This window comes from Vibrio penaeicida (assembly GCF_019977755.1).
In the GTDB taxonomy this organism is placed as follows: domain Bacteria; phylum Pseudomonadota; class Gammaproteobacteria; order Enterobacterales; family Vibrionaceae; genus Vibrio; species Vibrio penaeicida.
Genome location: NZ_AP025144.1, coordinates 3,224,237 through 3,281,907, shown reverse-complemented (window position 1 = coordinate 3,281,907; position 57,671 = coordinate 3,224,237). Strand labels below are relative to the sequence as shown.

Sequence of the window (57,671 nt, the reverse complement as noted above, 5' to 3'; positions counted from 1 at the left end):
TGGGTGGAGGAACGTTTGATATTTCCATTCTTCGCTTATCCAAAGGTGTTTTTGAAGTCCTAGCCACTGGTGGCGATTCTGCCCTAGGTGGTGATGATTTTGACCACATAGTGGCAGACTACATTAAAGAGCAGTCAAATACTCAAGGTACGCTTTCCAATGAACAGCAACGTGTATTACTGGACGTTGCGACTCAAGCGAAAATCGAGCTATCAAACTCTGAATCTACAGACTTAGCATTTGGGGCTTGGTCTGGTTCGTTGTCTCGTGAAACGTTCAATGAACTCATTCAACCACTTGTTAAGAAAACACTGCTTTCTTGCCGCCGTGCGCTAAAAGATGCAGGGGTTTCAACAGATGAAATACAAGAAGTTGTGATGGTTGGTGGTTCAACGCGCACGCTCCATGTTCGTGACATGGTTGGTGAATTCTTTGGACAAACGCCGCTCACGAGCATCAATCCGGATGAGGTTGTTGCTATTGGGGCTGCCATTCAAGCGGATATATTAGCGGGCAATAAGCCTGATTCTGAGATGCTACTGCTTGACGTGATCCCTTTGTCATTGGGGATTGAAACCATGGGTGGCTTGGTTGAAAAAATCATCCCAAGAAACACCACAATTCCAGTCGCTAAAGCTCAAGAATTTACTACGTTTAAAGACGGGCAAACGGGTATGCTCGTTCATGTTGCACAAGGTGAGCGTGAAATGATTGGCGATTGTCGCTCATTAGCCAAATTCTCACTAAAAGGTATACCACCAATGGCGGCTGGTGCGGCGCACATACGTGTGACTTATCAGGTTGATGCAGATGGTTTGCTGTCAGTAACAGCCATGGAAAAGAGCACTGGCGTACAGGCTGAAATCCAAGTGAAGCCATCGTATGGTTTGAGTGATGATGAAGTCGCCAACATGCTGAAAGACTCCATGACCTACGCAAAAGTAGACATGCACGCTAGAGCACTTGCTGAGCAAAGGGTTGAAGCAGATCGTGTTATCGAAGGTCTGGTTTCAGCGTTGCAAATTGATGGTGATGAGTTGCTTTCTGAGGAAGAAAGGCAGGTGTTGCTGAAATCGATAGAAGCTCTGATTGCGTTACGTAACCAAGACAATGCCGATGCGATTGAGCAAGGCATCAAAGAGACGGACAAAGCCAGTCAAGATTTTGCGTCTCGTCGCATGGACAAATCGATTCGATCAGCGTTATCTGGTCAATCAGTTGATGACATATAACAGTTATAAGTTTGAGAATTTAAAATGCCAAAGATTATTGTTTTACCCCATGAAGACCTTTGCCCAGAAGGCGCGGTATTAGAAGGACAAACTGGTCAGACTGTTCTTGATGTTGCGTTGAAAAATGGCATCGGAATTGAGCATGCTTGTGAGAAATCCTGTGCCTGTACTACTTGTCATATCGTTGTACGCGAAGGGTTCGATTCATTAGATGAGAGCGAAGAGCTTGAAGATGACATGCTGGATAAAGCATGGGGTTTAGAGCCTGAGTCTCGTTTAGGTTGCCAAGCGGTGATCACCGACGAAGACTTGGTCGTTGAAATTCCGAAGTACACGCTGAATCACGCAGCTGAAGATCATTAATAAGGAAGTGAAATGAGCTTAAAATGGACAGACTCGAGAGATATCGCAATTGAGTTATGCGATCTATTTCCTGACACCGATCCTAAAACTGTACGTTTTACGGATTTGCATCGCTGGATTTGTGAGTTAGAAGAGTTTGAAGATGATCCAAGCCGATCTAATGAAAAAATTCTAGAGGCGATTATCCTCTGCTGGATGGATGAAGCAGATTAACACAAGATGTAATTAGTTAGGTCTACATAGATCTCTATGTCATCTAAGAACTTGTGTTATATGTTGAGTTGTTTACTTGACTTGACATTATTTACTAAAAAAAGCGGGCTATCTAGCCCGTTTTTTTTATGCAAATGACATTTTCTACGAACATAATGCTAACATTCCTCAACTCGTAAAAAGAAACAAAGTCATAATAGAAATCAGCGAAGATTACGATGACAAGACAAGGAGAAATCATGTCTACACAAATGCCGGTATTCATTTCCTCACAAGCGGCACTCCCTCAATGGGGCGAAAACGCAATTTTATCTTTTACAGAACAAGGTACAACCATTCACCACACCGATGGTGAGTTAGTCGATGTGATTCAGCGCGCAGGGCGCAAGCTGGATGGTCAAGGAATCAAATCCGTATTTTTGCAGGGTGAAGGTTGGGATATAGAGAGCATTTGGGCGTTCTACCAAGGCTACCGTGGACCTAAAAATACCAATTCCGTTGAGTGGGTTGATCTTGAAGAGAGTGCTCAACACGAATTAGATTCTCGTATCAAGGCAGGAAATTGGGTTCGAGATATCATCAACAAAAGTGCTGAAGAAGTTGCCCCTCGTCAACTTGCGACTATGGCTGGGGAGTTTATTAAATCTCTAGCGCCAGAGCACGTTACTTACCGAATCGTCAAAGATAAAGACTTGCTAACAGAAGGTTGGGAAGGTATTTACGCGGTTGGTCGTGGCTCCGAGCGTACATCTGCAATGCTTCAATTGGACTTCAACCCAACGGGTGATGAAAATGCGCCTGTTTTTGCTTGTCTAGTCGGTAAGGGTATTACCTTTGATTCGGGCGGTTACAGCATTAAGCCTTCTGGATTCATGGATGCCATGAAAGCTGACATGGGCGGTTCGGGTACGATTACTGGTGGTCTTGGTTTGGCTATCCTTCGCGGTCTTAACAAGCGTGTGAAATTAATTCTTTGTTGTGCTGAGAACATGATTTCAGGTCGAGCTTTCAAGCTGGGTGACATCATCACCTACAAAAACGGCAAAACTGTCGAAATCATGAATACTGATGCGGAAGGGCGTTTGGTTCTTGCGGACGGTCTTTTGTACGCGAGTGAGCAAAACCCAGAACTGATAATCGACTGCGCTACTCTAACTGGCGCAGCAAAGAATGCTCTGGGTAACGATTACCATGCACTGCTGTCATTTGACCAGCAACTGTCATCCAAGGCTGTAGGCTATGCGGCTGAAGAGCGTGAGGGGTTATGGCCTCTGCCGCTGGCGGATTTCCACCGTTCAATGTTGCCTTCAAACTTTGCTGATTTATCAAACATCAGTAGTGGTCATTACTCTCCAGGCGCGAGCACTGCAGCAGCCTTTTTGTCGTATTTTGTGAATGACTACAAGAAAGGTTGGTTGCATTTCGACTGTGCTGGCACGTATCGTAAGAGTGCGAGCGACAAATGGTCGGCTGGCGCAACGGGTATGGGTGTACGTACACTCGCTCGAATTTTGACAGAACAAGCGAAATAAACTGAATTCAACTTAAAAAATTCGAGGGAAGCAAATCAATTGTAACCCTCGGATACTATAACGAAAGAACGAAGGACATCTTATGGCTCTAGAAAGAACGTTTTCCATCATTAAGCCCGATGCTGTAAAAAGAAATCTTGTAGGTGAAATCTACCATCGATTTGAAAAAGCAGGTTTAAGAATTATCGCTGCTAAAATGGTTCATCTATCGGATGACCAAGCGAGTGGATTTTATGCAGAGCATGAAGGCAAGCCTTTCTTTGAAGGTTTGAAAGAGTTCATGACATCTGGACCGATTATGGTTCAAGTGCTTGAAGGTGAAAATGCAATTGCTCGATACCGTGAGCTAATGGGTAAAACGAACCCTGAGGAAGCAGCATGTGGCACTATTCGTGCTGATTATGCGGTAAGCATGCGTTACAACTCCGTTCACGGAAGTGATAGCCCTGAATCTGCAGCGCGAGAAATTGAGTTTTTCTTCCCAGCGTCTGAAATTTGCCCTCGAGAAGATTAATCTTTTCTAGAGTGTGAATTCATCATTGCACTTATGCCTATTCATAGGTGCAATGTTTCTAAAATCCTTTCCCGTTCCCTCGCAATATAACACCTCATACTCGTTATTTTTCTTCTGTTTAAAAATTAATCAATTTGAAATTAATCCTTTATAAATAACCTTACTTTCGACCCCTTGTTGTCATTGGGTAAAGGCTGTACAATTCGCGCCCTTAAATACAGTTACACCTGCGAGAGACAACATGAGCACCGAAAAAGTAAATCTACTGGATTTTGACCGTAAAGGGCTACGAAAATACTTCGCCGATGAATTAGGCGAGAAAGCATTTCGTGCTGATCAGGTCATGAAGTGGATCTACCATTTTGGTGTCGACGATTTTGAGAACATGACCAATCTCAATAAGAAGCTTCGAGAGAAGCTTATGCGTGTTTCAGAAATTCGTGCTCCTTATGTTTCTGAGGCTCAGCACTCTTCTGATGGAACCATCAAATGGGCAATGCGTGTTGGTGATCAAGATGTCGAAACGGTATACATCCCTGATGCAGATAGAGCGACACTTTGCGTGTCCTCCCAAGTAGGTTGTGCACTTGAGTGCAAATTTTGCTCTACCGCTCAGCAAGGATTCAACCGAAACTTAAAAGTGTCGGAAATCATTGGCCAAGTTTGGCGTGCAGCACGAGAGATTGGCTTGCAGAAAGAAACCGGTCGTCGTCCGATTACCAATGTCGTGATGATGGGAATGGGCGAACCGCTACTGAACATGAAAAACTTGATCCCGTCTTTGGAGATCATGCTTGATGACTTAGGTTTTGGTTTATCAAAGCGACGCGTGACGGTTTCAACGTCAGGAGTGGTTTCTGGTCTTGATCAAATGACAGGGAACATCGATGTTGCACTGGCCATTTCTTTACACGCACCAAATGATGAACTTCGAAGTGAGATCATGCCTATTAATGATCGCTGGGACATTGAAGATTTCCTCAATTCCGTTAGGCGCTATATTGCCTCCTCTAATGCCAACCGTGGCAAAGTTACGATTGAGTATGTTCTGCTTGATCATGTGAATGATGATATGGAACATGCAAGACAACTCGCAGAATTGTTAAAAGATACTCCGTCTAAGATAAATTTGATTCCTTTTAACCCTTATCCTGGTTCACCATACCGCAAGCCGAGTAACTCACGCATTGACCGCTTTATGAAAACGTTGATGAAATATGATTACACGGTAACTGTGCGTAAAACTCGTGGTGATGACATTGATGCAGCTTGTGGTCAGCTAGTTGGAGATGTGATCGATCGAACAAAACGGACAAAACTTAAACAGCACGGGGAACCAATCGAGGTGAAGTCAATCTGAGTTGATAATTGACCAGAAAGACTCCCCAGATAGTAAGGGAGTGTGATGTTAGTGAGAATTGCGAACATATTTCTGGTTAGTTTGTTAGTAGGTTGTGTTACAGTTACTGAACAATCCGCTAATAATCAGTTTGATAAGATAAAGGCGGCAGAAGCGCGTATAAGCTTAGGTTTAAGTTATCTTGAGTCCAAAGATATGATTCGGGCAAGAGAAAATCTTGAAACCGCAGTAAGCTACGCACCAGATTATTATCGTTCACTGATCGCAATGGCTCACTTTTATCAAGAAGTTGGCGAGACCGATCAGGCAGAGCAAGCCTATAAAAAGGCACTTAGGGAGTCGCCTAAGAACGGTGATGTACTCAATAACTACGGTACGTTTCTTTGTAAAATCGGTCGATACGATGAAGCCGATGCATTCTTTAACCGTGCTATTGAACAGCCATATTACTACCTGATTGCAGCCAGCTATCAAAATGCGGCAATGTGTGCGCTGAAAAGCGGCGATCAGGATAAAGCTGAGTATTATTTTGCCCGTTCTTTGGATCATGACCCAAACCGTGTTGTTTCTATACTTCAGCTAACACAAATAGAAATTCAAAAAGCAAAGTATCGGGAAGCTAGGGTTAGACTTTTAAAATTTCATAATAGATATGGGTATAAAGCTTCGAGTTTGGGCTTGCTAATTGAATTAGAAAAACAAGCAGGCAATAACACTCTTGCAAATAAGTACGCGAGCGTATTAAAAGACAAATACCCAGACTCGATTCAATATCAGAAGTACGTAGCGAATGAGTATTGAACAAACTGCAGAAAATATGACTATTTCTACATTGCCACTTCCAGGTGATGTACTGCGCCAACAGCGAGAGAAGCTGGGGTTAACGCAAAAAGACATTGCTGACCGTCTTCGTCTCCGCTTGGCGGTGATACAAAACATTGAAGATAACAACTTCAAGTCAGATCAAGTAGCCACTTTTACCCGTGGCTATTTGCGATCTTACGCCAAGGCCGTTGGACTAAGTGATGACGATGTTTTGCCTCTTTTGGAAGAAGAGGTGAACCATAAAGAACAGTCCATGCAGAGCTTTTCTAGAAAAACCAATCGTGAAAAACACGACAGTCGCATCATGCTAATTACATGGGGTGTACTGGCGGTATTGGTTGGTATTTCTTCTGTGTGGTGGTGGCAAAATCAGAGCCTAGACACACTATCAGTTTCAGAGCTGACTTCTTCATCAGATTCCCTTTCTCAAGAGTCAGAAGCTGATTTGGCGGTACTTGAAGCCCAAAGAGAGCTCAATGTCGCTTCAGCTCAACCCGTTCAACAGAATGAAGAGGTTGAGCCAACTGCCAATGCAGCTGTTTCAACAGAAGACACGACATCTGCCAACGAAGAAGTTAACAACTCTTCAAATACCGAATCTTCAGACACTGATAGCTCAGTTACTGACACAGCAACTAGTGACGTTTCGTCTTCTTTATCAAACGAGTCATCTGATGCTGAATCGCCTGAGAGTACTAACATCGCTCTTTCAGATTCTCCGGCATCTGCTAACCCAGTTTCAATGTCGTTTTCGGCTGATTGCTGGATTCAGGTAAAAGACGCAGAAGGCAAAGTGCTTGCTACGGGTGTAAAAAAAGCGGGTCACCAACTTTCTTTAAGTGGCAAGGCTCCATACAGCGTAATATTAGGTGCACCTGAAGGTGTTTCAATGACATTTGCTGGTGAAGCTGTAGACCTTTCTGGGTATACTGCAGGCAAAGTAGCAAGATTCAAATTACCCTAGAAGCTGAGTAAGTCTAAAAGCCATTATGCAACACGAATCCCCTATTAAACGTCGTGCATCGACCCGCATATATGTGGGTGATGTGCCGATCGGTGACGGTGCCCCTATCGCGGTGCAGTCCATGACCAACACCAGAACAACGGATGTTGAAGCAACAGTGGCTCAAATTAAGTCACTGGAAACCGTTGGCGCTGATATTGTTCGCGTTTCTGTTCCTACTATGGAAGCAGCAGAAGCCTTTAAACTGATAAAGCAGCAAGTCAATGTTCCTTTGGTTGCCGATATTCATTTCGACTATCGAATCGCTTTGAAAGTAGCGGAGTACGGTGTTGACTGTTTAAGAATAAACCCCGGGAATATTGGTAATGAAGCACGAGTGAAATCGGTAGTCGATTGTGCTCGTGATAAAAATATCCCAATTCGAATCGGTGTTAATGGCGGTTCTTTAGAAAAAGATCTGCAAGTGAAGTACGGTGAACCTACACCTGAGGCGCTGGTAGAATCAGCAATGCGCCATGTTGATTACCTCGATCGTTTGAATTTTGATCAATTTAAGGTCAGTGTAAAAGCATCTGATGTCTTTTTAGCTGTGGACTCTTATCGTCTTCTGGCGAAAGAGATTGATCAACCTCTTCACCTCGGCATCACCGAAGCAGGTGGCGCGCGTGCTGGATCGGTTAAATCCGCAGTGGGCCTTGGCATGCTGCTGAATGAAGGCATTGGAGATACACTTCGAATCTCTTTGGCAGCTGACCCTGTAGAAGAAATTAAAGTTGGTTTCGATATTCTAAAGTCCCTTCGAATTCGTTCCCGCGGTATTAATTTTATCGCTTGTCCAAGCTGCTCTCGTCAAGAATTTGATGTGATCAATACTGTTAATGCTTTGGAAGAACGTTTAGAAGACATTATTACGCCGATGGATGTCTCTATCATTGGCTGCGTGGTAAATGGCCCAGGTGAAGCAGAAGTTTCTCATTTAGGGTTAGCTGGAAGTCACAAGAAAAGCGCTTTTTATGAAGACGGTAAACGTCAAAAAGAGCGCTTTGATAATGAAGATTTGGTTAGCAAGCTCGAAGCCAAAATTCGTGCAAAAGCGTCGGTGCTTGATGAAAGCAATCGCATCGACATCAATTTAATCGATAAACAATAATCTCGACGGTAATAACTGTGGCAAAAACGATACAAGCAATCAGAGGCATGAATGACTGCCTCCCTACACAATCTCCTCTTTGGCAAAAAGTGGAGAGCGCGGTTAAACATGTAATCAGTGCGTACGGATACAGTGAAGTTCGCATGCCTATCGTTGAGATGACTCATCTATTTAGCCGCGCCATCGGTGAAGTGACCGACGTTGTTGAAAAAGAGATGTACACCTTTGAAGATCGCAATGGCGATAGCCTGACTTTGCGCCCTGAAGGGACAGCTGGTTGTGTTCGATCCGGTATTGAAAATGGTTTGCTGTATAACCAAGAGCAACGCCTGTGGTACATGGGACCGATGTTCCGTCACGAACGTCCTCAAAAAGGTCGTTATCGTCAATTCCACCAGTGTGGTGTGGAAGTATTCGGTCTGAATGGTCCCGATGTCGATGCTGAACTGATCATGCTGACAGCTCGTCTATGGCGAGAACTCGGTATCGAAAAACATGTGCGTCTAGAGTTAAACTCAATTGGTTCATTAGAAGCTCGTGCTAACTATCGCACGGCGTTGATTGAATTCCTTGAACAGCACATCGATATTCTCGATGAAGACTGTAAACGTCGTATGCATACGAACCCGCTACGTGTTCTGGATACCAAAAATGCAGATATTCAAGCGATTCTAGTTGATGCTCCTCAGCTGTCCGATTACCTTGACGAAGAATCTAAAGCACATTTTGCTGGATTGTGTGAACTTCTTGACGCTGCTGGTATCGAATACCAAGTTAACCAGCGTCTTGTACGTGGTCTGGATTATTACAACCGTACCGTTTTTGAATGGATTACTGAAAGCTTAGGTGCTCAAGGCACAGTGTGTGGCGGCGGTCGTTATGATGGGCTTGTCGAGCAGCTGGGTGGTAAGTCTACCCCAGCAGTGGGTTTTGCTATGGGGCTAGAGCGCTTAGTTCTTATGTTAGAAGAACTGGACCTAGCTGACACGCGTCGCGCAGTCGATGTGTACATGGTAAGCGCAGGTGAAGGCACATTAATGGCAAACATGAAGCTGGCAGAGCAAATTCGAGAGTCATTGCCAGGCATACGTGTGATGACGCACTTCGGTGGCGGTAACTTCAAGAAACAATTTAAGCGTGCTGACAAAGTTGGCGCGGTCGTAGCCTTAGTGCTTGGTGAAAACGAAGTAGCGGAAGGCACTGTAGTCGTCAAAGACTTAACAGGTGGCGAACAAACAACAGTTGCACAGGCAGACGTTGCCGCGCAACTTAAGCATTTGATCTAAAGAGGACAGGACGTGGAACTCTACGATACTGAAGAACAACAGGTAGAAGCCATTAAAGAATGGTGGAAAGAGAATGGTAAAGCGGTCATCGTAGGTGCGGTGGTTGGCTTAGGCGGTATCTTTGGCTGGCGTTTTTATCAGGACTCGCAAGCAGAAGCGCAAGGTGCAGCTTCTCAAGCGTACGATAAAGTACTGACTCAAATACAGAACTCTGGTGCAGAGTCATCATCTGATGCACTGGCGTTTATCGAAGCGAATAAAGAATCTCAATATTCAGTATTAGCTGCGCTACAACTAGCAAAAGCATTTGTTGAAGCGGGAGAGCTGGATAAGGCTCTAGAGCAGTTAAACTGGGCTAAAGCAAACACAAAAGATACGGCTATCGTTTCTTTGTTAACAGTACGTACTTCTCGCGTGCTTGCAGAACAAGAAAAGTACGATGAAGCGCTTACTCAGCTCGATTCGATTAAAGAAGCGGGTTGGGCTGGTCGTGTTGCTGAGCTTAAAGGCGACATCTTGCTTCGTCAGGGTAACTCTGAAGGTGCGTATGCTGCCTACTCAGAAGCACAACAGCAGTCAGATGCGAGCCAAGCTCTGCAAATGAAGCTGGACGATCTGGCGAAGTAAGGGTTGTATCGAATGAAGAAAATGCTCAACCGAGCTGTGATGTGCGCCTTGGCTGTAGCCGGCTTAGCTGGATGCGCGGGCGAAGAAGACACCATCGTAATGGCACCTTTGCCTATTGTTGAAAGCCAATTTACACCAGCAAGTAACTGGTCTACTTCGGTTGGTGATGGTGTTGGGCATTATTTTTCCAAACTGAAACCTGTCTATGCGTACGACAATGTATTTGTTGCCAGTCGAGATGGACAAGTAAAAGCGCTGGATCCTAATACAGGGAAAGCAAACTGGTCTACCACTGTTGAGTCAGAAAACACGGCTCGCCTGTCCGGTGGAATTGCTGCGGCGTTTGGTAAGTTGTTTATCGGTAGCGAAAATGGCGAATTGATAGCGCTTTCTGCAGAAAATGGTGAGCTTCTTTGGCGTTCTTCAGTAGAGGGTGAGGTACTTGCAGCACCTGCTACCGACGCTAACCTTGTTATGGTCCATACTTCTCGCGGAATATTGGTCGCCTTAAACCAAGAAGACGGCTCTCAAGAGTGGACAGTGAGTTCAGAAGTTCCCAGCTTAACGCTTCGTGGAGACAGTTCTCCTGTCACCATTTCTGGTGGTGTGTTCTGGGGAACTGCTAATGGCCGAATTGCAGCCGCGATTGTGGCTCGTGGGCAACTAATTTGGCAACAGCCAGTGGGGACGCCTAAAGGTTCCACTGAAATTGATCGTCTAGTCGATGCCGATGCATCGCCCATCATTATTGGTAGCACGTTATACATTGTCGGTGTAAACGGTCAGCTTGTGGCGATTGACTTACGTTCTGGTTCGCCATCTTGGAAGCGTACTTACTCATCTGCAACCGATATGGTGACGGATGGCAGTAATCTTTACTTAGTTACCGATAAAGATCATCTCGTCGCGGTTGATGCGCGTAGTGGTACAGAAATCTGGAGCAACAAACAGTTAGAGCACCGTTTATTAACGGCTCCTTCAATTATCGACGGCAAGTTAGTCGTTGGCGATACTGAAGGTTATCTACATTGGCTGGAGAAGGACTCTGGCAAGTTTGTGGCTCAGCAACTTATAGACGACAGTGGCTTTGCTGTAGGACCTATTGTTGTTGACGAAGGTTACGTTGTAGTGACGCGTTCTGGTGCTGTAAAGAAACTGCAGATCCAGTAAATAACGTGATATAATTCACAATCGGCTCTTGGCTGTTCTCAGTCAAGAGCCGTTTTATTGATAATTAAACAAGTGTGGTTATAGGTAAGTTCTAAGCTTTAGTGCTAATGATTTACCTATAGCTACATTAAGAAATAAGATTGTAGAGGTACATATGATTCCTGTAGTTGCTCTTGTAGGGCGTCCTAATGTTGGTAAGTCGACGCTTTTTAACCGTCTGACTAGAACGCGTGACGCGTTAGTGGCCGACTTCCCTGGATTAACTCGGGATCGTAAATACGGTCAGGCAAAACTGGGTGAACATGATTTCATCGTTATCGATACTGGTGGTATTGATGGAACGGAAGAGGGCGTAGAAACAAAGATGGCACAGCAGTCGCTGGCAGCGATTGATGAAGCTGATGTGGTTCTCTTTATGGTTGATGGTCGTGCTGGTTTAACACCAGCGGATGAAGCCATTGCGATGCACCTTCGAAAAATAGAGAAACCAGCTATGCTGGTGGTGAACAAAGTAGACGGTATTGATGCCGATGCAGCGTGCGCCGATTTCTGGAAGCTTGGCGTCGAAAACATGTATCAAATTGCGGCATCTCATGGTCGCGGTGTAGCAGCGTTGATTGATCGTGCACTTAATCCATTTGCAGAAGAACTCATTGCAAATGCTGAAGGTGAGCTGGAAGACCTCACGGACTTTGAAGACCCGGAAGAAAAACTGGATTACACCGAAGAAGAAGCGGAAGCTGAATTCAAACGCTTACAAGATCAACCTATAAAGCTGGCTATCATTGGTCGTCCTAATGTAGGGAAATCGACGCTTACAAACCGTATTCTTGGTGAAGAGCGAGTCGTAGTATTTGATGCCCCAGGCACTACTCGTGACTCTATTTACATTCCAATGCAGCGTGATGAACGTGAATATGTCCTGATTGATACAGCAGGTGTACGTCGCCGTACGCGTATCAATGAGACGGTAGAAAAGTTTTCAGTTGTTAAGACTTTGAAAGCTGTCGAAGACGCTAACGTAGTGCTGCTGGTTATTGATGCTCGAGAAAACATATCTGATCAAGATTTAAGTCTATTAGGTTTTGCGCTGAATTCTGGTCGCTCCATTGTGATTGCGGTGAATAAGTGGGATGGTCTAGATACTGATGTAAAAGAGCATGTGAAGAAAGAGCTTGATCGCCGCCTAGGTTTTGTCGATTTTGCACGAATTCACTTTATCTCAGCGTTGCACGGTACTGGTGTAGGGCACTTGTTTGAATCGGTTCAAGAAGCGTATAAATCGGCAACGACTCGTGTTGGTACATCTGTTCTAACTCGAATCATGAAAATGGCGCAAGATGATCACCAACCACCAATGGTGCGTGGTCGCCGAGTGAAATTGAAATACGCGCACGCTGGTGGCTATAACCCTCCAATCATTGTTGTTCACGGTAACCAAGTACATGAATTGCCAGACTCCTATAAGCGTTACTTAATGAACTACTACCGTCGTTCTTTGGAAATTATGGGTACTCCTATCCGAATTCAATTCCAGAGTAGTGACAACCCATTTGAAGGTAAGTCCAATAAACTTACGTTGTCGCAAGAGCGAAAACGCAAACGACTTATGTCGATGATGAAAAATCGAAATAAATAACTAAAAAGCGCCGAAAGGCGCTTTTTTGTATTCGAAGACAATTAACGTATTTTTGTTTGTCGGATCTGCCAATAAACAGATGCCCATTAAAATATATTTATTTAAAAACAATGTGTTATCTGTAATTCCAAACGTTGTAATGTTCACTTACATTCGAATGGCAATTGAATTTTGATCGAATATTAAATTCTGTTAAGTATTATTTTTGGTTTTGTTTTTGGTGTTTATATCTGCTTGAAATTCAAATACAGCATATGTAACTTATGCTTTCGGGGTGTGGTTATATAAATGTTCTTTTTGATGCTGATCGCTGATCAGATGTCCTAGTGCGGAAGATCGGAAAAGATCTGTATTCGTAACTTGACGTCACATATTACGGTTTGATTGTTGAAAAGTAACATGAATACGTACCTTACAATGTGATTAGAACGTATATATCTCAAATAAAATTTAATCGTGAAAGATCAAATGTTCCCAAAGCCCTTGTTCGGATTAACATCTGATACAGATCAAAGCACGTATTAAGTTATGACTTCATTATCAGGATGTACTTCGTGGTAAAGAGGGTAAAGATATGAATGATAATGTATGCAAACACTGTGACAGCGAGTTGAGATGGAATGGTGGGTTATATCACTGCGATTTCTGCTCCGAAGATTATCAGAAGCTTGCGTTCTGCCCAGACTGCGAACAATCTCTAGAAAAGCTTCAAGCATGCGGATCCGCGAGTTATTTCTGCCCAAGCTGTAATGAACTGAAATCCAAGTCTCGAGTTACTTTTATCTATAAAAAACAATCGAATGTGGCTTAAAAGCTTCTTTGTTTAAGAAAACTAAGCTGTATGTAAACGAAAACTGAAGGTCTAACCTTGTTAGTGATCAGAAATTACGCGTAGTTAGAAGTGCACTAGCACTAGTCAGAAACGGTTGAGCGAATATTCCCATCAGCAAGGCGGGTGATAAGTACGTCACCCGTTTTAATTTTGTTAGCATCAGTGACCACATCGCCATTTTCTAGCTGTGTAATACTATAACCACGTTTTAATGTAGCTAGTGGGCTTACGGTGTCCAGTTTCTCGGCTGCTAGAGCCAATTGATGTCGAGACAGTAACAACTGCCTATCCATTGCATCGAAAAGTTTCGCTTTACTGCTAGAGAGCTCGCTCTGAAGCTGATTGAGTTTTCGCTGAGGATTGTGCAATGCGAGCCGGTGATCCAAATTCACCATTGTTCGGCTATTACCTGATAACCTTTGGTTCATTGCAACGCGCAGCCGCTGTTCTAAATCATCCAATCTCTGGCTTTGCTGTTGAAGTTGGTAGCTTGGGTGCTTTCTTTCCAACTTTCTTTCCAGCATATTGAGCGAAGATTGGTGGTCTGTAAGATACTGCAACATTGCCTGACGTAAGTGTTGGCGCTTTTGTTTCAGTGACAATACTTTGTGATTATTGTCTCGACTGACTAACTCTGCGGCTGCTGAAGGTGTTGGTGCTCTCATGTCTGCCACAAAATCAGCAATGGTGACATCTACCTCATGCCCTACAGCAGAAACAATAGGGATCTGGCTTGCGGCAATTGTACGTGCCAAGATTTCATTGTTAAAACACCATAAATCTTCCAACGAACCTCCACCCCGTCCAACAATAAGCACGTCGCACTCTTTGCGTTCGTTCGCTCTACCAATCGCTTGAGCAATTGAGATAGCGGCAGTATCTCCTTGAACGATAGAAGGGTAGATAACGATAGGCAGTGTAGGATCTCGGCGTTTTAATACATCTAGAATATCGTGCAGAGCTGCACCCGTCTTGGATGTGATAACACCAATACGAGTTGGGTTTTCAGGTAAAGGTTGCTTTGAACTTTGAGCAAACAGACCTTCAGCGGCAAGTTTCATCTTCAGCTCATCAAACTCTTGCTGAAGCCGTCCGTCGCCTTCGGGCTGCATATTTTCAATGATAAGTTGGTAGTCACCCCTTGGTTCATAGAGAGACAAGCGGGCTTTAACTAAAACTTGATTTCCATTTTGTGGCTTGAATGTTACTCGACGGTTGTTGCCTCGAAACATCGCACATTTCACTTGGGCACGGGAGTCTTTTAATGTGAAGTACCAGTGACCAGAAACGGGGGCAGAGAAATTAGAAATTTCACCAACGAGCCATACAACGCCCATTTCATTTTCGAGCAGTAGACGGACTTCCGAGTTTAAACGAGATACAGTGAAAATATTATTATTGGTCAGAGAAGACACAACTAATCTCTAAGGCGTGAATATGGAAATTAGCGGCAATATAATACATATCAAGGGGGTGATTGCAAATAAAAAATAAAAAAATGTGTGGTCAAGCGATTGCCCTGTGCGTATAATCCGTCTGCAATATCAAATCCAAATCACTTTATTATGCGAAACGATAAAGCTTGGGTTTATTCCTATTAACACCTTGTTGTGAGATATTGCAAATGCTACGAATCGCAAAAGAAGCTTTAACTTTTGACGACGTTTTACTCGTCCCGGCACACTCCACTGTTCTTCCGAACACTGCTGATCTTCGCACTCAGCTGACTAAAAACATCACTTTGAATATTCCAATGATCTCTGCATCTATGGATACCGTAACGGAAGCTCGCCTAGCCATTGCGCTGGCGCAAGAAGGTGGTATTGGCTTTATCCACAAAAATATGTCGATTGAGCAACAAGCTCATCAAGTGCATCTTGTTAAGATTTTCGAAGCAGGTGTGGTTACTGCTCCTGTGACTGTTGAGCCAACAGCAACGATTGAAGATGTAAAAGCGTTAACTGAAGAAAACGGTTTTGCTGGTTACCCTGTTGTTGCAGATAACAATGAATTAGTGGGCATCATCACTGGTCGCGATGTACGTTTTGTTACTGACCTGACCAAGAAAGTTGAAGATGTCATGACACCAAAAGCACGTCTAGCAACAGTAAAAGAAGGTGCTTCTCGTGAAGAAGTACAAAAGCTGATGCAAGAGCACCGTGTAGAGAAAGTCTTAGTAGTGAACGAAGAGTTCCAACTAAAAGGCATGATCACCGCAAAAGATTTCCACAAAGCAGAACGTAAGCCTAACGCATGTAAAGATGCACAAGGTCGATTACGTGTTGGTGCCGCAGTAGGCGCTGGTGCTGGTAATGAAGAGCGTGTGAAAGCACTTGTTGATGCAGGTGTAGACATTTTACTTATCGACTCGTCTCACGGCCACTCTGAAGGGGTATTGAAGCGTATCCGCGAAACTCGCGCTGCGTTCCCTGACCTCGATATCATTGGCGGTAACGTTGCAACGGCAACGGGTGCGAAAGCCCTAATTGAAGCGGGTGTGAGTGCAGTTAAAGTGGGTATCGGTCCTGGTTCAATCTGTACAACTCGTATTGTTACAGGTGTTGGTGTACCGCAAATCACTGCTATTTCGGACGCAGCAGATGCAGCCGCTGAATACGGTATTCCTGTAATCGCAGACGGTGGTATCCGTTACTCTGGTGACATCTGTAAAGCGATTGCTGCTGGCGCATCTTGTGTGATGGTTGGTTCTATGTTTGCAGGTACTGAAGAAGCACCGGGTGAAGTTGAGCTTTACCAAGGTCGTGCATACAAGTCATACCGCGGTATGGGTTCTCTTGGTGCTATGTCTAAAGGTTCTTCAGACCGTTATTTCCAATCTGATAACGCTGCGGATAAACTTGTTCCTGAAGGCATCGAAGGTCGAATCGCTTATAAAGGTCGCTTGAAAGAAATTGTGCATCAGCAAATGGGTGGTTTGCGTTCAAGCATGGGCCTAACTGGCAGCGCAACAATCAACGACATGCGTACTAAAGCTGAATTCGTGCGTATTTCTGGTGCTGGCATGAAAGAATCTCACGTCCACGATGTGCAGATGACGAAAGAAGCACCAAACTACCGTACTGGTCAGTAACAACCCCTAAAGAATTAACCTTGAAGATGCGTGTCAATACGCATCTTCATCGCTTAACCTATTTGATCTTAAGAGACGAAAATGACTAAGAACATTCATGACCAACGTATTTTGATCCTTGATTTTGGTTCTCAATACACTCAGCTTGTTGCTCGACGCATCCGTGAAATTGGTGTTTATTGTGAGCTGTGGAGCTGGGATGTTGAAGAAGCGGACATTCGTGAATTCAACCCAGACGGCATTATTCTTTCTGGTGGCCCTGAAAGCGTAACAGAAGATAACTCTCCTCGAGCTCCGCAATACGTATTCGATTCTGGCGTACCTGTATTGGGTGTTTGCTATGGCATGCAGACCATGGCGGAACAGCTTGGTGGTAAAGTATCAACTTCTGACGAGCGCGAGTTTGGTTACGCTGCAGTTGAAGTTTCTGGTGAATCCTCAATCTTTAAAGATCTTGAAGCTACTCAAGACGTTTGGATGAGTCATGGCGATAAAGTTGTAGAAATCCCACAAGGCTTCGTAAAGGCGGGTGAGACAGAGACTTGCCCCTATGCTGCTATGGCAAACGAAGAGAAGAAGTACTACGGCGTTCAGTTCCACCCAGAAGTAACACATACGAAAAACGGACTGCAGATGCTAGAGAATTTCGTTCTTGGCGTGTGCGGCTGTGAGCGTTTATGGACTTCCGAATCCATCATTGAAGATGCTGTTGCTCGAATTAAAGAGCAAGTAGGCGACGATGAAGTTATCCTAGGTCTGTCGGGGGGGGTTGACTCTTCGGTTGTGGCAATGCTTGCTCACCGCGCAATTGGCGACAAGCTGACTTGTGTATTCGTTGATAACGGTTTACTACGTTTGAACGAAGCTGAGCAAGTTATGGATATGTTCGGCAACAAGTTTGGTCTTAATATCATCCATGTGAATGCTGAAGACCGTTTCCTAAAAGCGCTGGAAGGCGAAGCTGACCCAGAAGCGAAGCGTAAGATCATCGGTCACGTGTTTGTAGATATCTTCGATGAAGAATCTAAGAAACTGAAAAATGCGAAATGGCTTGCTCAGGGGACTATCTACCCAGATGTTATCGAGTCTGCTGCATCTAAAACGGGTAAAGCACACGTTATCAAATCTCACCACAATGTTGGCGGATTACCGGATGACATGGAGATGGGCTTAGTTGAGCCATTGCGTGAACTATTTAAAGATGAAGTTCGCAAGATTGGTCTTGAACTGGGTCTTCCATACAACATGCTTTATCGTCACCCATTCCCAGGTCCGGGTTTAGGTGTTCGCGTTCTTGGTGAAATCAAGAAAGAATACTGTGACTTGCTGCGCCGCGCTGACGCTATCTTTATTGAAGAGCTGCATGCTGCGGATTTGTACCACAAAGTTTCTCAGGCGTTTACGGTATTCTTACCAGTACGTTCTGTTGGTGTAATGGGCGATGGTCGTAAGTACGATTGGGTTGTTTCATTGCGTGCAGTAGAAACCATCGACTTCATGACCGCTCACTGGGCGCACCTTCCATACGATTTCCTTGGTAAGGTTTCTAACCGTATCATCAACGAAGTCGATGGTATCTCTCGTGTGGTTTACGATATTTCTGGTAAGCCACCAGCGACAATTGAGTGGGAATAATTTCCTCTCACTAGATACCAATGCCAGCCTTCGCGCTGGCATTTTTTTAGCTTTTTTTATTCAAATCTCTGTTCACCCAAACCTGTGTTAACTCAAACCCCTGCTCACCAAGCTTCCGACTCTCCAAGTTTTTATCTGATCATTGCCACAAACTTAGTTTGCACAAGCTATTGTCACAATAAGCCTCAAAACCTTATAAAATTTTCCTGTATTTTTTATTAATAAATTTGAAGGTTATGAGATATGTCGACTAAGCTAGCCAACCCCGCCCCTTTGGGGTTAATGGGATTTGGAATGACCACAATTTTGCTGAATATCCACAATGCAGGTTTTTTCCCAATTGATTCTATGATTCTTGCAATGGGGGTTTTCTATGGTGGGTTAAGCCAAGTGATTGTTGGCATGATGTGCTTTAAACGTGGGGATACATTTGGTACCACTGCGTTTACATCTTATGGCTTGTTTTGGTTAACGCTAGTTGGTTGTATCGTTCTACCTTATCTAGGGCTACCAAAAAGCCCTGATTATTTTATGGGGTGGTACCTCACTTTATGGGGAATCTTTACGGCGTTCATGTTTATCGGTTCACTGTGTTACCCAATCGCAAAGCAAGTAGTGTTTGGATCGCTGACCATTCTTTTTGCGTTACTGGCAATTCGAGATTTCACTGGAAGTGAGCTTATCGGCACAATTGCTGGTTTTGAGGGGATATTCTGCGGAGCGAGTGCCATCTATTTTGCGATGGCTCAAGTACTCAACAACGAATATGGCAGAACCATTTTGCCAATTGGTGAGAAAAAGCCTTCACCAAGAATCAATACCGAACAAATTGCTGCTTAAAAATGGTTGCAAAGTTACGGAAATCGGATTGGTAATAAAAAGGGATAGCAAGCACTATCCCTTATATTATGTACCTATTGGGTATTGTAAGAGTAAAGCGAACGCTTATACCGAAGGTTGCTCTACGCCATCTGCCGACTCTTCGGTTGACGGTGATTTACCAGTTTTACGTTTGTATTTTTCTTCCCAGTAAGTTGCTCCTTTAATACCAAGCTTTATTGGGTTAAACGTATATTCGGTGACGCCTTCTTTCTGCTGCTGCTCATAATCTTTCAGGGCTTTAAGTGCAGGTTTTGCCATAAAGAAGATGATTAGAATACCCACAATATTGAGCCAAGCCATTAAGCCTACGCCCACGTCACCCATTGCCCAAGCCAGATTTGCCGTTTTTACTGTTCCGTAGAATACCGCAGACAGGATGACCAATTTTAGCGCAAACATCATTCCGCTCAATTTGAACGTACGTCGAATGTAAGCGATGTTGGTTTCAGCAATGTAGTAGTAAGCCAAAATAGTGGTGAATGAGAAGAAGAACAAAGCAAATGCAATGAACAGTTTCCCAACACCCGGCAACGTACTTTCTATCGCCATTTGGGTGAAGACTGGACCATTAGCGCCGATTGTTGCAGGTAGATTTTGAATGAGGAATTGTCCTTCAGCACCACCATGTACGTTATAAGCACCAGTGATAAGAATCATAAATGCCGTAGCGGAACAAACGAGTAGCGTATCAATGTAGATTGAGAAAGATTGAACTAACCCTTGTTGCGCAGGGTGGTCGACGCTTGCAGCAGCAGCAGCGTGAGGACCAGTACCTTGACCCGCTTCGTTGGAGTAAACACCACGTTTAACGCCCCAACCGATGGCTGCACCAAAGCCTGCCATTGGAGTGAAGGCATCACCAACAATCATTGAGAAGATACGTGGAACTTCACCAATATTAAGAAGGATAATGACAAACGCAATGACGATGTAGGCTAAAGCCATGAAAGGAACAACGAATTGCGTGAAGTTAGCAATACGCTTAACGCCACCAAAAATGATGAACGCTAAAATGATGGAAATAAAGGTGCCAGTAAAGATTTTAGCGAAACTGTAAGTACCTAGACCTGTATCTATCATCATGCCCGTGCCAAATGCGGCTTCAACGGCATTACCGATACTGTTTGATTGAACGCCCGGAAGAAGAACACCACACGCGAAGATAGTGGCTATAGCAAAAATCCATGCATACCATTTTTGACCCATCGCTTTTTCAATGTAATAAGCAGGACCACCACGGAACTGACCTTCATCTTCTTCTTTGTAAATTTGCGCTAATGTGGATTCTGCGTAGGCTGTTGCGGCACCTAAGAAAGCTACTACCCACATCCAGAATACTGCACCAGGACCACCGAATCCGATTGCCGCAGCGACACCAGCAATGTTACCCGTACCTACGCGTCCTGAAAGCGAAACCGCGAGAGCCTGAAATGAAGATATGCCTTTAGAGGAGCTTTTGCCTGATAAAAGCAAACGCCACATTTCTGAAAAATGACGAACCTGAACAAAGCGAGTAGTAATGGAATAGAACAAGCCAGCGCCCAGACATAAGTAAATAAGTACTGGGCTCCATATTATTCCATTAAGAAAGTCGACGAGTGACTGCATGACTCTTTCCCTATATTGATGTTGTGTTTGTGTGAAAATCGAACGATATATTAATCTTGAATGTGACTAAGTTGTTAATATTTTTATCTAACTGTTGCTGCTATCGTGAGTTAGAGCACGTATCGCTAATATTTTGCAATATAGTGGCTATAAATTGTGCGAAATGATGGTTTGTATAATTATTATTTTTCAAAAAGAATAAAGATATCGACTATGATTCTGTATATTTTTTCATTAAGTTGTACTTTTCATTCTGTAAAAAAACACTTATTTGGAATTAAATTTCATTACCCCTGTTGTTGAGGTCGTCTAATGCCTTGAATAGCGAAATCAGCCAAGCGCTATATTTTAGGGTGTCGTTACGTATTTTTTTTTACGTGCATAGCGAGAGTAGGATAGATCCTCGTGCTCAATATCCGGTGTTTGATTGGCAACAATATCGGCCAACAACCGCCCGGACCCGCAAGCGAGTGTCCACCCCAGTGTGCCGTGACCAGTATTGGTGTACATATTCGATAACGGCGTTTGCCCGATGATCGGTGTTCCGTCTGGGGTCATAGGGCGTAGCCCAGTCCAGTATTCGGCATCCGATAATCTGCTTGCCTTGGGGAAAAGGTCTGTCAGCACCTTATTGATTGTTTGAGTGCGCTTGCCCGGAAGGGTTTGGTTGAATCCAGCCAGTTCTGCGGTGCCTGCCACTCGAATTCGGTTCTTAAATCGAGTAATGGCAACTTTATAGGTTTCATCCATGATGGTTGAATTTGGTGCGTACTCTATGTTTTCTACTGGAACGGTTAAGGAATACCCCTTAACTGGGTAAACCGGTAAATTTACCCCTAAAGGTTTGAGCCATTGCGCTGAGTGACTGCCCATCGCTACGATATACTTATCGGCTTGAAATTCTTGTTGAGTGGTTGTGATTCCGGTGATCACTTTTTGGTTATGCTGAATCGATTTCACTTCTTGATTGTAGTGAAATTGAATGCCTGCATTTTTACAATGCTGTTCCAACTGCTGACAAAATAAAAAGCAGTCGCCAGTTTCATCATTGGGCAGATACAGCCCACCTGTGAGCTTATGCTTTACTGCTGCTAACCCCGGCTCTTTTTCAATACATTGTTCGACATTGAGCAGATGATGTTGAATACCGCTTTTTTCTAATAGATACATGTCTTTTCCGACAGCGTCTATTTGTGCTGCACTGCGAAATACCTGCAATGTACCGAGCTCTTTTCCTTCAAATTCTAGTTTGAGAGATCGCCGTAATTCAGCCATGCTCAATTTGCTGTAATTCGCCAATCGAAGCATTCTCGATTTGTTTTGTTGGTATTTTTCCTCAGTGCAATTTGCCAGCATTTTTAGGCTCCACCCCATCATGTTTGAATCTAACGGTGGAGATATTTTAAGTGGCGCATGTGTTTGAGATAGCCATTTCATGGCTTTGAATGGAATTCCAGGCGCAGCCCATGGAGCAGAGTAGCCATAAGAAAGTTGCCCGGCATTGGCAAAGCTGGTCTCCAATGCACTGCATTCTTGCCTATCGATAACATCGACATCAAATCCTGCTTGTCTTAAATACCACGCGCTGGTTAAACCAATAACACCACTTCCAATCACTAAGGCTTTCATTTTTTACTTGTCCGTTTTAATTCGTCTATTTCGATAGCGCTAATCTGTTTGTAGTGTCTGGTGTTTACAAATGTTTAACAATCGATAAAAATTGCATCTAGCTTTTAGAAAAATTAAACACAAAGATTGGGTGAGAGAATGGAAATTGTGAAAAGCAGTATTGTTAGCCACCTATCGACATTCGAAGTCGCTGCGCGGGTAGGCAGTTTTACTGGCGCCTCTCGTATTCTTCACAAAACAACGGGGGCAATCAGTCAGCAAATATCACTGCTTGAAAAACAACTTGGCTTCCCTGTATTTGAAAGACATTCTCGTGGTGTTCAGCTTAATGAAAACGGTCGGATTCTGTTTGAATCGACACAACAAGGGCTAACGGTTATACATAATGCCATCGAGGGTATTCGCAGCACTGCGAACACAGACCAAGAAATTCGCCTTAAGCTCACCCCATCGTTTGCCTATAAATGGTTAATTCCTAAGTTGCAGAATTTCTATAGTCTTTATCCTGATATTCAAATCCAGAGCTACGCTGAAGCCGCAATAGTAGATGCGTACAGTGGCGATTTTGATTTGGCGATTGATTACGGTGTGGTTCCATACCGAGATTCTCGCGCCAGTTTGCTTTTTAAAGAATCTCTTCTTCCTGTTATGTCGCCTTCCGTGATGGCGCAGCACGATTGGAAAAACGATCCCAACGTATGGGAGAAAGTCTTACTGCTGCACGATGGAATGGCTTGGCGGCACGCCTCAAAGGATGTGGAATGGCAGATGTGGATGAAGCTCAATAATATTTTTCCCAGTGAGTTAAAAGGGCATTTCTTTAACCGAGCGGATATGGCCATGGCGGCGGCAGAAGCGGGCGTTGGTGTTGCGATGGGAAGATTGTCCTTACTTGAAGAGGACATAAAAACACAAAGGCTATGTAGCCCATTTTCGGCAACACCTGTTGAAGCCGGGTATTTTTTTATTCAGCATCAAAAGAGTGAGAATATCGATAAATTTGTTCACTGGTTAAGACAAGAAGTAGGAAACGAATAAATATCAACGTCTCCTTTTGTGACTGCTTTAATCCCAACCTACACTTAAAAAGTATTTTGCATCTTGCGCCATTGGCTTGATGCGTTTTTTGAGCTTTTTAGGGCGAGTGTTTATGACAGCAAACAAAACATGTAAATATTGCAATCCCGATGGTTGGCAGTGTAACGAACCAGCTGGCGAATCGGGATTGTGCTATTGGCATGATCCTAAAGTGGATAAGAGTAACGACGATGTAAAAGCCAAAGTAGAACAGTGGGCAAAAGATGGGAAGCCATTGGACGGATTCCAGCTTTCTAGAGCCAAACTTGAAGACATTAACCTCGTGAATAGAGGAAGCAGAGAAGGGTACAAGTGCCGTGATGCGGATTTCTATCGAGCGGATTTGCGAAACGCGCATTTCTTTGGTCTCGATCTAAGAGGCTCGTCTTTAATGAAAAGTACATTGGCTGGGTCAAACCTGCATTGTGCCCATCTTGAAAATTGCAACCTGCTTGGCGCTGACTTGAGTAGAGCTCGTCTTGAAAACGTTGAATGGGGGGAAGAGCTCCAACAAGAAAGAAAGGCAATGGACGCCATTCGACAAGGAGAAATAAAGAAATCCGTTGAACTATGCCAAGAGGCTGAAGAAGTCGCCCGGTGCATTCGAAAGCAGTGTGAAAAAGAAGGGCTATTTGAAATTGCGGGGCACTTTTTCAAGAAAGAGATGGTGTTTAGGCGTTATCAAATGCCTCGTTTTAGTTCCAAACGCATCATCTCAAAAGGTGTTGATTTGTTCTGTGGCTACGGAGAATCTCCAATCCGAGTGGTGATGTTCTCAGTATGTTTGATCATGATGTGTGCACTTGCCTACTTTTTTCTTGGAACAACTGCATCCAATCCTATTTACCCCGATATGCATGGTTCCATGGCGATCTTTTTAGAGTTCCTGAATGCACTTTATTTTAGCGTTGTTACCTTCACGACACTTGGGTATGGAGATATATCGCCTATTGGGTTAGCGCGGTTTATTGCCGCTTTTGAAGCCTTCTTGGGGAGTTTTACTATGGCTTTGTTTGTTGTTGTTTTCGTTAAAAAAATGACACGTTAGCAATGCCAGCATGTGATTGTTATCTCTAGGGTCTGTTGATCTTTCGCGGTTAAATTTTGTTCGAATTCTATGCCTTTTAATCGCGGCGCAAGGTATGTAGCCTAGTCATTCTAAGCAAATACCTTGCAACAATGAGTAAAAGGCATGGGAACGGGGACGCCTAGTCGAACCCTTTGGGCAGCATTTGTGGCTTATTTCTACTGCGTTATCGCTCATTGATGTAGAGCGACTACACCGAATAAGCTCTGCCTTGTATAAATCCCCCACAAATTGCTGCAAAAATCATCTCGAAAGATCAACAGACCCTAGTTAACCTTTGTTAACGCTCCACAGCGTAGTAGCACTTATATTTCTTCTGTTTTTAATGGAGGATCTATGCGCTGGAAAATTTGCACATTCGAACAATTAACACCAATTGAACTTTATCAATTACTTAAGTTAAGAGTGGACATTTTTGTTGTTGAACAAAATGCGCCTTATTCTGATTTGGATGGGAAAGATTGTGCAGAAGGTGTTATGCATGTTCTTGGGTTCGATGGTGATGAGGTTGTAGCGTATTCCCGTTTGTTACCACAAGGAATGGGGTATCCAGAAGAAGTTAAGCCATATTTAGGTGAGAATAAAAGCGATACCGCGATAGGGCGTGTTGTTGTGCATTCAGCATATCGAGGGAGAGGCCTTGGTGACGAATTGCTGAGAGTTTCCATAGCGGCGATGCAGCGTCATGAATTTTCGACCCCAGTGTTTATCTCAGCTCAGTCGTATCTTGTTCCCTATTATCAAAAGCAAGGTTTTGAGGTGTTTACACCTGCCTATATGGAGGATGGGTGTGACATGAGGGGAATGCGCGCTAACGCATTTCACACTCTCTAGATACTGTTTTTTAAGATAATTTGTTAACACCGTTAATTTGGGGCTTTTGTCCAACTATGGTACCAGCGCAATAAATTATCTATGGGCCTTGGAGTACAAATTAAAAAGCCTTGAATGTGCATTTTTTTGTAATTACTTTCGAGGTAGCTTAAGTCCTCAATTGTCTCCATGCCTTCAGCAATCAGCGTGACATCCAATCTTGAAGATATGTCGGCGAGAGAATTCACGACAACTTGGTTAAATTGATCGCAGTGAATGTCTGTGATTAAGCTACGATCAATTTTTACTTCGGTAAACGGCAGGCTCCGAAGCTGCTGTAGGTTGGTAAAACCAGTCCCAAAGTCATCTAATGACAATCCAAAGCCACGGATACGGAATCTGTTTAAAGACTCCAATTGCTCGGTGCTTTTTAAGGCGAACTCTTCGGTAATTTCTAAGATAACTTGTGATTTATTGACTCCCTTAGATGTGACAATTTCATTCAAGACATCAGGATATGTCGGGTCGACCAATTGGCTGGGAGAAAGGTTGACACTGACCTTTAGTTCTTGACCAAACTCTTTGCACAGCGTCGGTAAATCATCGAGAGATTTTTCTAAAACCTGCAGAGTAATGTCATTAAGCAATTCATAACGCATTGCGGTAGGAATAAACTGGCCAGGAAGAATCGCTTCAGGTATCCCGGGTTTACAAATCCTAGCAAGTACTTCGACACCGTTAACCTTATGAGATTGCGCACCAACTTTGGGTTGGTAATAGGGGGTAATGTAGCGGTTTTCGATACACTCAATGAGCTCTTCCTTTGACATTTTCTCGTAATGTACAAAGTTACGCTCTTCCATTTGTTTTAGTTTATCGAGTGCTCTTTTCAGGCTGTTTAGGTCGATTGGCTTAGAAATATTTCCCAGTAAGCAAACTTGGTGTTGTTTAGAGATATCTGCGGCTAGTTCTATTATTCGCCTTTCCATATCGGAGATAATACAGATACCGCCTTCAAACTGCATTGCACCTAACTGCTTGATGACTTCCATACCATCAATTTCAGGCATATTGAGATCGGTAAAAACCGCACTGTATTTATGAGGCTGGTTACGAATGGATTCCAGCGCCTTTTTAGGGTTAGAAGAGGTCACTACGTTGGTATATCCGAGCTCGAGCAGCATGGTTTTCATGACCATTAGAATAGCTTGCGAGTCGTCAATGACGACAATTTGTTTATGTTTCATGCCTTGTTACACCTATAGCCAACGTATTTTTCTCATCACTGACTTATCTGTATTTTTGTATGTGCCAATGAATAATTTGAAGCTTTTATGCCCCATATATTAAAAAACTAGTAGAAGGAGCTAAGATATCAAGCTAATTGACTATTCTCTTAGGCTGGGTATTAGGTTTAACACAAACCTGTAGATGGTAAGAAATGGCGTTGAAGTAAGACTGTGAATTGTCCAATATAAATAAAGGCTAAAAGGGACGCGAGGTGAACATGCTGAGTTATCAGGTATGCCGAGACATTGAAATTGAAAAGACACCAGAATTTATAACTGAATTTATTAGCAATTTCAAAAACTGGCCAGATTGGTCTCCGTGGTTAATTATGGAAAGAAATTGCACTTTGACCTACAACGGTGATCTAGGAAATATTCAGTCAGGATATGAGTGGAGCGGAAATTTGGTCGGAGCGGGAAGTATGGTGCTAACGAGTAAATCGGATACTCAGTTGGAAATGTCGCTTACATTTTTACGCCCGTTTAAGTCCTCCGCTATCATTAAATTCAAGGCGGAGCCTACCGCTTCGGGAACTCGGCTAAGTTGGGTAATGGAAAGCCGCGTCCCTTGGTTTTTGTTTTTTCTTAAAGGCATGTTCAAGTCGATGATCGGGATGGATTATGACCGCGGGTTACTCATGCTCAAAAGCTTGGTTGAAACAGGAGAAGTGCATTCGGAGTTAACACTGGTTGGAAATAGCATGTTGCCAGCAACCCATTACATTGCACTAGAGAATGGTGCAGGCATTCAAGACATGGGACCGACCATGCAAGGGGATATTGTTAAACTGGATGAATTTTTAGCGGAACAAAATATTGAGTCATCGGGGGAAATGTTTGCCTTATATGACAGGATGGATATGGCAACTATGCACTTTGATTTTCACACATGTTATCCGATATCCGAGCCTGTGAATGTCCCTGAACCCTTTATTTGTGGTTACCTAAAAGCAAGTGAAACGTATGTAGTGGAACACACTGGTGCATACCAATTTCTTGGCAACGCATGGTCCATGGCCATGATGGCAGCCAGACACAACAAAGTAAAAGTGACCCGAAAGCCAATGGGAATCGAACGCTATGTCGATAACCCAAATAATGTGGAAATTACGAAGCTCAGAACCGAAATTGTGTTGTTCAAAAAGTGACAGTATGACTATTACTGAGTAGCAAGCATGTAACCTTTGCCGCGAATCGTCACCAGCAACTCTGCATGTGAGCTGTTTGCTTCGAGTTTCTTTCGTAAACGGCTGATTAGCATGTCAATGGAGCGGTCGGTTGGCGACCAATTTTGGCTTTTTGTTATCTTCACTAATTGAGGGCGGGTGCATACCTTTCCGGCGTTGCCAATAAGGAAAAGCAGCGCTTCATTTTCCGCATCCGTTAAACGAAACTCGGTTCCGTCTTTATGAAGCAATAACTTATTTTCTTTATGCAGGCGAATACCTGGGTAAACATGAATGTAGATAGATTCTTGATCGTGCTCGTGTGAGGGCACGTCATTGCGGCGCAATACGGCTTGGACTCTAAGTAGCACTTCCACCATATTCAGTGGCTTCACAACATAGTCATCAGCCCCTCGAGCCAGCCCCTTGATACGATCTTCATCCGATTTTCGGCTGGATACCAATATGACTTTGCATAATTTTTCCTTAGAAAGGCAATGTGCAATCTCGGTGCCATCAGCATTAGGCAGCACGACATCACAAAGCACTAAGTCTATGGGGGGGTGGCTGTTAGCAACCTGCTGAAAGACACCTTCACCAGTAATGTTGATGAGGACATCATAGCCTTGAGACTGTAATGCTTTTACGAGTGATTCACGTGTAGGTGCGTGATCTTCAACTACTAAAATACGACGATGAGGCATGAGAGCTAATCTGACCCTAGATTGGTATGCAGTTTTGGAAATTGTTTGTTAATTATTTACAACGAGTATCAGCTAAAAAAATGAAACAACCCATCAATTATTGAAATAGTTTATAATATTTCGCTCAATTTAAAAACTATCAATTGTAATGTTCCATGTCGCACTTTAATGTCTCATTTATGAAATATAGCTTTGTTGCCATTCTATTCATTCTCAGCTCAATGTTGAGTTTTGAAAGCTCAGCTCATGTAAAGAAAACATCTATTCCAATTGCCAGCATGAGCAAATTTGAAGATGAAAGTGCGAACATGAGAATTAGTGATGTTTTGGCGTTAGATCAATCTGATTGGGAAGCTATCTCTACAAATGAAGTGAATAACTTTGGCTACAGCAAATCGGCTTTTTGGCTAAAAGTGACCTTCATGAAACCTCAAGAAGATTGTTGTATCTTGACGGTTTCTTACACGCCGTTGGACTACCTCGATTTTTACCAAGTGATAGACGGTACGCGCCTTGTGCACCAACAGTCTGGGGATCGTTATGCGTTTGATGTTCGCCCCTTCCACGACAGGCATAATACGTTTCGCGTTACCTTTTCCTCTAATGAACCAACGGTTTTTTATCTAAGAGTACAGAGTGAAAGTATTCTTCAGCTCCCATTGGAGTACTATACCGATATTGAGTTTGCTCAGACACTGGGGCAGGAAAACTTCTTTCTAGGGCTCTTTTACGGCGGGTTACTTTTAATCGCAGTATACAACGCCTTTGTCTTTTTTCGTCTACGAGACAAGGTATACGCGTATTACTTATTCTTTGTTATAAGTGCTGCATTGAGCGCGGCATGTTGGGATGGTTTGGCTTTTCACTATTTGTGGCCAAATGCGCCAGATTGGGCAAGTCGTTCGATTCCCATCACGACAGGGATGCTCACGTTTTGTACGTTGCTATTTAGCCAAGAGTTGTTGCAAATTCGTAAAAATATGCCCTGGGTGAACATCATTGTTGAGATCACTAAGGCGGTCTCAGTACTCTTGATCGTGATGACCTATATTGTTTCTTACTCTACAGTGGGTCAACTAAGCTTTGCAGTTGCCATTGGTTCTGGCGTTATCGGCATGCTGGTAGGGGTTGCAGCGCTCTACAAAAGAATTGAAGGTTCTGGATTATATTTGGTGGCGTGGTCCCTTTTGTTTGCTGGTGTTAGCATGAATTCTATGGCGAACATCGGGTTAATACACGACAGTGTTGTCACCAATTACCTGATGCATTTAGGGGGCGTCGTTGAGGTTTGTTTATTCTCCGTGGCTTTGGCAAATCGCATTAAACTGCTGAAACAAGATAAGCAGGATGCGGAAACTCGAATGTCCATTGAGAGGCAAATTGCTCAAGACAAAGCCAATACGTTAGCGATCATTAGTCATGAGCTCCGGACGCCGATGAATGCGGTTCTGGGGTTTGTGTATTTGGCCAAGCAGGGAAAAGGGCAGCTGAGTACGCAAGACTACTTAGAGAAAATTGAGCAAGCGTCATCAAATTTAGTGAAAATCATAAATGACAGCCTTGATTTTTCTAAGCTCGAACAGAAAAAACTGAGCTTGAAATGTGAGCCTTTCAGTTTGGTCGATGTGGTTGATCACGTCACTTCTGTATCTACCCCCGCTCTGGCAGGAAAACCAGTTCAAATGCACATTCAAGTTGCGCCTGATGTTCCAGCTCATTTAATGGGTGACAGTGTTCGGTTAGAACAAGTCATTATCAATCTGACCAACAACGCGATTAAACACACGGATCATGGTTATGTGGGAGTGGGAATATCGGTTGTACGCAAAGCCGGTCATGAAGTGGTGCTAGCCTTTAATATCTCGGATTCTGGGCAAGGAATATCTCGGCAATCTCGCGATCGCCTTTTCAAACCATACTCACAGTTGGACGAACACCATAAAGGCACGGGGCTTGGTTTATCGATTAGCCAAAAAATTGTCCATCTGATGGGCGGGAAAATTGAATGCTTTAGTCAAGTGGGGCGAGGCTCTCTCTTTTCTTTTGAATTGTCTTTCCCATTAATTAACGCACCCGAACGACCATCCGAATCTGCGCATGTTTTGTTGGTCTGTGAAAATACCTTGTTCGGAGAAAACACTGAGCTTACGTTAAAGTGGCTAGGCATGGAGTGCGATCTTGTGTCGGCTTCACAAGCGTTAGAGATGACGTGTAATTACGACCTCATTCTTGTGGACCAAGCATTGGAAGGCATATCGGGAGAAACCTTCATCGATATTCTTCAAACCACTGACCTTTCGGAAATTCCTGTTGCGATGCTTTGTAACATCGACGAAGTGGATGAGGTAGAGGGCAACGTCTGCCGGTTGAGCAAACCTATTCGCGTGTCGGATGTTCTTCAACTTGTGGGGAAAATGAATGGGAAAGAGGTGGATGAGCAAAGCCTTCTCTCCGACACAGACTACGCACTCAGTGGGCTAAAAGTGCTGGTGGCCGACGATAACAAATTAAATCAGGAGTTCATCAGCGACATGCTGGCCATGTTTGGCGCGGATGTTGATGTGGTTGAAAATGGTCAGCAAGCGCTGGATGCGTTGTCGAAGTTTGATTATCACGTGTTGTTGCTAGACCTGCACATGCCAGAAGTGGACGGAATTGAATGCGCAATGGAAATTCGAAAGAACCCAAAGTTATCGGATTTAACCATCATTTGCACCAGCGCCAGTCCTGGAGCAGCGTCTTATCGTGTTGATGTGTTCGATGACTGCATTGCAAAACCGATTCTGGCAGACCAGTTATTGGAGTTACTCTCTCCCTATTGTCTTGATATTTCTCACGACAATAAACGTAACACCAAGGGCGAGATACGTTGGCCATCTGAGGAACCAACACTGTTGATTGAAGGCATTGATATGTCGTTTTTATTGAATCAATGTGCTCATTGCGATCTAAAAGTGAAAAACAGGCTGACGATTTTCTCCGATATGGCCACGTCATTTTTGCACGATGTATCAGAAGTTTCGCCGGACAATACACGCGACCTTCAACGTATTTATCACGATTTTGCGGGAACGGCAGGGGTGATAGGGGCGACAGAATTACAGGACATGGCGCTATCGTTGGACTTGTCATTGCAAGAAGGAAAGTTTGATGAAGGCATATCCGAAAAGCTGTCTAAACAAACAGCTGAAATGATTTCTCGAATTCAAGCGTCTTCCATTTCTTCAACAGTTGTTTGATGTACGCTGGTGAGGTGATTGAGCATGGCTTGCTCAGCGGCATCTGCGTCGTGTTGGCTCAACGCTTCGTAAATAGCCATGTGCTCTATATAGCTTTGTTCTATGGAACCTTTTTTACTCATGACTTGGCGTCGAAATTTCAAACCAAAGGAATAGAGTTCGTCAGAATAATTGATGAAAATTGGGTTTGCGGCAATTTCAGCAATGCTCAAATGAAACTGGTGATCGGACAGTTGAAACCGGACAGGATCTGAGAACATTTTGGATTGCTGTTTCAGCAACGCTTTTAACTCGTTGAGTTGCGATTGAGTAATGTTTTTCGCAGCTTGACGAGCGATGGCTGCTTCGATCACTTTTCGGCTTTCAAAAACAGTATCTACAGAATGGTTGTTGATTTGTAAGCTGGAAGACTCCGGTAACCAGTCATTGCGTTTGAGCAATTGCTCGTCTCGATTAACACGTGTTTTGGAACCATGAGAAACATGGATCATTCCATACGCTTGAATAATGCCTAACGCGCCACGTACGGTTTCTCTGCTCACCCCAAACATGCTGCTGAGTTCTCGCTCGCTAGGTAACTCGTCCCCATCGCGTAATAAGCCCGTTACGATCATTTCCAGAATCTTTTCCGCCAGAATGTCTTTTTTGGTTTTGTTTTTCAGGGTTTGCTCAAAGGCAAAAGCTGAGCGAGTCATAAGGAAATACCATTGTGTACAATTCTTTCACAATTATGGGGATGGTACGGTTTAAGAGCAAGCGTAAGAAAAACGGGAAGCAGAAGGACGGATTCACATAAGCAACGTGCCGGCGTGGAACTTTACAGACACGTTATGTGAATCAAATGACCGACATGCCCTTGTTCAGCCTTGGCTGATAGAGGGAAGGCTTGTCAGCCGTATTGTGGAGGCTCATCTTTCTACTTCCCTAAACGGGGTTACTTTCCATACACCAAATCAACCAAGCCGAGTGTGATAAATGGTACGTAAGTCACAAGGAGAAGAAGTGCAATCAACACACCAATAAAGGGCAAGTTTGCACGGGTTGTGGACCAGATATCCACTTTGGCTATGGAACAAGCGGTTGCGAGTACACTGGCGACAGGTGGGGTTTGTTGCCCTATAGCGAGGTTAAGGGTCACAATCAGCCCGAAGTGAATAGGGTCTATACCAAACTGAAGCACCAAAGGTAAAACCATTGGGACGACTAAAATTATGGCCGCAGCACCATGCAAAAACATACCTAAAATAAAGAACAAGATGTTCAGTAGCATTAGCACCACGATCTTGCTTTCTGTGAAATCCAGAATCGCTTGAGCCATTTCTTGAGGAAGTCGAACTTCAGTCAGAAACAAGCCAAGTAAAGCCGACGTCGCCACCAAGAGCATGACTGCCGCCGTTTGAACACTTGCTCGAATCATACATTTGTATAGGTGGGCTAGGGTAAGCTCACGATAGATGATAAAGCCGATGACTAGCGCTGCGATAACGGCAAGCCCCGCACCTTCGGTAGCGGTAACCACACCACCAAAAATACCCCCTAAGATAATGACGGGAAGAAACAAAGCCCAAATCGCTTCTTTAAACTTCTGCTTTAGGTTTTTCCAGCTAAATGCATCTTCACGCGGAAGGTTGTAGCGGATAGCAAAGTAATACGAGAGCGCCATCATTAATGCTCCGCCAAGTACACCGGGTACAACACCGGCTAAGAACAACTTTACGATGGAGGTATCCGCAATAGCGCCGTATAGGATCATCGAAATAGAGGGAGGAATGATGATGGCTAAAGAGGCGGACGACGAAGTGATGGCGGCAACAAAAGTTGGCTTGTAGCCGCGCTTTTTCATTGCTGGCATCAACACGCTTCCGGTCGCAGCCACATCCGCCACCGCCGATCCTGATATCTCAGCAAAGAACATGGAAACCCCAATATTGACCATCGCTAAGCCACCCCGCACAAAGCCAATCATGGCGGACACAAGATCAATCAGACGACGAGAGATGCTTGAGGTATTCATCAACTCGCCCGCCAAAACGAACAAAGGAATGGCAAGTAGTGGGAATTTGGTCGCACCTTCATACAAGGTAAGTGGCACATTGAGCATGGCGTCAGAACCAGAGGTAAGCAACATACCACTAATAGCAACCACGCCAATGGAAACTGCGATAGGCACATTGATCATTACCAATGCAATTAAACCACCAAATAATAGCAGGTAGATCATGATTTAGCCTCCATCTTTTTGTGTACATGTGTTTTCTCACCGCTGGGGAATAGATCTTCTGTATCGATGCCACATTCCTCTGCGTACTCTTCGAGTTCGGCGCGGTCGTGATCTCGACCTTCACGCATGTCTTGTAATGCTTGTGGAATAGAAAGAAGCTCAGCAAAAATAAACAAAATGGCGCCAATAGGGATAACGGACTGCACGAACGGGACAGGAACCCAAGGCAGGCTGATTAGAGTCTCACCTTCAAAATATTCAAGTACCGTCCAGCCATAAAAAGCAACCAGGGCAAAGAACCCAATCACGATGACTTCGGATACCCAAAATAGGGTGGATTGAAGCGTGCCTTTTGCACTGTATAACAAGCCACTAAACCCTAGATGACTTCGTTTAATTGCTGCGGTTGCGGCACCGTAATAGGTTATCCATACCAGCAGCAAAGAGGCGACTTCGTCATACCAGATTAGAGATGAACCGGTTTTACGCATAATGACGCCAAACACAATTACAAACGTCATCGACAGCACGAGAAATACAGACATTCCTTCGAGTACTTTCTCTAATCTATATGCCAATCTTGCAATCATGATTCCTCCTGAGAGAGGGCATGACTGCCCTCATTAATATCCAGTGTTGATTAGTTCGCGAGTGACAACACTTTATCCAGCATGTCTTTACCGCCATCCACTTTCTTAGCAAACTGTTCATAAATTGGCTTACTGGCATCGACAAAATCTTGATAGCTGGCTTTGTTCACCTGCATTCCGCCTTTCTTCAATTTCCCTAGCAATTCTTGTTCTTGGCTGTCTGACAATTCATACATCCAAGGCTTGATAGCGTTGGCAGAATCTTTGATGATCGTTTGAACATCAGCAGGAATTTTGTCCCAAGTTCGTTTGCCAGCAACAAGGTAGGAAGGGCTGTAAACGTGATTGGTTAAAGACAAGTATTTCTGTACTTCATTGAATTTCGCCGCATAAATATTGGTGAGTGGGTTTTCCTGCCCATCGATGACGCCTGTTTGCAATGCAACAAACACTTCAGAGAAAGACATCGGCGTTGGATTACCTCCCCAGTTACGGAACATACTCACACGCCACGTGCTATTCGGCGTTCGCAATTTAATGCCTTTCAAATCTGCTGGTGTGTTGATGGGTTTGACGTTGTTAGTAATATGACGGAACCCGTTTTCCCACATGCTGAGTACCTTGTAGCCTTTCTTATCGGCTGTTGGTGCTATGCTTGGCCAGAAAACTTCGGATTCGATTTTTGCTAGGTGCGCTCGGTCTTTCACCAAAAACGGCATATCAAAGAGAGCAAACTGTGGTGTGACTTTCGCCATGATGGAAGAGGGTTGGCTAAGGTGAACCGTTCCAAGTTTTAGCTTTTGCATCAATTCCTTATCTTTACCCAACTGTCCATCACCAAAAAGGCTAATCGAATAGTCGGAACCGGCGGATTTCAACGCGGCATTTGCATTGTTCGCAAACTTTTCTGCAGTTTTGTACTGTAACGATCCCTGTGCGGCACCAATGGCAAATATCAGCTCTTTCGCTAAGGTGTGTGGAGCGGCAAATGCCAGTGATACTACAGTGGTACTAATTAACATTTTGCGCATGGTCGTGATGTTCATTTCTGCGTTTCTCCGTTAATTTCAATGGTCGTCAATGACCGTTGGTGTCCTAAATTCATGCCCACCAATCAATGGTTTGCACGTGTATGGTTATTTGATTAATTGGCTAATTCCTCATGGCAGAGATCGTGGTGTAGTACACGCTGTTGAGGTGATCTAGCATGGCTTTTTCTGCTAATTTTGGATTGCCTTGTTCCAGTGCTTTGTATATTTCGTAGTGCTCAATAAAACTTTTTTGAATAGCACCCTCTTGCTCCAAAACACTGCGTCGAAAGTTAAGCCCATAGGCATAGAGTTCGTCGGCATAGCCTGCCAGAATCGCGTTGTCGCTGTAGTCAGAAATCAGCTTGTGAAAGCGCTGATCCGATATCTGGAAATGAGCTGGCTTTTCAAAAAGCGATTCTTGTTGTTCTAATAATGCCTTGAGTTCACTCAAGCCTTGTTGGTCAATGTGAATGGCAACGCCATGTGCAATAGCGGCTTCGACCACTTTTCTGCTTTGAAAGACGGCTTCAATGTCGTAATTGTTGATGGTGAGATTGGAGAGCTGAGGAAGAAGCTCGATGCAACGCTTTAACAACTCATCATTACGATTGACTCGGCTTTTTGCACCGTGTGAAACACTAATAAGCCCATAAGCGGCGATCATCCCTATTGCACCCCTTACGGTTTCTCGGCTTACGCCAAACATGGCACACAGCTCTCGCTCGCTCGGCAGCGTATCCCCATCTCTTAGCAAGCCAGAAAAAATCATTTCCAGTAACTTGCTTGCAAGGATGTCTTTCTTAGTTTGATTTTTTAGCTGCTTTTCAAACGCAAATACATTCGCTGCCATGATATTCCCTCATCGAGCCATGTTTACTTGACGGCGTACCAGTTCACTTATTGGATTTCAGTTAACTTATTGGTATTCCATTCAATTGCTTTGGTAGTGCCCGTCGATTAGCGCTAATCCAGCGAAATCTCTATTAATGGGCTCAGGCAGCAAAGGCTCCGGCACATTTTGATAGCAAACAGGACGAAGGAATCGCTCAATAGCGTTGGAACCCACCGACGTGCTTCTTGAATCTGAAGTTGCGGGGAAAGGACCGCCATGCACCATGGCATGAGAGACTTCAACCCCCGTTGGAAATCCATTGAAAAGTACTCGACCCACTTTGAGCTCTAGATGATCCAATACCTCTTGAAGGTCTTGGTTTGAATCGTTGGAACCCGTGTGAATGGTGCCGGTTAGCTGACCTTCAAGCGCATCAATGACCGCAAGAAGTTGATCAAGGCTTTTGCAGCGAACAACCAATGAACTGCTGCCAAAGACTTCGTCTCGTGCTTGTTCTTGCTGAAGAAAGGCTTCTGCACGCGTACTGAATAAGTAAGGAACGCATTGGTTGTGATTACCCGACACATCTCCTTCACTCACCATTGTGATGGTTGCGTTTTCAACCAGCGTTCCCACCCCGTTTTGATACGCAGCATGAATTCCAGAAGTCAGCATGGTTTGGCTGATGGTGTTATTGATGTTTTCCGCACTTTTGGCGATAAATTGATCCAGTTCAGGACCATCAATCGCAAGGACTAAACCAGGGTTGGTACAAAACTGACCAGCGCCCATTTGCAAAGAGGCACAAAAACCTTGGGCGAGCGTATCGCTACTACTTTGAAGTGCACTTGGCATCAGAACGACTGGGTTAATGCTGCTCATTTCGGCGTACACGGGAATCGGCTCTGGGCGCTGTTGAGCGGTTGCCATTAGCGCCATTCCTCCTGCTCTTGAGCCAGTAAATCCCACGGCTTTGATGGCTGGGTGAGATACTAATCCCTGACCGATTAAATGACCGGATCCGAACAGCATAGAGAACACACCTTCAGGCATATCACAGCGTTTGGCAGCGCGAGTCACTGCACTGGCGACCAACTCGGATGTACCGGGGTGAGCCGAATGCGCTTTGACTATCACTGGACAGCCTGCCGCTAAGGCAGAGGCTGTATCGCCACCTACCACCGAAAATGCGAGCGGGAAATTGCTGGCACCAAATACCGCGACAGGACCCAATGGTAAATACGTCAATCGCATATCTGGGCGAGGCAGCGGGGCTCGGTCTGGGATAGCGGAGTCAAATTTCGGTACGAAAGTGAGCCCCTTTCTGAGGTTGTCAGCAAATAAATTTAATTGACCGACTGTTCTGCCTCTTTCCCCTTCAATTCTTGCTTGAGGTAGCCCCGTCTCTTTCATTGCGCGTTCAATCAAACTGTGTTCCAGCGCCATGACTTCTTCACCGATGGTTTGAAGAAAATCCGCTTTACGCTCCGGACTGGTTTTTCGATAAATAGCAAATGCATGTTTTGCGAGTTCACACGCTTGAGACAGTTGGGTTTCATTCGCGCCTAAATAAGGTGGATCTAACGCTTCGTTTGTGTTTGGGTTGATGCCATGAATGACTTTTTGGTCACCCATGATCTTTTTACTCCCAATGGTCATTTTACCCGTCAATATCATGATTTTTATTCCTATAGCGCTTTAACTTGAACCGATTCTGGAGACGCTTGAACCAACGTATTTCGCAAGGAGCGACCAAAGGCGGGGATCGTTATTTCAAATCGATCGCCTACTTGTGTTTTCACCTTATCCGCAAAACTGAGTGTGGCTGTGCCCATGTAGTGCACGTGCAAATCTCCTGGACGCCTGAATTGGTCATATTTGAAGTGATGGTGCTCTAAGTTACTGATGGTATGTGCCATGTTGGCTTCGCCCGTTAAGAAGGACTTACTCCACAGTAATTTGTCTTCACGTTGAATAGCGCTCGTGCCTTCTAAGTGCTCGGGTAAGTCGCCTATCAGCAGCTCTGGTCCATAACTGCATGAACGCAATTTGGAATGCGCCAGCCATAAATAATTGAAGTGCTCGGTTACGTGGTCAGAAAATTCGTTACCGATAGCAAAACCCACGCGATAAGGAGTGCCATCGCTGCCTATGACATATAACGCCGTGAGCTCAGGCTCTTCACCGCCATCTTCAGCAAAATTCGGCATAGTGATAGGTTGTTCAGGGGCAACGACACATTGACCGTCGCCTTTATAAAACCATTCCGGCTGCGCACCTACTTCACCAATGTTTGGTTTTCCGCCTTCTACGCCCAGCTGAAACATTTTCATTGAATCGGAGAGCTCTTCGTCACCCGCGAGTTTGGCGTGCATTTCCGCTCTGGCATCTGCACTGCCGAGATGGGTTAACCCCGTTCCTGTGACTAACCAACGAGAAGGATCATCGTGGGTAATCGGAGGAAGCAGCATTTGGTTATCAATGATGGCTTGGTAATCCAGCCTTTCGTTGGTGTATTTTTCACCGATAACCTGAGCTAAAGATTTCTCTGTATTAATAGCCTCCATCACTAGTTGGTATGTTCCGCCAGAGGCATTTAACACACGAACCTGATCGTAGGATTCGACGAGTGCCACTTTGATCTGGCTATTTTGTACAAACTGTATGATTCTCATGGCGTCCTCACTCAATCACGTTGAATTGTTTGAGGTGTTTTTTGCTGATACTCAGCCCTAACCCCGGTGTGTTTTCATCAAGTTCGATATGGCCATTAACGGGTGATGGGTCCCCTTCAAAGATGTAGTAAAACAACTCGTTGCCTATCTCTACGTCATGGACGGGGAAATACTCCGACATTGGAGAGGCAAGGGTCGACATCGTGAGGTGGTAGTTATGCATTTGCCCAGCATGAGGGATCACAGGAACACCAAAAGACTCGGCTATTGCGTTGATTTTATGAGCCGCGGTGATTCCACCCACTCGGTTGGTATCGTATTGAATGACTGACACCGCGCGTTTTTCGAGTAATTGACGAAAGCCGTAACTGGTAAATTCGTGCTCGCCACCGGAGATAGGAATACTGGTGAGTTGATTGAGTTCAGCATAGCCATCAATATCGTCGGCGATTACCGGTTCTTCTAGCCAACGTGGCTGGTACTGTTCCAATTTAGGTAAAATACGCTTGGCGTATTCCAAGTTCCAACCCATGTAGCATTCCAGCATTAAGTCGATGTCTTCACCGATGACTTCTCTAATTGCCGCTACACTGTCGAGGTTTTTTCTTACGCCCTGCGGTCCATCCTTAGGACCATAACCAAATCGCATTTTCATGGCTGAAAATCCTTGGTCTAGATAGGATTGCGCTTCGCGCTGCATTTCATCCAGATCCGTGCGATAAAGCTTAGAGGCATAACAAGGGATCGTTTCTTTTGTGCGCCCACCAAGCAGTTTGAATACAGGCTTGTTTGTGGCTTTTCCCATCAAATCCCAAAGCGCGATATCAATGGCTGAAATCGCCGCCATGCCAATGCCTTTACGTCCCCATGCCAGTGTTGAGCGATACATTCTTTGCCAGAGATATTCATAATCAAATGGGTCTTGCCCTATCACGATTGGTGCTAAATATTGGTCGATGATTTGTTTGGCAATTCTTGGTGCTAACGCAACGTTTCCAATACCTACCAATCCGTCATCGGTAAACACTTCAACGACAGTCCAGCCGTGAAAGCGGAATGTCCCCATCGAATCGCCACGATCCCATAACTCACCCATTGCATTGGAGCAAAAGTTGTTTTGGGGCTCTACGGTGTGTCCATTCCACTCAAATACACGGGCTTGAACTTTGGTTATTTTCATTGAAACGTCTCCTGTTATTGAGCTTGTTTGCGATAGTTGGTGCCCATACGGCAAGCAATATTGAAGGCTTGAATCGTGGCGCTCACATTGGCTTGGTTAGTTCCTGCAATGTCATAAGCAGTGCCATGAGCTGGGGTGGTAATCGGGACTGGCAACCCTCCTTGAACCGTTACGCCCTTTTCAAACCCGAGAAGCTTGATGGCGATCTGCCCTTGGTCGTGATACATGGTGACAATGGCATCGAGATCGCCGTCTCGAGCTTTGAGAAAAATGGTGTCGGCAGGGTAAGGACCTAAAACGGGGTAACCTAAGCTGTTGAGTTTGTTTACGGCCGGCTCAATGATGTCGATTTCTTCTGTACCGCAAACACCACCATCACCAGCATGTGGGTTAAGTGCTGCAACCGCGACTCTGGGGGATTCAATATCTGCGGCTTTTAATGCCTTATAGATGAGCTTGCTGGCCTCGATGATTCGTTCTTCACTCAGGATGCTGACCACATCTTTCAGTGGCACATGAGATGAGATTCTTGAAGTCCACAGATTGCCAAGCGTATTAAATTCGCAGAAAAAGGAATCGACACCTAGCTTGTCGGCAAAGTAGTGGAGTTCATCCTCAAAAGGCAATCCAGAGAGAATCATCGCTTGTTTATTCAGGGGCGCAAAACAGATGGCATCAATATGGTGGGCGACTACCGCATCTAGGCATTGATCTAATATGTTTAATACCGAACTACCTCCGGCGGCACTTGCAAATCCTACCTTCACTTCTTGCTGACTAACGGAATGCACCGGAACAAAAAGAATCTCACCCGATCCACTGTACTGACGTGCGTCAGATAGAGACTCAATCGTTTTCAGCTCGATTTTAGTTTGAGCAATCTTTTGGCCATGATCCCATAGCCATTGGTCACCTATGAGTACGATATTGGCTTGTGACGTAATACCATTTTGGCTGAATAATTTGGCTATCAGTTCAGCACCAATGCCAGAGGGATCGCCTAAAGAAATAGCAACAGTGGGCAAAGAGGTAGGCATAACGTTTCCTTACGGTTAGATTCTGTATGATTCTTGGTCTACTGGTACGGAAACATTACCACTAGACCAGTAATTGACAAGATTGAAATTAACAAAAAAGAAACATGATTGAGATGGAAAATGGAGGGATTTTGTTTTAATTAAATAAAATCAAATAATTAGTGATTGATCTATGATTTTCTTCAATCGCTGAATTTGTGATCTTGTTCAATTTGCAAACAATCCTGATAATAATAATTGCTTATGAACAAAATAAGAAACGTGTATTGGATCATAAATATAACGTGAAGGTATGATGGCTCCAGACTTAGTTATTACAGAGCATTACCTATGAAAACATCACTGAAATCTATCAAAGCGTTAAAAACTGTGTTGATCGGAATAACATTGGTTGGTCTTACAGGATGTGCGTCACCAGAGTTTAGTGCCGACGATGAAAATGCAGCACGTAATCGCGGTACCGTTGGCGGTGCGTTACTTGGTGCAACGGCAGGTTTACTTCTTGGATCGCCTGAGTTAGCGGCAAAAGGTGCGATTGCGGGTGGCGTTGCAGGTGGTGTGAGTGGTTCGATGAAAGATTTAGAAGACTCACGCAGTGCTGATCGCAACCAAGTAATGGCAGATGGTGTATCGCAAGACACGCGTTCTGACGCTGAAAGAAGGGCGGCAGAGCTGGAAGCAGAATTACGTATTATTGAGCTTGAAAAGCAGCTGAATGAGATGAAAGCGCAGCAATCGGCTGAAGGTTAAATTAACCCTCAACCAAATGAAAAAGGAGCCTCGGCTCCTTTTTTAAGATCATAGGTTTATGACTACAGTTCTTGTGATTATGGTTTTTATAACCAAAGCTTTTGTGACTATAGGTTTTATAAGACAGATTTTTGTTATTGCTTTTTTATAAATAAGCTCTTATGCGGATTTTTCTTCCATCATAATGCGATAGCTGACCATATCTTCAATAGTCAGAACAGGCATATTGTGCAATTTGCCAAACGCCACGATTTCGGGTGTTTTCGCCATTGAACCATCAGGGTTTGCGACTTCACACAAAATTCCAAAAGGGGAAAGCCCCGCCATTTGCATCAGATCGATTGTACCTTCTGTATGACCGCGACGAGTCATAACACCACCTTGACGTGCACGTAATGGAAAAACGTGGCCAGGTCTTGCGAGATCGCTGGCTTTTGCATCTAAACGAGCGGCGGTTTTTATGGTGGTGACACGGTCGGCAGCAGAGACGCCAGTGGTTACGCCTTCTTTTGCTTCGATAGAAACCGTAAAGGCTGTTTGGTTTTTGCTGTCGTTAGCTTCCACCATCGGAGGCAGTTCTAATTGATTGGCGTGTTCATCAGACACACACAAACAAACAATTCCGCTGCATTCGCGAATCATGAGCGCCATTTGTTCATTTGTTAAATGATCCGTTGAATAGATGAGATCGCCTTCGTTTTCACGATCTTCGTCATCAAGCAATAGAATACCGCGTCCTTGTCGCAATGCTTCGAGGGCGTTTTCTACACGCTCAATGGGTGTGCCAAATTGTTCTAGCAATGAAGTTTGGTTCTGATTCATGGTAGTACTCCGTAAAAAAATTTACCAGAATCAGGGCATAATATGAAGGGGGCTTGTGGATCATGGTAGGCAAAAAGCTACCCATGATCTAAATACAAGCCAAAGTAAAACCCACAGAGTACTCACCAGCTCCAATAGGAAGTGGTTTCACTGTGTTTTTATCATCCTCTCCCATCCGGACTATGACCGTCGGCTCTGGGTTTTCACCAGATCTGCTGACCTTGCAATCAAGCGACTGCAAGCGCTCGCGGGCTCACCAGAATATCTGGTATACCGCCGGTGGGGAATTTCGCCCCGCCCTGAGAATAATGTTGTTACACCCTAGTATCCTCACAGATAGTCGAATCTGGAGATTACTTGGGGATGCGTCTTTGTGTTTCAACGCAGGAGAATAGTATCGCTTTTTTATAAAGAAGGTAATCACTAAGTAGCGATATGGCGTGATTTCGAATATAAAAGGCGCGAAAAGTACAATATTCGCGCCTTTGAGAGTTTTCGGAAAAGATGGGGAGTAATGGAGTACAAGGTTTACTGCGGATACAGTTTTCCGTCCACGACGACCCCTTGGCTCGCATACTCATCATCCAAAATGGTAATGGCTGCACGAAACCCTTTTGCAAGATATCCAAGTGTATCTTGCTGCATCGCTTTGGCTGCGTATGTCGATGCCATTTTTAGCGCTTCTTCTTCCGGAACTCCCCATTGGATGACATTGGCGACCGACTGATCCATACCAATGTGTGCGCCCGCTAAACTGCCTTGAGTATTCACCAGTTTTCCATCGACGACTCGTACTGTTTCATCATTTAGAACAAAGGTGTCCTTTTGGCTGCCTACTGTTGCCATGGCATCTGTGACGATGAAGAGTTTTCCGGCTGGTTTACTACGGTGAGCCAATAGTGTGCTGTTTTCTGAAACATGAATACCGTCTGTAATTATGGAGCACCAAGTGTTGTCATTAAGAAGTGCCGTTCCAACAACACCTGGCTCTCTGCCTTCCAATGGAGACATGGCGTTGTACAAATGCGTAAATCCATTTACATAGCGAATTTTTTCACTATGTAGCTGAGCTTGAATAGCATTGCTATGACCACAAGAAACGATAACTTTCTTTTCAGAGAGCCAACTCAATACTTCAGTGGTCACCATCTCAGGGGCGAGCGTAACCAAGGTAGCACCAGAGCTGAGCCAAGGCATGGCTTCAAGTTCCGAGATCGAAGGAGCGTAAAAGTGTTTGTCGTCGTGTGCGCCTTTTTTTTCTGGGTTAAGCCAAGGTCCTTCTAAGTGAACACCCAGAACACCTGCAATTTTGTCGCGAATCGCAGCTTCGGTTGCAATAAGAGCGTGTTCCATTTTCTCCTTGCTATCACTGATCAAGGTAGGGAGAAGATAGGCTGTACCGTGTTTTCGGTGTGCACGGCAAATAGTTTGTATGCCTTCTATATCGGTATCTTGGTTGAACATGACACCACCCCCACCATTGACTTGTATATCTACAAAACCTGGGGCGAGTGTACAATTGTGATAGTCATGGATTTGAGCATCTTTAGGAATGGATTCTTGGTGGATAACACCCAATATTTCATTATCTTGCCAAAGGATAGCTGAGTTCAAATGGAAGCGCTCACCATCAAAAATCCTTTTTGCTGAAATGGCTTGTAGAGTCATAAAGTATCCTTACTCCATAAATTGAAACGCAGCGCCCAGTAAACAAGCATCGTAATCACCCTTGGCGCTATAAAGGGAAACGTGAAACGGAGGAGGGGATTGCTGAACATATTTTGCGACGGCAGCGAGATAACCACTCGCGAGCCCAATACCGCCTCCAATTATAATGGCATCCAGATCTAAGCTGGCTTTTAGGTTAAGACAAAGTGTTGCAACCGCTTTTGCACTTTTATCGATGATGGCCTGCGCATGTGGGTTCCGCGGTGCGATTTTAAAGAGTTCAACGTTACTGACGTCTTTGCCCAGCTCTGGCTGAATGCTTTTTTTGACTTGCCGCTGAATCGCTTTTCCAGAGGCGATGGCTTCGACACACCCAGTTTGACCACACCCGCATGGTGCACCATTGATGTCGACCACGGTGTGACCGATATGCCCTGCAAAGTTGTTGGCACCTTTATGGAGCTTTCCATTCAAGACCAAGCCTCCGCCCACCCCTGTTGAAACGGTAACGTAAGCAATATTCAGAATGGGAGAATCCAACTGCAAGTACTCGTACCATGCTGCTGCCTGAGCATCGTTAAGCATGGATACGGGCTTATTGCACAAAGCCTCTAGGGCGCGATGCAAGGGAAATGGAGCAGGAAAAGAGAGGGTATCTGGATTGATTGAGGTTATCCCTGCATGGCTTACCCACCCCGTTGTGGAAATGCCTATTTTATTTACTTGAGGAAGCCAACCCTGGCAGTGCTGAAGAATATGTTGGGCAAACTGTTCTGCTGATTGTGCTTCTGGCGTTGGAATTTGTGTTCGTTCAATCAGGGATGACGTAGAAAGGTCGACCAATCCGAGCGCTATCTTTGTTCCTCCAATATCGATGGCCAGTACTTTCATGATTGTGCTCCTACTGCTTGAGTGGCGGAATTAAACCAGCGCGTCACGACCTCTAACCGGGTTAAAGCGGACCCCACCGTTACGGCGACAGCGCCGTGTTCTATAGCCTTTGCTGCGAGCTCCGGAGTGTTATAGCGCCCTTCTGCCATCGTAAAGAATCCTGCTTTCGAAAACTGTTTGACGAGTTGCAAATCTGGCTCATTGGGCACTTCTCCTTCTACGTATCCCGATAAGGTGGTTCCTACGATATCAACATGGTGGTTGTGTGCCCAAAGACCATCCTCAAAGCAGGAGCAATCTGCCATGGCAATACAGCCCGCATTTTTTATGGCTTCGAAGATCTTTTCCCGGCTTTCTGGGCGAGGTCGGTTTGTCGCATCGAATGCAATGACGGTAGCGCCTGCATTGGCTAATGATTCTACGTCTGACAAAAATGGTGTAATACGCACCTGGCTATCCGTTAAATCTCTTTTCACTATTCCAATTATAGGAATGCTCACAACTTTGGATACGGCGGCAACGTTCTCTATCCCTTCGATGCGAAGCGCTTTAGCTCCTGCTTGTTGCACAGATAAAGCCATAGTGGAAATGATGTGGGAGTTGTCCATTGGGCTTCCCACTACGGGTTGTATAGAGACGACGGTTTGCCCTTGCAGTAACGCTCGAATGCGATTGCCTTTTTCAATGTTCTTCACAATGACCTCAATAAAGTTTGCCATGAAATCAAGTTAAAAGCCGCTATGGAACTGAGACGCGATACTCAAACGTGACTTGTTGCTTATTCATTCAGCTTGGTTAAAAACGAGCAGGTTTGGTGAAATTTTGCTCGCTCTCACATTTTGTTAAATGACACTTTGAAAATAATCTTCATTGTTATAATAATTCTTGGTGAATATTTTTTTCAACTAAAAAAGAGATTTTTTTCAAAATGTCGTAAGCATGAAAATGCAGCGGCACAAACAAAAAGGAAAAGCGATGAAAGCCATCAATAAATTGACCTTGGCAATGCTGGCACTTGGATGTGCTCTATCAGCCCAAGCGGCGACTACATTGAAAATGGGAATGCAGGCGTCTGTTGGTTCTGTTGAATACACATCGGCCAAGCTTTTAGCCGATACAATCGAAGAAATGAGTAAAGGCGAGTTGAAGATTACGTTGTACCCGAGTGCACAACTTGGCGACGACCGTGCGATGTTACAGCAATTGTCACTTGGTGATCTGGATATCACCTATGCAGAATTTGGACGCATGGGGCTTTGGATACCAAGAGCGGAAGCGGTCACCCTCCCGTACGTAGCAAAAGATTATGAGCACCTTCGTCGTATGTTTGATTCGGAGTTTGGTCAGGGAATTCGACAAGAAATGCTGACGAAGTTCCAATGGCGAGCGCTGGATACATGGTACAACGGCACTCGACAAACAACCTCTAATCGACCATTAAAGTCGATCAGCGATTTTAAAGGGTTAAAGCTGCGTGTGCCGAATGCAAAACCTAACTTGAATTACGCTAAGTTGTCTGGCGCTTCACCAACACCAATGGCGTTTTCAGAAGTGTACCTTGCGTTGCAAACCAACGCAGTAGACGGGCAAGAAAACCCGTTACCAACCATCAAGACGATGAAGTTTTATGAGGTACAAGAAAATCTAGCCCTCACCAACCATATCGTGAACGACCAAATGGTCATCATTTCTGAAAATACGTGGCAGAAGCTGTCTAGCGATCAGCAAAAAATCGTTTCGGATGCTGTTGCTAAAGCAGGAGAAGCGCATACCGCTTCCGTGAAAAAGCAAGAGTCTGAATTGGTTTCTTTCTTTGAATCGAAAGGTGTGAACGTGACTTACCCAGAGCTTTCACCGTTCCGCGAGGCGATGCAACCTTTGTACGCCGAGTTTGAAGAGAAAGTGGGTCAACCTATTGTGAAGCAACTTGCTGCAATGTAAGTGTTTTTAGACAGTCTGGCTGGCACGTTGTATCTGCCAGCCATGGAGCCGCAAATGCTACAAAAGATCACAAGAAATATTGAAGAAATCATCACGGTACCACTGATGCTCGTTTTACTGGTTGTGCTCACTTGGCAAATCGGGACACGTTGGTTATTAGATGATCCTTCTTTATGGAGCGAAGAACTGGCGAGAGTGTTGTTTATGTACATGGCACTGATTGGATGTGCTATCGCCATTAAAAGCAGCACTCACGTTAACATTACGTTCTTTTCAGACAAACTGCCCGAGAAGGTCCGCCTGATTTTGGTGCTTTCTCTTGAGTTGGCAGTACTCCTTTCCATTTTTGCCATTATCTACCTTGGCTATCAACACGTTCAGCGAACGGCGTTTTTTGAATTGATCACGCTGGAGATCTCAAGCAAATGGATGAATTACAGCTTGCCCCTAGGGGGACTGTTTATGGTCGTTCGCCAACTGCAAAAGATGGTCGGTCTAGTGACTGATTTTCGCCACACTCACCGTTCAGTAAACGCTGAAAGCAAATAAGGGGATAGCATGGCAACTTCAATTTTTGGCTGGTTAGCGCTGTTATTTGCAGGTATGCCAGTGGGTTTTTCACTCATTTTTGTTGCTTTGGTTTTTCTGGTTGTCACCAGTAGCCCAGGTATCAATTTTGCGGCGCAGCAAATGCTGGGCGGCATTAATAATTTCACACTTTTAGCGGTGCCTTTTTTTGTTCTAACAGGGCATTTAATGAACAGTGCAGGCATTACCGAACGTATTTTTAACTTTGCAAAATCCATGGTCGGGCATGTGACGGGTAGCCTTGGGCATGTGAATATTATGGCGAGTTTGTTGTTCTCAGGCATGTCGGGTTCTGCGCTTGCTGATGCCGGAGGGCTTGGTCAGCTCGAGATAAAATCAATGCGAGACGCCAAGTATGATGATGACTTTGCTGGTGGGTTAACGGCGGCTTCGTGCATTATTGGTCCTTTAGTTCCTCCTTCTATCCCATTGGTGATTTACGGTGTCGTCTCAAACACGTCAATTGGTGCGCTGTTTTTGGCTGGTGCCATTCCAGGTCTTCTTTGTTGTATCGCGCTGATGGTGATGAGTTACTTCATCTGTAAAAAGCGCGGCTACATGACGCTACCCAAAGCCTCGCGCAAAGCTCAGCTCACCTCATTCAAAGAAGCATTTTTGTCTTTGCTGACGCCAGTGATCATCATTGGAGGCATTTTTTCCGGTAAGTTCACGCCAACAGAAGCGGCTGTTGTTTCGTCTTTATATGCTCTTTTTTTGGGTACGGTTGTATATAAGCAGCTCACCATTAGTGGGTTTATTGATGCTCTAAAAGACACCATAAACACAACAGCGGTGGTTGCCTTGATGGTGATGGGGGTAACGGTATTTGGTTGGATTGTGGCGCGGGAGCAATTGCCTCAAATGCTGGCTGAATACTTCCTTACCATCAGCGAAAATCCTTTGGTTCTGCTACTTCTGATTAATCTGCTCTTGCTTTTCCTCGGTACATTTATTGAATCGTTAGCCCTTCTTCTGCTACTGGTTCCGTTTTTGGTGCCTGTGGCCAGTGCGGTAGGAATTGACCCCGTTCATTTTGGCGTGATGGCGATCCTCAATTTGATGATCGGGATATTAACGCCACCAATGGGAATGGCGCTTTATGTTGTATCTCGAGTGGGTGATATCCCATTCCACACCTTAACCCGAGGAGTTATTCCCTTGCTGGTACCGCTCTTTATTGTGTTGATTCTCGTGGTGGTCTTTCCTCAAATCACTCTGTTCCTTCCAGAGTTGTTTCTCAACTACGGACAATAATTAGGACGCATTCAAAATGAAAAAATTAACCGGATTGATTGCTGCACCCCATACACCTTTCGACCTAAACAGTCAGGTGAATCTGGAGGTTATCGATCAAATTGCTGAACTGCTGATAGAGCAGGGTGTGTCTGGGGCATATATTTGCGGCACAACAGGAGAAGGGGTTCATTGTTCAGTCGAAGAACGCAAGCTAATTGCTGAGCGCTGGGTTGAGGCTTGCCGCGGCAAATTGGATATTATTGTCCACACTGGTGCGCTGAGCATCGTCGATACATTAGATCTAACTCGTCATGCCGACACGTTAGATGTACTCGCCACTTCTGTAATTGGTCCGTGTTTTTTCAAGCCAGCTAACGTTGATGAGTTGGTTGACTACTGCGCTCAAGTGGCGAGCGCTGCACCATCAAAAGGGTTTTATTATTACCATTCGGGAATGTCCGGCGTGAATGTCGACTTAGAGCAGTTTCTCATTGAAGGAAGCAAGCGAATTCCCAATCTATCCGGTGCAAAATTCAATCATTCCGATCTCTATGACTACCAGAGATGCATTCGCGTTGCGGATGGGAAGTTTGATGTGCCCTTTGGTGTGGATGAATTTTTACCGGCGGGGTTAGCAGTCGGTGCGGTTGGGGCGGTTGGCAGTACCTACAACTATGCGGCGCCGTTATACCTGAAGATCATTGACGCTTTCCACAAAGGCGATCACCAAGAGGTGGCTCGGTTAATGGATGCTGTGATTGCGATTATTCGTGTTCTGGTGGAATACGGGGGCGTAGCAGCAGGAAAAGTTGCTATGCAGCTGCACGGGATTGATGTTGGGAACCCGCGATCGCCGATTAGAGCGCTAACGAAAGCGCAGAAGCAAGATGTGCTATTCAAGCTTCGCCATGCTGGCTTTTTGGATGCGGTATGAATGAGGGCGAACAGATGACGAAACACAAACCTATGGAAGGCATCTTTATTCCGCTCATGACCCCCTTTAGCTCAATAGGGGAGTTGGAATACGACAAGCTTGAAGGCATGGTTGAGCATCATATTTCGCAGGGGGTACACGGTTTTTACATTGGTGGCAGCTCTTCTGAGTGTTTTATGATGAGTATTTTAGAACGACAAAGAGTGTTGAAAACGGTCGCGCATATTGTCAATAATCGAGTGCCGCTGATTGCTCATGTTGGGGCAATTGCGTTAACCGACGTACGTTTACTGATCGATACCGCGCAAAATGAAGGGTATCAAGTGATCTCTGCAACACCGCCTTTTTATTACGGCTTCACCCCCCAAGAAGTGACCTATTACTATCAGTCTATTCTCGATTACACAGATGTTCCGTTATTGCTGTACAACATTCCTGGAACCACGGGCGTAACATTTACCCATCAGACGCTCTTGAATTTATCTGCCATGGATAACGTGATTGGCATAAAGCACACCACACACGATATGTTTTTCATCGAAAGGCTAAGGCAACTTCAGCCGAATAGCCTCATCTTTCATGGTGAAGACTCTATGTTGGTTAATGGTCTACAAATGGGGGCAAGTGGTGGCATAGGAACGACGTATAATTTGATGGCCGCTAAGTATGTGGCGATTTTTGAAGCGATGAAGCAAGGAGACACGGAAAAAGCCATGGATTTACAGCATCAAGTCAATCGGGTTACTGAAGTGCTGTTAGAGGCAGGGTTATATCAGAGCATCAAGTTTGCCATGGGAGAGTTAGGGATCGACTATGGTCAGTGTCGAGAACCATTTTTGCCCCTGTCAAAATCACATAAAACGCGAGTTATGGAATGTTTGACGCGTTCATATTGAGGTTGTTCGAGTATAGACTTGCTATTACTGTATTTGACGAGATGAGTCTGATACCTTTATCCACGCCGTCACCAACGAAAAAGAGAGCATTGTGAGTCTACCCAAAAATTTACTCGTTCGTCTTCGAGCGAACACTGAACCATTGAGTAAGAAACTACGTTTAGTGGCGGATTATGTCTTGGATAATGCTCATGATGTCCAGTTTCAAACCATCACAGATTTAGCGCGCAATTCTCAAACCAGTGAAGCGACAGTGGTGAGGCTATGTCGTGATATGGGTTACAAAGGCTATTCAGACTTTAGGATGGCGTTGGCGGTGGATCTTAGCCAGAATCCGCGAGAGAAACAGGTCGAGATGGAAGGCGATATTTGCCATATCTCAGCCCAAAGCGCAGTGGCAAGCTTGCAAGATACCGCCCAAATTATTGACCGAAAAGCGCTGAAAAGAGTGTGTAATCTGGTTCATGAATCTCAATACATCAGTTGCGTTGGGGTTGGAGCATCAAGCATTGTGGGGCGTTACTTGGCGTTCAGATTATTGCGAATCGGCAAGAAAGTCACCATGTTCGAAGATACCCATTTAGCGGCAATGAACGCCGTTCGAAGCACTCAAGGCGATCTCTGGTTTGCGATTTCGAGTTCGGGATCAACCAAAGAAGTTGTCCATGCGGTTAGGCAAGCACATCAACGCGATACTCCCGTTATTTCTCTTACCAACATTACGCACAGTGCGCTGTCATCGATATCGACAGAATCGCTTATTGCAGCAAGACCAGAAGGGCCGCTAACGGGGGGAGCCTTTGCTTCTAAAGTAGGAGCGTTATTGTTGGTTGATGTTTTGGTTAACACCTTGCTGGAACAATATCCAGAATACGCAGAGTCGGTTGTTGATACCGCCGAGGTGGTGATGCCTCTGATGATCTGATGTCTCTTATGATCTGATGTCTCTTATGATCTGATGTCTCTTATGATCTGGTTCTCTATGACCTATTAGTATCTAAGGTTAAGAACTGGATGTTCTGAAAATCAGGAAATGAAAAAGGCTAACCGAAGTTAGCCTTTTTAATGAACGAGATAAATCTAAAGAAATGTGTGAAACGGTATAATTACCAGCCTTTCACTACACCGCCTTTGAAGATGTCCATTGCCGCGTTGTAAACTTCGTCTGTTTGGTATGCTTTAACAAAGTTTTGTACGTTTTCTGCTGCTAGGTTTTCTTCACGTGCAACAATCAGGTTTACGTATGGAGAGTCTTTGTCTTCAACGAATACACCGTCTTTTTCAGGCGTTAGGTCGATGCTGCTTGCGTAAGTCGTGTTAATGATAGACAGCGCTACGTCGTCCAAAGAGCGTGGAAGTTGAGCGGCATCCAGTTCAACGATAGTGATGTTTTTCGGGTTCGCAACGATATCGCGTACAGTTGCTAGTAGACCAACACCTTCACGTAGAGTAAGAAGACCTTGTTGTTCTAGAAGAAGTAGAGAGCGACCAAGGTTTGTTGGGTCATTAGGAACAGCAATACGAGCGCCTTCTTGAATCTGATCAACCGACGTTACTTGCTTAGAGTAACCCGCGATAGGGTAAACAAACGTGTTACCAGCGATAGTCAGTTTGTAACCACGATCCGTTACTTGCTGATCAAGGTATGGCTTGTGCTGGAATGCGTTAATGTCGATAGATTGGTCATCGAGTGCTGCGTTTGGTGTTACGTAATCGGTAAACGTCACTAACTCTACATCTAGGTTGTATTTCTCTTTCGCTACTTTTGCAGCCACTTCAGCAACTTGTGCTTCTGCACCTGCCATTACGCCAACTTTGATTTTGCTTGTGTCGACTTCTTTCTCGCCACAGCCTGTTAGTACTAATGCAGACGCTGCTGCTGCGATGGCCAAAAGGCTTTTAAGGTTATATTTCATTGTATTCTCCTTAATTCTAAATCCAAAAATTCTTTATTTATTAACTGTTAACGTTAAAAATTGAGTTATCTGTGGTCAACGCGGCGTACCAGCGCGTCACCGATTGATTGAATGATTTGTACCAGTACGATAAGCATCACGACGGTAACAGCCATAATCACAACATCGTATCGGTGGAAGCCGTAACGAATCGCGACATCCCCTAAACCGCCGCCGCCCACGGTGCCAGCCATTGCCGAATAGCTCACTAATGTAACCATGGTGATGGTTACGGAGTTCACGATGGTAGGTAGAGCTTCTGGAAGCAGTACTTTTGTAATAATTTGGGTTGGTGTTGCTCCCATAGATTGCGCGGCTTCAACAAGACCACTTGGCACTTCGAGTAGTGCACCTTCAATCAGGCGAGCAACAAATGGGATAGCACCAATCGTTAACGGTACAATTGCTGCCGTGGTGCCGATAAATGTACCAACAAGTAATTTGGTGACAGGGATAATGGCAACCATTAGAACCAAAAATGGTACAGAGCGACCGATGTTCACAATCGCACCTAGAACATTATTTAAAGCGATATTTTCCAGTAAGCCACCTTTCTTAGTGGTGTGTAAAATAACACCTAATGGGATACCCACAGCGAACCCAACGATGCCCGCAACCGCGACCATGTATAGGGTTTCCCACGTTGCACCCAGCAAAAGATCGCCATTTAGGCTTAGCCACTCTGTTACTGACTTAAAGGACATAACCAAGTACCTCTACTTTAACTTTGTGTTCGCGGATAAAATCGAGCGCTGCTTTTTCGCTTTCTTCGTCGCCAAAGAGCTCCGCGACCATCATTCCGAATTTCACGCCGCCAGCATAATCCAAGTCGGAGCTTAAAATACTCACATCAATACCGTAGTTTCGAGCGATTTGCGTCATCAGAGGTGCGTCGGTGCTTGCGCCCGTAAACTCTAAGCGAACCAACGGGTAGCTACCTTCGACACGTTCTGACTTCAACCGAACTTGGTAATCTTCAGGAATGGAAAGATCCAAAGTGGAGCGAATGAAATTGTGTGCTAATTCAGTTTTAGGGTGAGCAAATATTTCGCCAACGGTGCCTTTCTCAACCAGTTTTCCATCACCAATAATGGCAACTTCATGACAGATACTTTTAACCACATCCATTTCATGTGTAATCAGCAGAATGGTGATATTGAGCTGTCGGTTGATTTTTTTCAGCAGCTCAAGAATCGACTGAGTTGTCGCTGGGTCCAGTGCGCTGGTCGCTTCATCACACAATAAAACTTTTGGGTCCGATGCCAATGCACGAGCAATCGCAACACGCTGCTTTTGTCCACCGCTTAGGTTCGCTGGGTAGGTGTCACGTTTGTCGCTTAGCCCAACCAGTGCCAAAAGTTCGGTGACTTTACTTTCGATTTTTGATTTGTCTGCGCTCGCAAGTTCTAGAGGAAGAGCGATATTTTCAAATACCGTACGGGAAGATAGTAGATTAAAGTGCTGAAATATCATGCCGATGTTACGGCGCGCTTTTCCAAGCTCAGACTTAGAAAGCTTTGTTAAGTCGACACCATCTACGATAACTTCGCCAGACGTTGGTGCTTCTAACATGTTAACGCAACGAATCAGTGTGCTTTTCCCTGCACCGGAAGATCCAATGACGCCAAAGATTGCGCCTTGGGGAATAGATAGGTTGATGTCTATTAAGGCGTTGATCTCCTTACTGCCTTGATAGAAAACCTTATTTACTTGATTAATTTCAATCATATAAACAACCGTGCGGAATAAACTGAAAAGCGAATAGAGTGAACAGAATAATATTTTGAACTTGCTCTAAATTTTCAGTCGATGCTATGGCTTTCTGTTTTTTAAGTCAATAGGTATTTTTACGTCTAGACGTCTATATAGCTTTACAGATAATGGGTGATTTTTGCTTAAAGCAAGGGTATGCATACGCTCGCGAGCATTTTTGCCGCTTATTCCCCCATCGAGGCTAAAAAGTAATTGCATAGTGCGAAGTGCTATAAAGCATGTAATAATTTGTTCTGATTAAGAGTGCATTGAGGATTCGATTTTGGCTAAACCTGCCGTTTTTCTTGACCGTGATGGTGTGATCAACGTAGACCACGGTTACGTGCATGATGAACATAGTTTTGAATACATAGACGGTGTATTTGAAGCAACAAAGCAACTTCAAGACATGGGTTACCTACTGGTACTTGTTACGAATCAATCCGGAATAGCGCGAGGGATGTTTAGCGAAGATCGCTTTCTTTCTCTTACTCAGTGGATGGATTGGAATTTCGTTGATAATGGCGTTGATTTTGATGGCTTTTATTATTGTCCGCATCACTCTGAACATGGTATCGGGGATTACAAGCAAGATTGTGAATGCCGAAAACCCAAGCCCGGTATGTTTATTTCTGCCCGTGATTTCTTAAAAATAGACATGGAAAATTCCGTTATGGTGGGTGACAAAGCGGAAGATATGATGGCCGCTCAATCGGCAGGTGTTGGAACACGAGTTCTTGTCCGCACTGGGAAACCTGTTACCGAGAAAGGAGAGTCTTTGGCGTCAGTCGTATTAGACAGCATCAAAGATGTCCCTGCCTACCTTAAGAGCTAGCTCGTTCCATGTTGAAAAAATTTATAAGTGTGAGTGCACTGTTGGTGAGCACGGGGTTGGTGGTCACTGGCTGCAGTTCTAGCTCAAGCACTTCGGTTAATAACGCATATATATGTGGCGAAGACTTAGAAATATGGACACACCCTATTAATGAGTATGAGCTGCAATTGGAAATAAACAATGAGCGCTTTCTCATGGATCGCGTGCCGAGTGCTTCTGGTGAGAAATTTGAGAATCGTCGTATGGGGTATGTTTTCTGGATGAAAGGGACCCAAGCCAGTCTGTCTTTGCCTAATGTTCCGATGCAAATGTGCAATCAAAATACGCCTAAAAAGACATCGCTATCGTCTAAAAATACCTTGTTTTAAGTATTTATCTCACTCTTTCTATGAGGGAATATTGCAATTCGATGCCAAACTTCGGCAATATTCCTTTATCACTACGACAAGTAAATTTGAAATCCTATGAGTAAGAAGCTCACTATTTTGGATATCGCTCGATTAGCAGGGGTCGGTAAATCGACGGTTTCTCGTGTTTTAACGAACGATCCAAAAGTAAAACCAGATACCCGTAAAAAGGTAGAGCAAATCATTTCTGAATCTGGTTATGTTCCGTCTAAGTCTGCTCAATCAATGAGAGGAGGCAGTCAGAAAGTCATCGGAGTGATTATTTCTCGTTTGGATTCTCCCTCAGAGAACCTTGTCGTCAGCCTGCTTTTAAAAACGTTGTATGCCGCTGGGTACGATGTCGTGATCATGGAAAGCCAATTTGACTGTGAAAAGACCAATGAGCACCTCGCTGTTTTAAAGCGTCGAAATGTTGATGGTGTAATTGTGTTTGGTTTTTCAGATTGCGATATGTACGAACTGGAATCTTGGGGGCATAGAGCGGTAGTCATTGCGTCGGATTCTTCTGAAATATCTTCTGTGAATTACAACAATCAATCCGTCATCGAGATGGCCTTGAATCAACTTAGCCAACAGAACAAAACACACATTGCCTTTATTGGTGTGGATGATACGGATGTGACAACGGGCCGTTTGCGTACGCAAGCTTACATTCGGTGGTGTGAAAGCCATGCGTTAACGCCTAATTACACGACGGGTGCACTGAGTCATGAAAGCGGTTATCACTTAGTCGATACGGTATTGGGTACAAAAACCGATGCCATTGTGTGTGCCAGTGATTCAATTGCATTAGGCGTCAATAAAAGGCTTCAAGAGCTCGGTAAAACTGACGTAACTGTATTTGGGGTTGGTGGGAACGCTTTACTTTCATTTTTGTTCCCAAACACACAGAGTATTGACCCAGGGTATGCGGAAGCTGGAAGAAAAGCCGCTAACCTGCTGGTCGACCAACTGCAGAATCAATCGGAGGTGACTCACGTCACTCTAACCCCTTCTCTTCCCAGTTAGCGTACAATTTTTCAACTCGTTGTAATTTAATAAGAATAAAAATTCAGTACTTCTTTTTCTATTTATCACTACATTTTTAATGTGATCATGTTCAATTAATGGGACTGTTCCCATTTTGATTTATTATTAGTGATGTCAATATGAATAATAACAATTGGGAACGGTCCCAAAAGAAATAAAATAGAACGTGAATTCAAATAGGGTGAACAGTTATGAGTAAGGTAGCGAAGAAAGATGTCGCCAAAATCCTCGAACTTGTAGGGGGAAGCGATAACATTGCGAGTGTAAGCCATTGTCTAACTCGATTGCGCTTTGTACTAAATGATACCGATACAGCGGATGTGAAAAGGCTAGAGAGCATTTCTATCGTTCGCGGTTGTTTTACAAATGCTGGTCAATTTCAAGTCGTGATTGGCAATGAAGTGGACGACGTCTATAAGCTTTTACTTGAACTGTCAGGGAAAAGCAGCGCTAGCAAAGACGAGTCCAAGCTAG

Annotated in this window: 54 protein-coding genes and 1 riboswitch (2 of these 55 running past the window's edge); of the genes, 33 read left to right on the top strand and 21 right to left on the bottom strand. The window is 44.5% G+C overall.

The genetic code is table 11. From position 1 onward, the window contains the following. The 14 genes from hscA to LDO37_RS14715 form a co-directional block, all read left to right on the top strand. Window positions 1–1,232, top strand: partial view of a Fe-S protein assembly chaperone HscA gene (gene hscA / locus LDO37_RS14780; RefSeq protein WP_126610082.1) — the 3' portion only. The gene continues 622 nt to the left of window position 1, outside the view; 1,232 of the gene's 1,854 nt are visible here — the last part of the coding sequence; its start codon lies off the left edge, out of view; its stop codon occupies window positions 1,230–1,232. A gap of 24 nt (window positions 1,233–1,256) precedes the next feature. Next, window positions 1,257–1,595 (top strand): ISC system 2Fe-2S type ferredoxin, encoded by a 339-nt coding sequence (gene fdx, locus LDO37_RS14775; protein ID WP_101110827.1) that lies wholly within the window; start codon window positions 1,257–1,259, stop codon window positions 1,593–1,595. A 12-nt stretch (window positions 1,596–1,607) separates the two neighbouring features. Beyond that, the gene (gene iscX, locus LDO37_RS14770; protein ID WP_101110826.1) at window positions 1,608–1,808 is read left to right on the top strand and encodes a Fe-S cluster assembly protein IscX; all 201 of its coding nucleotides are present in this window, start codon (window positions 1,608–1,610) and stop codon (window positions 1,806–1,808) included. Window positions 1,809–2,047: 239 nt separating this feature from the next. Continuing rightward, window positions 2,048–3,340 (top strand): aminopeptidase PepB, encoded by a 1,293-nt coding sequence (pepB, locus tag LDO37_RS14765; RefSeq protein WP_126610081.1) that lies wholly within the window; start codon window positions 2,048–2,050, stop codon window positions 3,338–3,340. 82 nt (window positions 3,341–3,422) lie between these two features. Further along, the gene (gene ndk / locus LDO37_RS14760; protein WP_101110824.1) at window positions 3,423–3,854 is read left to right on the top strand and encodes a nucleoside-diphosphate kinase; all 432 of its coding nucleotides are present in this window, start codon (window positions 3,423–3,425) and stop codon (window positions 3,852–3,854) included. Between the two features lie 241 nt (window positions 3,855–4,095). Next, on the top strand, window positions 4,096–5,214 hold the full coding sequence (locus LDO37_RS14755; RefSeq protein ID WP_101110823.1) for a bifunctional tRNA (adenosine(37)-C2)-methyltransferase TrmG/ribosomal RNA large subunit methyltransferase RlmN: 1,119 nt from the start codon (window positions 4,096–4,098) through the stop codon (window positions 5,212–5,214). Window positions 5,215–5,259: 45 nt separating this feature from the next. Then, window positions 5,260–6,015 carry a type IV pilus biogenesis/stability protein PilW gene (gene pilW / locus LDO37_RS14750; RefSeq protein WP_126610080.1) on the top strand — a complete coding sequence of 252 codons (756 nt, stop codon included), beginning with the start codon at window positions 5,260–5,262 and terminating at the stop codon, window positions 6,013–6,015. After that, the gene (rodZ, locus tag LDO37_RS14745) at window positions 6,005–7,003 is read left to right on the top strand and encodes a cytoskeleton protein RodZ (RefSeq protein ID WP_126610079.1); all 999 of its coding nucleotides are present in this window, start codon (window positions 6,005–6,007) and stop codon (window positions 7,001–7,003) included. Before pilW ends, rodZ begins: the two co-directional genes overlap by 11 nt. A 25-nt stretch (window positions 7,004–7,028) precedes the next feature. Further along, window positions 7,029–8,153, top strand: a complete 1,125-nt coding sequence (ispG, locus tag LDO37_RS14740) for a flavodoxin-dependent (E)-4-hydroxy-3-methylbut-2-enyl-diphosphate synthase (RefSeq protein ID WP_101110820.1) — start codon at window positions 7,029–7,031, stop codon at window positions 8,151–8,153. A 17-nt stretch (window positions 8,154–8,170) separates the two neighbouring features. Beyond that, a complete protein-coding gene (hisS, locus tag LDO37_RS14735) occupies window positions 8,171–9,439 on the top strand; it encodes a histidine--tRNA ligase (RefSeq protein WP_126610078.1) in 1,269 nt (422 codons plus the stop codon). Between the two features lie 12 nt (window positions 9,440–9,451). Beyond that, the gene (locus LDO37_RS14730) at window positions 9,452–10,066 is read left to right on the top strand and encodes a YfgM family protein (protein WP_101110818.1); all 615 of its coding nucleotides are present in this window, start codon (window positions 9,452–9,454) and stop codon (window positions 10,064–10,066) included. Between the two features lie 12 nt (window positions 10,067–10,078). Beyond that, window positions 10,079–11,236, top strand: coding sequence for an outer membrane protein assembly factor BamB (gene bamB, locus LDO37_RS14725; RefSeq protein ID WP_126610077.1), 1,158 nt, complete (start codon window positions 10,079–10,081; stop codon window positions 11,234–11,236). A 154-nt stretch (window positions 11,237–11,390) separates the two neighbouring features. After that, window positions 11,391–12,875 carry a ribosome biogenesis GTPase Der gene (gene der, locus LDO37_RS14720; protein WP_104400488.1) on the top strand — a complete coding sequence of 495 codons (1,485 nt, stop codon included), beginning with the start codon at window positions 11,391–11,393 and terminating at the stop codon, window positions 12,873–12,875. Between the two features lie 574 nt (window positions 12,876–13,449). Continuing rightward, entirely contained in the window at window positions 13,450–13,686 is a 237-nt protein-coding gene (locus LDO37_RS14715) for a zinc ribbon domain-containing protein (RefSeq protein ID WP_126608063.1), read from the top strand. Between the two features lie 101 nt (window positions 13,687–13,787). Here LDO37_RS14715 and xseA read toward each other — a convergent pair whose 3' ends face one another. Beyond that, window positions 13,788–15,044, bottom strand: a complete 1,257-nt coding sequence (gene xseA, locus LDO37_RS14710; protein ID WP_399481245.1) for an exodeoxyribonuclease VII large subunit — start codon at window positions 15,042–15,044, stop codon at window positions 13,788–13,790. Between the two features lie 287 nt (window positions 15,045–15,331). On the opposite strand from xseA, the gene guaB reads away from it, so the two are divergent. The 3 genes from guaB (at window position 15,332) to LDO37_RS14695 (ending at window position 19,273) form a co-directional block, all read left to right on the top strand. Further along, window positions 15,332–16,798 carry an IMP dehydrogenase gene (gene guaB / locus LDO37_RS14705; RefSeq protein WP_126608065.1) on the top strand — a complete coding sequence of 489 codons (1,467 nt, stop codon included), beginning with the start codon at window positions 15,332–15,334 and terminating at the stop codon, window positions 16,796–16,798. 81 nt (window positions 16,799–16,879) lie between these two features. Then, window positions 16,880–18,433, top strand: coding sequence for a glutamine-hydrolyzing GMP synthase (guaA, locus tag LDO37_RS14700; protein WP_126608066.1), 1,554 nt, complete (start codon window positions 16,880–16,882; stop codon window positions 18,431–18,433). Between the two features lie 243 nt (window positions 18,434–18,676). Beyond that, entirely contained in the window at window positions 18,677–19,273 is a 597-nt protein-coding gene (locus tag LDO37_RS14695) for an acetate uptake transporter (RefSeq protein ID WP_126608067.1), read from the top strand. A 105-nt stretch (window positions 19,274–19,378) separates the two neighbouring features. Here LDO37_RS14695 and LDO37_RS14690 read toward each other — a convergent pair whose 3' ends face one another. Together LDO37_RS14690 and LDO37_RS14685 are read right to left on the bottom strand one after the other, a co-directional pair. Next, on the bottom strand, window positions 19,379–20,923 hold the full coding sequence (locus LDO37_RS14690; protein ID WP_126608068.1) for an alanine/glycine:cation symporter family protein: 1,545 nt from the start codon (window positions 20,921–20,923) through the stop codon (window positions 19,379–19,381). 348 nt (window positions 20,924–21,271) lie between these two features. Continuing rightward, window positions 21,272–22,552, bottom strand: a complete 1,281-nt coding sequence (locus LDO37_RS14685; RefSeq protein ID WP_126608069.1) for a D-amino acid dehydrogenase — start codon at window positions 22,550–22,552, stop codon at window positions 21,272–21,274. Between the two features lie 138 nt (window positions 22,553–22,690). On the opposite strand from LDO37_RS14685, the gene LDO37_RS14680 reads away from it, so the two are divergent. The 3 genes from LDO37_RS14680 to LDO37_RS14670 all read left to right on the top strand — a co-directional run bounded on the left by LDO37_RS14680 (window position 22,691) and on the right by LDO37_RS14670 (window position 25,550). Further along, window positions 22,691–23,590 carry a LysR substrate-binding domain-containing protein gene (locus LDO37_RS14680; protein ID WP_126608070.1) on the top strand — a complete coding sequence of 300 codons (900 nt, stop codon included), beginning with the start codon at window positions 22,691–22,693 and terminating at the stop codon, window positions 23,588–23,590. A 112-nt stretch (window positions 23,591–23,702) separates the two neighbouring features. Next, on the top strand, window positions 23,703–24,677 hold the full coding sequence (locus LDO37_RS14675; protein ID WP_126608071.1) for an ion channel: 975 nt from the start codon (window positions 23,703–23,705) through the stop codon (window positions 24,675–24,677). 375 nt (window positions 24,678–25,052) lie between these two features. After that, complete coding sequence (locus tag LDO37_RS14670) at window positions 25,053–25,550, top strand: GNAT family N-acetyltransferase (protein ID WP_126608072.1); 498 nt, start codon at window positions 25,053–25,055, stop codon at window positions 25,548–25,550. 32 nt (window positions 25,551–25,582) lie between these two features. On the opposite strand, the gene LDO37_RS14665 is transcribed toward LDO37_RS14670, so the two are convergent. Beyond that, window positions 25,583–26,776, bottom strand: a complete 1,194-nt coding sequence (locus tag LDO37_RS14665) for an EAL domain-containing response regulator (protein WP_126608073.1) — start codon at window positions 26,774–26,776, stop codon at window positions 25,583–25,585. A 260-nt stretch (window positions 26,777–27,036) separates the two neighbouring features. Here LDO37_RS14665 and LDO37_RS14660 point away from each other — a divergent pair, with 260 nt between their 5' ends. Further along, a complete protein-coding gene (locus LDO37_RS14660) occupies window positions 27,037–27,966 on the top strand; it encodes an SRPBCC family protein (RefSeq protein WP_126608089.1) in 930 nt (309 codons plus the stop codon). Window positions 27,967–27,977: 11 nt separating this feature from the next. On the opposite strand, the gene LDO37_RS14655 is transcribed toward LDO37_RS14660, so the two are convergent. Continuing rightward, window positions 27,978–28,688 (bottom strand): response regulator transcription factor, encoded by a 711-nt coding sequence (locus tag LDO37_RS14655; RefSeq protein WP_126608074.1) that lies wholly within the window; start codon window positions 28,686–28,688, stop codon window positions 27,978–27,980. Window positions 28,689–28,867: 179 nt separating this feature from the next. Between LDO37_RS14655 and LDO37_RS14650 the strand changes: the two genes are divergently transcribed. Beyond that, the gene (locus tag LDO37_RS14650) at window positions 28,868–31,927 is read left to right on the top strand and encodes a 7TM diverse intracellular signaling domain-containing protein (protein WP_185829822.1); all 3,060 of its coding nucleotides are present in this window, start codon (window positions 28,868–28,870) and stop codon (window positions 31,925–31,927) included. Here LDO37_RS14650 and LDO37_RS14645 read toward each other — a convergent pair. From LDO37_RS14645 to LDO37_RS14605, 9 genes are all read right to left on the bottom strand, one after another. Then, window positions 31,894–32,622 (bottom strand): FadR/GntR family transcriptional regulator, encoded by a 729-nt coding sequence (locus tag LDO37_RS14645; protein WP_126608076.1) that lies wholly within the window; start codon window positions 32,620–32,622, stop codon window positions 31,894–31,896. The two genes, LDO37_RS14650 and LDO37_RS14645, sit on opposite strands and share 34 nt — an antisense overlap. 239 nt (window positions 32,623–32,861) lie before the next feature. Beyond that, window positions 32,862–34,148: a TRAP transporter large permease gene (locus LDO37_RS14640; RefSeq protein WP_126608077.1), complete on the bottom strand. Its 1,287-nt coding sequence runs from the start codon at window positions 34,146–34,148 to the stop codon at window positions 32,862–32,864. Beyond that, a complete protein-coding gene (locus LDO37_RS14635; RefSeq protein ID WP_126608078.1) occupies window positions 34,145–34,738 on the bottom strand; it encodes a TRAP transporter small permease in 594 nt (197 codons plus the stop codon). The genes LDO37_RS14640 and LDO37_RS14635 overlap by 4 nt, the downstream gene beginning before the upstream one ends. A gap of 50 nt (window positions 34,739–34,788) precedes the next feature. Next, entirely contained in the window at window positions 34,789–35,784 is a 996-nt protein-coding gene (locus LDO37_RS14630) for a TRAP transporter substrate-binding protein (protein WP_126608079.1), read from the bottom strand. Between the two features lie 106 nt (window positions 35,785–35,890). Next, complete coding sequence (locus tag LDO37_RS14625) at window positions 35,891–36,619, bottom strand: FadR/GntR family transcriptional regulator (protein WP_126608080.1); 729 nt, start codon at window positions 36,617–36,619, stop codon at window positions 35,891–35,893. Window positions 36,620–36,700: 81 nt separating this feature from the next. Next, entirely contained in the window at window positions 36,701–38,278 is a 1,578-nt protein-coding gene (locus LDO37_RS14620; protein ID WP_126608081.1) for an aldehyde dehydrogenase (NADP(+)), read from the bottom strand. An 11-nt stretch (window positions 38,279–38,289) separates the two neighbouring features. Further along, entirely contained in the window at window positions 38,290–39,276 is a 987-nt protein-coding gene (gene araD1, locus LDO37_RS14615; RefSeq protein ID WP_126608082.1) for an AraD1 family protein, read from the bottom strand. A 7-nt stretch (window positions 39,277–39,283) separates the two neighbouring features. Beyond that, the gene (locus tag LDO37_RS14610; RefSeq protein ID WP_126608083.1) at window positions 39,284–40,456 is read right to left on the bottom strand and encodes an L-rhamnonate dehydratase; all 1,173 of its coding nucleotides are present in this window, start codon (window positions 40,454–40,456) and stop codon (window positions 39,284–39,286) included. 14 nt (window positions 40,457–40,470) lie between these two features. Then, window positions 40,471–41,493, bottom strand: a complete 1,023-nt coding sequence (locus LDO37_RS14605) for a 4-hydroxythreonine-4-phosphate dehydrogenase PdxA (RefSeq protein ID WP_126608084.1) — start codon at window positions 41,491–41,493, stop codon at window positions 40,471–40,473. Between the two features lie 330 nt (window positions 41,494–41,823). Here LDO37_RS14605 and LDO37_RS14600 point away from each other — a divergent pair, with 330 nt between their 5' ends. After that, the gene (locus LDO37_RS14600; protein ID WP_126608085.1) at window positions 41,824–42,243 is read left to right on the top strand and encodes a glycine zipper family protein; all 420 of its coding nucleotides are present in this window, start codon (window positions 41,824–41,826) and stop codon (window positions 42,241–42,243) included. A 159-nt stretch (window positions 42,244–42,402) separates the two neighbouring features. Here the strand turns inward: LDO37_RS14600 and ribB are convergent, their stop codons facing one another. From ribB to LDO37_RS14580, 4 genes are all read right to left on the bottom strand, one after another. Beyond that, window positions 42,403–43,065 carry a 3,4-dihydroxy-2-butanone-4-phosphate synthase gene (gene ribB / locus LDO37_RS14595; RefSeq protein ID WP_101110792.1) on the bottom strand — a complete coding sequence of 221 codons (663 nt, stop codon included), beginning with the start codon at window positions 43,063–43,065 and terminating at the stop codon, window positions 42,403–42,405. Between the two features lie 159 nt (window positions 43,066–43,224). Continuing rightward, a riboswitch (FMN riboswitch) is annotated at window positions 43,225–43,376 on the bottom strand. Window positions 43,377–43,593: 217 nt separating this feature from the next. Then, entirely contained in the window at window positions 43,594–44,733 is a 1,140-nt protein-coding gene (gene nagA / locus LDO37_RS14590) for an N-acetylglucosamine-6-phosphate deacetylase (protein WP_126608086.1), read from the bottom strand. 9 nt (window positions 44,734–44,742) lie between these two features. After that, complete coding sequence (locus LDO37_RS14585; RefSeq protein WP_126608087.1) at window positions 44,743–45,624, bottom strand: N-acetylmannosamine kinase; 882 nt, start codon at window positions 45,622–45,624, stop codon at window positions 44,743–44,745. Further along, the gene (locus LDO37_RS14580) at window positions 45,621–46,343 is read right to left on the bottom strand and encodes a putative N-acetylmannosamine-6-phosphate 2-epimerase (RefSeq protein WP_126608088.1); all 723 of its coding nucleotides are present in this window, start codon (window positions 46,341–46,343) and stop codon (window positions 45,621–45,623) included. Before LDO37_RS14580 ends, LDO37_RS14585 begins: the two co-directional genes overlap by 4 nt. 256 nt (window positions 46,344–46,599) lie before the next feature. Here LDO37_RS14580 and LDO37_RS14575 point away from each other — a divergent pair, with 256 nt between their 5' ends. From LDO37_RS14575 to LDO37_RS14550, 6 genes are all read left to right on the top strand, one after another. Beyond that, entirely contained in the window at window positions 46,600–47,565 is a 966-nt protein-coding gene (locus tag LDO37_RS14575) for a sialic acid TRAP transporter substrate-binding protein SiaP (protein WP_126605987.1), read from the top strand. A 54-nt stretch (window positions 47,566–47,619) separates the two neighbouring features. After that, window positions 47,620–48,114, top strand: coding sequence for a TRAP transporter small permease (locus LDO37_RS14570; protein WP_126605940.1), 495 nt, complete (start codon window positions 47,620–47,622; stop codon window positions 48,112–48,114). A 9-nt stretch (window positions 48,115–48,123) separates the two neighbouring features. Next, window positions 48,124–49,407 (top strand): TRAP transporter large permease, encoded by a 1,284-nt coding sequence (locus tag LDO37_RS14565; RefSeq protein ID WP_126605941.1) that lies wholly within the window; start codon window positions 48,124–48,126, stop codon window positions 49,405–49,407. Between the two features lie 16 nt (window positions 49,408–49,423). Beyond that, entirely contained in the window at window positions 49,424–50,323 is a 900-nt protein-coding gene (locus LDO37_RS14560) for a dihydrodipicolinate synthase family protein (RefSeq protein WP_126605942.1), read from the top strand. A gap of 14 nt (window positions 50,324–50,337) precedes the next feature. Beyond that, window positions 50,338–51,219, top strand: a complete 882-nt coding sequence (locus tag LDO37_RS14555) for an N-acetylneuraminate lyase (protein WP_224055250.1) — start codon at window positions 50,338–50,340, stop codon at window positions 51,217–51,219. A 91-nt stretch (window positions 51,220–51,310) separates the two neighbouring features. Then, complete coding sequence (locus tag LDO37_RS14550) at window positions 51,311–52,144, top strand: MurR/RpiR family transcriptional regulator (RefSeq protein WP_126605943.1); 834 nt, start codon at window positions 51,311–51,313, stop codon at window positions 52,142–52,144. A gap of 181 nt (window positions 52,145–52,325) precedes the next feature. Here LDO37_RS14550 and metQ read toward each other — a convergent pair whose 3' ends face one another. The 3 genes from metQ to metN form a co-directional block, all read right to left on the bottom strand. Then, entirely contained in the window at window positions 52,326–53,135 is an 810-nt protein-coding gene (metQ, locus tag LDO37_RS14545; protein ID WP_101110783.1) for a methionine ABC transporter substrate-binding lipoprotein MetQ, read from the bottom strand. Between the two features lie 65 nt (window positions 53,136–53,200). Then, on the bottom strand, window positions 53,201–53,878 hold the full coding sequence (locus tag LDO37_RS14540) for a methionine ABC transporter permease (protein ID WP_101110782.1): 678 nt from the start codon (window positions 53,876–53,878) through the stop codon (window positions 53,201–53,203). Next, window positions 53,868–54,902 carry a methionine ABC transporter ATP-binding protein MetN gene (metN, locus tag LDO37_RS14535; RefSeq protein WP_126605944.1) on the bottom strand — a complete coding sequence of 345 codons (1,035 nt, stop codon included), beginning with the start codon at window positions 54,900–54,902 and terminating at the stop codon, window positions 53,868–53,870. Before metN ends, LDO37_RS14540 begins: the two co-directional genes overlap by 11 nt. 307 nt (window positions 54,903–55,209) lie before the next feature. On the opposite strand from metN, the gene gmhB reads away from it, so the two are divergent. The 4 genes from gmhB to treB form a co-directional block, all read left to right on the top strand. Further along, window positions 55,210–55,761 (top strand): D-glycero-beta-D-manno-heptose 1,7-bisphosphate 7-phosphatase, encoded by a 552-nt coding sequence (gene gmhB / locus LDO37_RS14530; RefSeq protein WP_101110780.1) that lies wholly within the window; start codon window positions 55,210–55,212, stop codon window positions 55,759–55,761. A gap of 8 nt (window positions 55,762–55,769) precedes the next feature. Beyond that, complete coding sequence (locus tag LDO37_RS14525) at window positions 55,770–56,129, top strand: MliC family protein (RefSeq protein ID WP_126605945.1); 360 nt, start codon at window positions 55,770–55,772, stop codon at window positions 56,127–56,129. Between the two features lie 96 nt (window positions 56,130–56,225). Continuing rightward, window positions 56,226–57,176: a trehalose operon repressor TreR gene (gene treR / locus LDO37_RS14520; RefSeq protein ID WP_126605946.1), complete on the top strand. Its 951-nt coding sequence runs from the start codon at window positions 56,226–56,228 to the stop codon at window positions 57,174–57,176. Window positions 57,177–57,388: 212 nt separating this feature from the next. Further along, a protein-coding gene (gene treB, locus LDO37_RS14515) for a PTS trehalose transporter subunit IIBC (RefSeq protein ID WP_126605947.1) crosses the window boundary here: on the top strand, window positions 57,389–57,671 show its start. It continues 1,142 nt past the right edge of the window; the window shows 283 of its 1,425 coding nt (coding positions 1–283); the start codon lies at window positions 57,389–57,391; its stop codon lies off the right edge, out of view.

Excerpts from the sequence above, each read along its gene's own strand:
- LDO37_RS14640 (WP_126608077.1), bottom strand. The coding sequence starts at position 34,148 with ATGATCTACCTGCTATTATTTGGTGGTTTAATTGCATTGGTAATGATC.
- LDO37_RS14630 (WP_126608079.1), bottom strand. The coding sequence starts at position 35,784 with ATGAACATCACGACCATGCGCAAAATGTTAATTAGTACCACTGTAGTA.
- fdx (WP_101110827.1), top strand. The coding sequence starts at position 1,257 with ATGCCAAAGATTATTGTTTTACCCCATGAAGACCTTTGCCCAGAAGGC.
- LDO37_RS14605 (WP_126608084.1), bottom strand. The coding sequence starts at position 41,493 with ATGCCTACCTCTTTGCCCACTGTTGCTATTTCTTTAGGCGATCCCTCT.
- guaB (WP_126608065.1), top strand. The coding sequence starts at position 15,332 with ATGCTACGAATCGCAAAAGAAGCTTTAACTTTTGACGACGTTTTACTC.
- LDO37_RS14610 (WP_126608083.1), bottom strand. The coding sequence starts at position 40,456 with ATGAAAATAACCAAAGTTCAAGCCCGTGTATTTGAGTGGAATGGACAC.
- LDO37_RS14680 (WP_126608070.1), top strand. The coding sequence starts at position 22,691 with ATGGAAATTGTGAAAAGCAGTATTGTTAGCCACCTATCGACATTCGAA.
- LDO37_RS14600 (WP_126608085.1), top strand. The coding sequence starts at position 41,824 with ATGAAAACATCACTGAAATCTATCAAAGCGTTAAAAACTGTGTTGATC.
- LDO37_RS14650 (WP_185829822.1), top strand. The coding sequence starts at position 28,868 with ATGAAATATAGCTTTGTTGCCATTCTATTCATTCTCAGCTCAATGTTG.
- pepB (WP_126610081.1), top strand. The coding sequence starts at position 2,048 with ATGTCTACACAAATGCCGGTATTCATTTCCTCACAAGCGGCACTCCCT.
- guaA (WP_126608066.1), top strand. The coding sequence starts at position 16,880 with ATGACTAAGAACATTCATGACCAACGTATTTTGATCCTTGATTTTGGT.
- LDO37_RS14635 (WP_126608078.1), bottom strand. The coding sequence starts at position 34,738 with ATGATTGCAAGATTGGCATATAGATTAGAGAAAGTACTCGAAGGAATG.
- LDO37_RS14675 (WP_126608071.1), top strand. The coding sequence starts at position 23,703 with ATGACAGCAAACAAAACATGTAAATATTGCAATCCCGATGGTTGGCAG.
- LDO37_RS14555 (WP_224055250.1), top strand. The coding sequence starts at position 50,338 with ATGACGAAACACAAACCTATGGAAGGCATCTTTATTCCGCTCATGACC.
- LDO37_RS14575 (WP_126605987.1), top strand. The coding sequence starts at position 46,600 with ATGAAAGCCATCAATAAATTGACCTTGGCAATGCTGGCACTTGGATGT.
- LDO37_RS14570 (WP_126605940.1), top strand. The coding sequence starts at position 47,620 with ATGCTACAAAAGATCACAAGAAATATTGAAGAAATCATCACGGTACCA.
- metN (WP_126605944.1), bottom strand. The coding sequence starts at position 54,902 with ATGATTGAAATTAATCAAGTAAATAAGGTTTTCTATCAAGGCAGTAAG.
- bamB (WP_126610077.1), top strand. The coding sequence starts at position 10,079 with ATGAAGAAAATGCTCAACCGAGCTGTGATGTGCGCCTTGGCTGTAGCC.
- LDO37_RS14655 (WP_126608074.1), bottom strand. The coding sequence starts at position 28,688 with ATGCCTCATCGTCGTATTTTAGTAGTTGAAGATCACGCACCTACACGT.
- pilW (WP_126610080.1), top strand. The coding sequence starts at position 5,260 with ATGTTAGTGAGAATTGCGAACATATTTCTGGTTAGTTTGTTAGTAGGT.
- LDO37_RS14645 (WP_126608076.1), bottom strand. The coding sequence starts at position 32,622 with ATGACTCGCTCAGCTTTTGCCTTTGAGCAAACCCTGAAAAACAAAACC.
- xseA (WP_399481245.1), bottom strand. The coding sequence starts at position 15,044 with ATGGGCGTTGTATGGCTCGTTGGTGAAATTTCTAATTTCTCTGCCCCC.
- metQ (WP_101110783.1), bottom strand. The coding sequence starts at position 53,135 with ATGAAATATAACCTTAAAAGCCTTTTGGCCATCGCAGCAGCAGCGTCT.
- rodZ (WP_126610079.1), top strand. The coding sequence starts at position 6,005 with ATGAGTATTGAACAAACTGCAGAAAATATGACTATTTCTACATTGCCA.
- LDO37_RS14755 (WP_101110823.1), top strand. The coding sequence starts at position 4,096 with ATGAGCACCGAAAAAGTAAATCTACTGGATTTTGACCGTAAAGGGCTA.
- LDO37_RS14560 (WP_126605942.1), top strand. The coding sequence starts at position 49,424 with ATGAAAAAATTAACCGGATTGATTGCTGCACCCCATACACCTTTCGAC.
- LDO37_RS14525 (WP_126605945.1), top strand. The coding sequence starts at position 55,770 with ATGTTGAAAAAATTTATAAGTGTGAGTGCACTGTTGGTGAGCACGGGG.
- LDO37_RS14540 (WP_101110782.1), bottom strand. The coding sequence starts at position 53,878 with ATGTCCTTTAAGTCAGTAACAGAGTGGCTAAGCCTAAATGGCGATCTT.
- ribB (WP_101110792.1), bottom strand. The coding sequence starts at position 43,065 with ATGAATCAGAACCAAACTTCATTGCTAGAACAATTTGGCACACCCATT.
- LDO37_RS14715 (WP_126608063.1), top strand. The coding sequence starts at position 13,450 with ATGAATGATAATGTATGCAAACACTGTGACAGCGAGTTGAGATGGAAT.
- araD1 (WP_126608082.1), bottom strand. The coding sequence starts at position 39,276 with ATGAGAATCATACAGTTTGTACAAAATAGCCAGATCAAAGTGGCACTC.
- LDO37_RS14695 (WP_126608067.1), top strand. The coding sequence starts at position 18,677 with ATGTCGACTAAGCTAGCCAACCCCGCCCCTTTGGGGTTAATGGGATTT.
- LDO37_RS14670 (WP_126608072.1), top strand. The coding sequence starts at position 25,053 with ATGCGCTGGAAAATTTGCACATTCGAACAATTAACACCAATTGAACTT.
- LDO37_RS14620 (WP_126608081.1), bottom strand. The coding sequence starts at position 38,278 with ATGATATTGACGGGTAAAATGACCATTGGGAGTAAAAAGATCATGGGT.
- LDO37_RS14665 (WP_126608073.1), bottom strand. The coding sequence starts at position 26,776 with ATGAAACATAAACAAATTGTCGTCATTGACGACTCGCAAGCTATTCTA.
- nagA (WP_126608086.1), bottom strand. The coding sequence starts at position 44,733 with ATGACTCTACAAGCCATTTCAGCAAAAAGGATTTTTGATGGTGAGCGC.
- LDO37_RS14685 (WP_126608069.1), bottom strand. The coding sequence starts at position 22,552 with ATGAAAGCCTTAGTGATTGGAAGTGGTGTTATTGGTTTAACCAGCGCG.
- LDO37_RS14565 (WP_126605941.1), top strand. The coding sequence starts at position 48,124 with ATGGCAACTTCAATTTTTGGCTGGTTAGCGCTGTTATTTGCAGGTATG.
- LDO37_RS14660 (WP_126608089.1), top strand. The coding sequence starts at position 27,037 with ATGCTGAGTTATCAGGTATGCCGAGACATTGAAATTGAAAAGACACCA.
- treR (WP_126605946.1), top strand. The coding sequence starts at position 56,226 with ATGAGTAAGAAGCTCACTATTTTGGATATCGCTCGATTAGCAGGGGTC.
- LDO37_RS14625 (WP_126608080.1), bottom strand. The coding sequence starts at position 36,619 with ATGGCAGCGAATGTATTTGCGTTTGAAAAGCAGCTAAAAAATCAAACT.
- LDO37_RS14690 (WP_126608068.1), bottom strand. The coding sequence starts at position 20,923 with ATGCAGTCACTCGTCGACTTTCTTAATGGAATAATATGGAGCCCAGTA.
- ispG (WP_101110820.1), top strand. The coding sequence starts at position 7,029 with ATGCAACACGAATCCCCTATTAAACGTCGTGCATCGACCCGCATATAT.
- ndk (WP_101110824.1), top strand. The coding sequence starts at position 3,423 with ATGGCTCTAGAAAGAACGTTTTCCATCATTAAGCCCGATGCTGTAAAA.
- LDO37_RS14580 (WP_126608088.1), bottom strand. The coding sequence starts at position 46,343 with ATGGCAAACTTTATTGAGGTCATTGTGAAGAACATTGAAAAAGGCAAT.
- der (WP_104400488.1), top strand. The coding sequence starts at position 11,391 with ATGATTCCTGTAGTTGCTCTTGTAGGGCGTCCTAATGTTGGTAAGTCG.
- iscX (WP_101110826.1), top strand. The coding sequence starts at position 1,608 with ATGAGCTTAAAATGGACAGACTCGAGAGATATCGCAATTGAGTTATGC.
- LDO37_RS14585 (WP_126608087.1), bottom strand. The coding sequence starts at position 45,624 with ATGAAAGTACTGGCCATCGATATTGGAGGAACAAAGATAGCGCTCGGA.